Annotated in this window: 47 protein-coding genes (1 of these 47 running past the window's edge); 14 read left to right on the top strand and 33 right to left on the bottom strand. The window is 46.3% G+C overall.

The window, feature by feature from the left end:
• The 3 genes in view from KYK27_RS12010 to KYK27_RS12000 are tightly spaced (at most 5 nt apart) and all read right to left on the bottom strand, a layout consistent with a single transcriptional unit that may run on beyond the window.
• On the bottom strand, window positions 1-206 hold the start of the coding sequence (locus KYK27_RS12010) for a hypothetical protein (RefSeq protein ID WP_199110299.1). 1,246 nt of this gene lie to the left of the window's left edge; only the first 206 of its 1,452 coding nucleotides appear in the window; it begins with the start codon at window positions 204-206; its stop codon lies beyond the left edge, outside the window.
• A 2-nt stretch (window positions 207-208) separates the two neighbouring features.
• Window positions 209-622 carry a hypothetical protein gene (locus tag KYK27_RS12005; RefSeq protein WP_199110298.1) on the bottom strand — a complete coding sequence of 138 codons (414 nt, stop codon included), beginning with the start codon at window positions 620-622 and terminating at the stop codon, window positions 209-211.
• 5 nt (window positions 623-627) lie between these two features.
• On the bottom strand, window positions 628-1,941 hold the full coding sequence (locus KYK27_RS12000) for a hypothetical protein (RefSeq protein WP_199110297.1): 1,314 nt from the start codon (window positions 1,939-1,941) through the stop codon (window positions 628-630).
• A gap of 673 nt (window positions 1,942-2,614) precedes the next feature.
• Between KYK27_RS12000 and KYK27_RS11995 the strand changes: the two genes are divergently transcribed.
• The 4 genes from KYK27_RS11995 (at window position 2,615) to KYK27_RS11980 (ending at window position 10,317) form a co-directional block, all read left to right on the top strand.
• Window positions 2,615-3,787: an MFS transporter gene (locus KYK27_RS11995; protein WP_199110296.1), complete on the top strand. Its 1,173-nt coding sequence runs from the start codon at window positions 2,615-2,617 to the stop codon at window positions 3,785-3,787.
• Between the two features lie 862 nt (window positions 3,788-4,649).
• Window positions 4,650-6,731, top strand: a complete 2,082-nt coding sequence (locus KYK27_RS11990) for a DUF4331 family protein (RefSeq protein ID WP_199110295.1) — start codon at window positions 4,650-4,652, stop codon at window positions 6,729-6,731.
• 68 nt (window positions 6,732-6,799) lie between these two features.
• On the top strand, window positions 6,800-8,140 hold the full coding sequence (locus KYK27_RS11985; RefSeq protein WP_199110294.1) for a tetratricopeptide repeat protein: 1,341 nt from the start codon (window positions 6,800-6,802) through the stop codon (window positions 8,138-8,140).
• A gap of 683 nt (window positions 8,141-8,823) precedes the next feature.
• Complete coding sequence (locus tag KYK27_RS11980) at window positions 8,824-10,317, top strand: peptide MFS transporter (protein ID WP_199110293.1); 1,494 nt, start codon at window positions 8,824-8,826, stop codon at window positions 10,315-10,317.
• Between the two features lie 322 nt (window positions 10,318-10,639).
• On the opposite strand, the gene KYK27_RS11975 is transcribed toward KYK27_RS11980, so the two are convergent.
• The 7 genes from KYK27_RS11975 to KYK27_RS11945 form a co-directional block, all read right to left on the bottom strand.
• A complete protein-coding gene (locus KYK27_RS11975) occupies window positions 10,640-11,947 on the bottom strand; it encodes a sensor histidine kinase (protein ID WP_199110292.1) in 1,308 nt (435 codons plus the stop codon).
• On the bottom strand, window positions 11,931-13,310 hold the full coding sequence (locus KYK27_RS11970) for a sigma-54-dependent transcriptional regulator (RefSeq protein ID WP_199110291.1): 1,380 nt from the start codon (window positions 13,308-13,310) through the stop codon (window positions 11,931-11,933). The genes KYK27_RS11975 and KYK27_RS11970 overlap by 17 nt, the downstream gene beginning before the upstream one ends.
• A gap of 138 nt (window positions 13,311-13,448) precedes the next feature.
• A complete protein-coding gene (locus KYK27_RS11965) occupies window positions 13,449-14,630 on the bottom strand; it encodes an ABC transporter permease (protein ID WP_199110290.1) in 1,182 nt (393 codons plus the stop codon).
• Window positions 14,627-15,868: an ABC transporter permease gene (locus tag KYK27_RS11960; RefSeq protein WP_199110289.1), complete on the bottom strand. Its 1,242-nt coding sequence runs from the start codon at window positions 15,866-15,868 to the stop codon at window positions 14,627-14,629. The genes KYK27_RS11965 and KYK27_RS11960 overlap by 4 nt, the downstream gene beginning before the upstream one ends.
• A 2-nt stretch (window positions 15,869-15,870) precedes the next feature.
• Window positions 15,871-16,572, bottom strand: coding sequence for an ABC transporter ATP-binding protein (locus KYK27_RS11955; RefSeq protein WP_199110288.1), 702 nt, complete (start codon window positions 16,570-16,572; stop codon window positions 15,871-15,873).
• 34 nt (window positions 16,573-16,606) lie between these two features.
• Complete coding sequence (locus KYK27_RS11950; RefSeq protein WP_199110287.1) at window positions 16,607-18,085, bottom strand: TolC family protein; 1,479 nt, start codon at window positions 18,083-18,085, stop codon at window positions 16,607-16,609.
• A gap of 62 nt (window positions 18,086-18,147) precedes the next feature.
• Complete coding sequence (locus KYK27_RS11945; protein ID WP_199110286.1) at window positions 18,148-19,392, bottom strand: efflux RND transporter periplasmic adaptor subunit; 1,245 nt, start codon at window positions 19,390-19,392, stop codon at window positions 18,148-18,150.
• A gap of 433 nt (window positions 19,393-19,825) precedes the next feature.
• Between KYK27_RS11945 and KYK27_RS18445 the strand changes: the two genes are divergently transcribed.
• The 3 genes from KYK27_RS18445 (at window position 19,826) to KYK27_RS11935 (ending at window position 23,240) form a co-directional block, all read left to right on the top strand.
• Entirely contained in the window at window positions 19,826-19,948 is a 123-nt protein-coding gene (locus KYK27_RS18445; protein WP_255532101.1) for a hypothetical protein, read from the top strand.
• Between the two features lie 145 nt (window positions 19,949-20,093).
• Window positions 20,094-22,424: a TonB-dependent receptor gene (locus KYK27_RS11940; protein WP_317195926.1), complete on the top strand. Its 2,331-nt coding sequence runs from the start codon at window positions 20,094-20,096 to the stop codon at window positions 22,422-22,424.
• Window positions 22,425-22,445: 21 nt separating this feature from the next.
• The gene (locus tag KYK27_RS11935; RefSeq protein ID WP_199110285.1) at window positions 22,446-23,240 is read left to right on the top strand and encodes a DUF4249 domain-containing protein; all 795 of its coding nucleotides are present in this window, start codon (window positions 22,446-22,448) and stop codon (window positions 23,238-23,240) included.
• Window positions 23,241-23,399: 159 nt separating this feature from the next.
• On the opposite strand, the gene KYK27_RS11930 is transcribed toward KYK27_RS11935, so the two are convergent.
• Window positions 23,400-25,169, bottom strand: a complete 1,770-nt coding sequence (locus tag KYK27_RS11930; protein ID WP_199110284.1) for an APC family permease — start codon at window positions 25,167-25,169, stop codon at window positions 23,400-23,402.
• A 169-nt stretch (window positions 25,170-25,338) separates the two neighbouring features.
• Between KYK27_RS11930 and KYK27_RS11925 the strand changes: the two genes are divergently transcribed.
• Window positions 25,339-27,768 carry a TonB-dependent receptor gene (locus KYK27_RS11925; protein ID WP_199110283.1) on the top strand — a complete coding sequence of 810 codons (2,430 nt, stop codon included), beginning with the start codon at window positions 25,339-25,341 and terminating at the stop codon, window positions 27,766-27,768.
• 115 nt (window positions 27,769-27,883) lie between these two features.
• Here KYK27_RS11925 and KYK27_RS11920 read toward each other — a convergent pair whose 3' ends face one another.
• From KYK27_RS11920 to KYK27_RS11850, 15 genes are all read right to left on the bottom strand, one after another.
• A complete protein-coding gene (locus KYK27_RS11920) occupies window positions 27,884-28,417 on the bottom strand; it encodes a TetR/AcrR family transcriptional regulator (RefSeq protein WP_199110282.1) in 534 nt (177 codons plus the stop codon).
• A gap of 29 nt (window positions 28,418-28,446) precedes the next feature.
• On the bottom strand, window positions 28,447-29,655 hold the full coding sequence (gene pcaF, locus KYK27_RS11915; protein ID WP_199110281.1) for a 3-oxoadipyl-CoA thiolase: 1,209 nt from the start codon (window positions 29,653-29,655) through the stop codon (window positions 28,447-28,449).
• Window positions 29,656-29,680: 25 nt separating this feature from the next.
• Complete coding sequence (locus KYK27_RS11910) at window positions 29,681-30,196, bottom strand: FUSC family protein (RefSeq protein WP_199110280.1); 516 nt, start codon at window positions 30,194-30,196, stop codon at window positions 29,681-29,683.
• Window positions 30,197-30,269: 73 nt separating this feature from the next.
• Window positions 30,270-31,619 carry a 3-oxoacid CoA-transferase gene (locus KYK27_RS18520; protein ID WP_199110279.1) on the bottom strand — a complete coding sequence of 450 codons (1,350 nt, stop codon included), beginning with the start codon at window positions 31,617-31,619 and terminating at the stop codon, window positions 30,270-30,272.
• 2 nt (window positions 31,620-31,621) lie between these two features.
• Window positions 31,622-32,437 (bottom strand): 3-oxoadipate enol-lactonase, encoded by an 816-nt coding sequence (gene pcaD, locus KYK27_RS11900; protein ID WP_199110278.1) that lies wholly within the window; start codon window positions 32,435-32,437, stop codon window positions 31,622-31,624.
• Window positions 32,438-32,569: 132 nt separating this feature from the next.
• A complete protein-coding gene (gene catA, locus KYK27_RS11895) occupies window positions 32,570-33,487 on the bottom strand; it encodes a catechol 1,2-dioxygenase (protein WP_199110277.1) in 918 nt (305 codons plus the stop codon).
• A gap of 48 nt (window positions 33,488-33,535) precedes the next feature.
• Window positions 33,536-33,832, bottom strand: coding sequence for a muconolactone Delta-isomerase (gene catC, locus KYK27_RS11890; protein ID WP_185198081.1), 297 nt, complete (start codon window positions 33,830-33,832; stop codon window positions 33,536-33,538).
• A gap of 3 nt (window positions 33,833-33,835) precedes the next feature.
• Window positions 33,836-34,957: a muconate/chloromuconate family cycloisomerase gene (locus KYK27_RS11885; RefSeq protein WP_199110276.1), complete on the bottom strand. Its 1,122-nt coding sequence runs from the start codon at window positions 34,955-34,957 to the stop codon at window positions 33,836-33,838.
• Window positions 34,958-35,103: 146 nt separating this feature from the next.
• Entirely contained in the window at window positions 35,104-35,991 is an 888-nt protein-coding gene (locus tag KYK27_RS11880) for a helix-turn-helix domain-containing protein (RefSeq protein WP_199110275.1), read from the bottom strand.
• Between the two features lie 133 nt (window positions 35,992-36,124).
• Window positions 36,125-37,078 (bottom strand): adenylate/guanylate cyclase domain-containing protein, encoded by a 954-nt coding sequence (locus tag KYK27_RS11875; RefSeq protein ID WP_199110274.1) that lies wholly within the window; start codon window positions 37,076-37,078, stop codon window positions 36,125-36,127.
• A 13-nt stretch (window positions 37,079-37,091) separates the two neighbouring features.
• Complete coding sequence (locus tag KYK27_RS11870; RefSeq protein WP_199110273.1) at window positions 37,092-37,388, bottom strand: GNAT family N-acetyltransferase; 297 nt, start codon at window positions 37,386-37,388, stop codon at window positions 37,092-37,094.
• Window positions 37,389-37,392: 4 nt separating this feature from the next.
• Entirely contained in the window at window positions 37,393-38,028 is a 636-nt protein-coding gene (locus KYK27_RS11865; RefSeq protein WP_199110272.1) for an alpha/beta hydrolase, read from the bottom strand.
• A gap of 34 nt (window positions 38,029-38,062) precedes the next feature.
• Window positions 38,063-38,422, bottom strand: coding sequence for a hypothetical protein (locus tag KYK27_RS11860; protein WP_199110271.1), 360 nt, complete (start codon window positions 38,420-38,422; stop codon window positions 38,063-38,065).
• Window positions 38,423-38,471: 49 nt separating this feature from the next.
• Window positions 38,472-39,407, bottom strand: coding sequence for a ring-cleaving dioxygenase (locus KYK27_RS11855; protein WP_199110270.1), 936 nt, complete (start codon window positions 39,405-39,407; stop codon window positions 38,472-38,474).
• Window positions 39,408-39,469: 62 nt separating this feature from the next.
• A complete protein-coding gene (locus KYK27_RS11850; RefSeq protein ID WP_199110269.1) occupies window positions 39,470-40,006 on the bottom strand; it encodes a YceI family protein in 537 nt (178 codons plus the stop codon).
• A 668-nt stretch (window positions 40,007-40,674) separates the two neighbouring features.
• Here KYK27_RS11850 and KYK27_RS11845 point away from each other — a divergent pair.
• From KYK27_RS11845 to KYK27_RS11830, 4 genes are all read left to right on the top strand, one after another.
• Window positions 40,675-41,337: an NADPH-dependent FMN reductase gene (locus tag KYK27_RS11845; protein ID WP_199110268.1), complete on the top strand. Its 663-nt coding sequence runs from the start codon at window positions 40,675-40,677 to the stop codon at window positions 41,335-41,337.
• Between the two features lie 160 nt (window positions 41,338-41,497).
• Window positions 41,498-42,964, top strand: a complete 1,467-nt coding sequence (locus KYK27_RS11840) for an MFS transporter (protein WP_199110267.1) — start codon at window positions 41,498-41,500, stop codon at window positions 42,962-42,964.
• 39 nt (window positions 42,965-43,003) lie between these two features.
• Window positions 43,004-44,269 (top strand): M20 family metallopeptidase, encoded by a 1,266-nt coding sequence (locus tag KYK27_RS11835; RefSeq protein WP_199110266.1) that lies wholly within the window; start codon window positions 43,004-43,006, stop codon window positions 44,267-44,269.
• Window positions 44,270-44,290: 21 nt separating this feature from the next.
• Entirely contained in the window at window positions 44,291-44,932 is a 642-nt protein-coding gene (locus tag KYK27_RS11830) for a trimeric intracellular cation channel family protein (RefSeq protein WP_219337366.1), read from the top strand.
• Between the two features lie 196 nt (window positions 44,933-45,128).
• Here KYK27_RS11830 and KYK27_RS11825 read toward each other — a convergent pair whose 3' ends face one another.
• The 4 genes from KYK27_RS11825 to KYK27_RS11810 are packed head-to-tail and all read right to left on the bottom strand — an operon-like array spanning window position 45,129 to window position 49,249.
• The gene (locus tag KYK27_RS11825) at window positions 45,129-46,763 is read right to left on the bottom strand and encodes an ArnT family glycosyltransferase (RefSeq protein WP_199110264.1); all 1,635 of its coding nucleotides are present in this window, start codon (window positions 46,761-46,763) and stop codon (window positions 45,129-45,131) included.
• Between the two features lie 9 nt (window positions 46,764-46,772).
• Window positions 46,773-47,423: a lipid-A-disaccharide synthase N-terminal domain-containing protein gene (locus KYK27_RS11820; protein WP_233150417.1), complete on the bottom strand. Its 651-nt coding sequence runs from the start codon at window positions 47,421-47,423 to the stop codon at window positions 46,773-46,775.
• Window positions 47,410-48,159, bottom strand: coding sequence for a glycosyltransferase (locus KYK27_RS11815; protein WP_199110263.1), 750 nt, complete (start codon window positions 48,157-48,159; stop codon window positions 47,410-47,412). Before KYK27_RS11815 ends, KYK27_RS11820 begins: the two co-directional genes overlap by 14 nt.
• A gap of 34 nt (window positions 48,160-48,193) precedes the next feature.
• Window positions 48,194-49,249, bottom strand: coding sequence for an NAD-dependent epimerase/dehydratase family protein (locus KYK27_RS11810; protein ID WP_199110262.1), 1,056 nt, complete (start codon window positions 49,247-49,249; stop codon window positions 48,194-48,196).
• A 498-nt stretch (window positions 49,250-49,747) separates the two neighbouring features.
• On the opposite strand from KYK27_RS11810, the gene KYK27_RS11805 reads away from it, so the two are divergent.
• Window positions 49,748-50,185 carry a hypothetical protein gene (locus tag KYK27_RS11805; protein ID WP_199110261.1) on the top strand — a complete coding sequence of 146 codons (438 nt, stop codon included), beginning with the start codon at window positions 49,748-49,750 and terminating at the stop codon, window positions 50,183-50,185.
• 114 nt (window positions 50,186-50,299) lie between these two features.
• On the opposite strand, the gene KYK27_RS11800 is transcribed toward KYK27_RS11805, so the two are convergent.
• Window positions 50,300-51,412, bottom strand: a complete 1,113-nt coding sequence (locus KYK27_RS11800; protein ID WP_199110260.1) for a PAS domain-containing sensor histidine kinase — start codon at window positions 51,410-51,412, stop codon at window positions 50,300-50,302.
• A gap of 622 nt (window positions 51,413-52,034) precedes the next feature.
• Here KYK27_RS11800 and KYK27_RS11795 point away from each other — a divergent pair.
• A complete protein-coding gene (locus tag KYK27_RS11795) occupies window positions 52,035-52,580 on the top strand; it encodes a hypothetical protein (protein WP_199110259.1) in 546 nt (181 codons plus the stop codon).
• Window positions 52,581-52,755: 175 nt separating this feature from the next.
• Here KYK27_RS11795 and KYK27_RS11790 read toward each other — a convergent pair whose 3' ends face one another.
• Both KYK27_RS11790 and KYK27_RS11785 read right to left on the bottom strand, forming a co-directional pair.
• Complete coding sequence (locus KYK27_RS11790) at window positions 52,756-53,835, bottom strand: sulfatase-like hydrolase/transferase (RefSeq protein WP_199110258.1); 1,080 nt, start codon at window positions 53,833-53,835, stop codon at window positions 52,756-52,758.
• Window positions 53,836-54,358: 523 nt separating this feature from the next.
• Window positions 54,359-56,965: a BamA/TamA family outer membrane protein gene (locus tag KYK27_RS11785; RefSeq protein ID WP_199110257.1), complete on the bottom strand. Its 2,607-nt coding sequence runs from the start codon at window positions 56,963-56,965 to the stop codon at window positions 54,359-54,361.
• Window positions 56,966-57,671 lie beyond the last annotated feature (706 nt).

Here is a 57,671-nt window from a genome sequence, read left to right as displayed (position 1 = left end):
CGACCGAGTGCATCGTGGATGTGCTTGTATGTTTTAAGCAGCTCCACAGTGCGGTTCATGTCGCCGTTTTGGGTATCGGGGTCAATAATGATCGGTACTATTTTATCACAGTTCTGAATTTTGACACCTGCAGCCATCAGCATGACCAGCGAACGGATCACGCGGGAACCGGTGCCACCTATTCCGAATACAAAAAGCTTTGCCATAGTTATTTTTTATTGGGCCATTTCATTGGAGTTGTCCATGCCTGCACGGATCCCCTTTTGAGTAGTATAGAGAAAACGAAGAAAAGTATAAGACTGTATATCACGTTCACAAAAGCGAACATATAAGTATAAGAGTGCGTCTCGATCTCGTTGCCGGTTACCTGCATGACCGGGATGATAAAGGCGATGATTGCGTTCAGGATCAGGAACATGACCCAATGCTTCGGCTTGTACAATCCAGTGCTCATGGCACGGTTCAGTACATAATAATAGATGATCACGATTGACAGTGTGATGATGAACAGCATCAGCCCGGTGTTCGGGAATACAACTTCACGATAATCGTTGGTGAAGTTCGCAGGGATCGGCCGGCCTAAAAACAGTTCGTAAAGTCCGGAAAAAAAATTTTGTATCATGGGTGTTAGTCTGCTTTTTTAAATTCTATAGTTGCATTAAATACGAAGTCGTTTTGGTCGCGGTAAAGTGCCTGTACGCCGTCTACTATCTTTGTTAACTGGTATGTCTTTTTGGGGTCAGCTGCCGGGTTGTTGTCGTTATCCGTAGACCAGCCAGAGATCCAGGCTGGTGTTACCTGCGGCAGTTGCACGGATATTGTTCCAGAGTTGGCTGTAAGCTCCGGTACGCGTACCCGTACAAAATGGGTATACTTTGCAAGGTCTGGTGTGGCTTTTATAGTTTCATCAGCAGCTGTAACCGAAACTATAGTTGACCTGCTGCCAGTGCTTGTTACTTTCAGATTCTTTTTCAGGTAATCTATAGTTTGCATCGACAGGGGCAGCTGGCTCAGATCCAGGCCAATGGTAAACTCTACTGGCTCTTTCTTCTCTGGCTGAAGATTAACAGAAGTACAAGGGTCAGCATTGCGGCTACTGCAATACACTACACCCGCCGGCTTAAATGCTTTTTCTTTAAGTAACGCAGAATACGGTATGGATTCATACTCAAAGCCGAAGTAAGCCTGCTGGGCCGGCAGATTGCGCAGCACCTTGTTCGTAACAACCTGCACATCTTCCTGCTTGCCGATAACCCAGATATAATACGGTATCTCTCCGCCATTGAGGGAGCGTCTGATTTCCGGTTTTTTGACGGCTGGGTAGTAGTTACCAAAAAACTCAGATGTGTTACCCAGGATGGCAATTGCCAGTCCCTGGTGCTCGGCCTCCCGCAGACTGCTCCGGATGTCAGAATCCAGGGAAATGAACTGCCCCTGATCGCGTGGGTCCGGGCCATGAATAAAATCCGAAATGATCACACTCACTGCCCCTTGCTCTATAGACTTTTGCAAAGCTGCTTTTAGCATAGCCGGAAGCGGTGTGCCACGTACATCATCTTTAATACCACTAACGATGTAGCTTTTCATGGTATTGTATGACACGCTATCCAGCACAGGGCGACTTTGCGCATCCTCTTTAGCCAGGTAAAAGCCTTTCTCATCCACGTAGCGTCCGTCCTGCACTTCTGAGATCAGTTTAACCAGGTTGTTCTGAAACGTAGTGGCTTCTTTTCCGGCAGCTGGTGTGGGCATAAAGCCTTTCATCCCATTTGAGATTTCCAGGTACACGTTCACATCAACTTTGGAGGGAGTAGTCGTTTCGGGAGGTGTAGCAGGTTTACCTGAAGGGGCGTTTTTTTCAATTATAGCGGGTGTAGTTTTGACTGGTTCAGTCTCTTCGTTCGCAGATTGTTTTTTATAACAACCACTTATTAGAAGCATACTGCATATCAGCAATAAATACAATCTAATTTCTACCATTTTTGGAGCATGCATTGATTGTTGTTAAGTCGTGGGCAATACTATTAAAATGCAAATAAGGTTTTTAGATAATCACAAGTAGTTTGTATAGTACTTCGCTGTCCTAAAGGAAGTATAGGTATCTAACGATATAAAAGAGGTATTAGATACATTGGTAACCTATGTAAAACACAGGAACAGTGAGTATGCCTGAAAGGAGTAAAAGAATAGGTAAGAATAACTACAGGTCGCTCATTCGCCATTTTGTAGCAGTGACCAGAAACTATTTCCCAAATACTCTGTTCAAAAGTTTCACTTACAAATCATATTGCATCGCCACGTATAGCGGCCTCGTATATTTCAATTTCAGTAGACCATTGATCAAGCAGATAAAATGAGAGCAGCCGTGACATTAAAATTCAGGAAAATGGCTGAAGAATTTAAGGTGTAATTAACCTGAGCGCAGCGGTGCAGGAACTATAGTTTCGCTATAAAGTGATTTCATGTGTTAATTTCAGGCAGGAGCACCTGATCTACGGGCTCCAAAAGTGTCTGTTAGATTTGCACCAAATGATACCCAGTCTGAAAACTAAGGAGTAGGGTATCTCACTCTATCAGAATTAACAAATTTTAAAAGGGCTCTAAAAGCTAACTCATGCGTCAACAACAAACTGCTGTCAGTGCTAATATGCATTTCTCATGGCTGATTATGCTATTGATGTCTTCTGTAACTTTTGTTGGGATTCTGTCTGAGTTAATGCCTTCTGGTGTTCTCCCGCAAATGATGGCTGATTTGAATATCAGCGAGGTGCAAGGCGGCAATCTGGTAGGTTACTATGCCATTGCATCTGCTGTTTTCGCAATCCCACTTGTTTCACTGACGATGCAATTCAACCGAAAAATCTTGTTATTGGTCCTGCTCGTAGGTTTTGCTGTTTCAAATATCGCTGCAGCGCTTTTGCTGAACTATACAGTGATTATATTCCTGCGGATTATAGGTGGGATTTGTGCAGGGGTGATGTGGCCCATGATTGCAGCCTACGGGATGCGCCTGGTGCATGAGGATTATCACGGAAAGGCTATTGCGGTAATAATGGCAGGTAACACCTTGGGCATTAGTCTGGGGATGCCACTCATGACCTTTATCGGTAACGAATTTGGTTGGCGAGCTGGATTTATTGCACTAGGGGTAGTCATTCTTGCTATTGCATTGATTAGTTTGTTTGTGTTGCCTCCCACTCCCGGAGAGAAACTTACCCAAAGCTCATCACCATTTGCCTTGCTCAAAATCCCGGCAGTTCTGATTGTCCTTTTGCTTACCCTGCTTGGGGTGGGTGCACATTATGGGGTATATGTATATATCACAAGCCTTGTCAATGAAATCGAGCTTACCGGGGGAACAGAAAGTGCTTTATTACTTTTCGGGGCAGGGTCCTTGGTTTCCGTATTGCTGGCCATAAAATACACCGATGTATACCTGAGGCTGCTTACAATCGCGATGTTTGCCTTGTTGATCATTTCCATGGCTATTTTTCTGCTATTCGGTAGGATTACAGGAATAGCACATTTTGCTTTCTTTTTATGGGGACTTTCTTTCGGACCTTTGGTTACCTTGTTTCAAGCGGCAATAAGTAAACAGGTAGAGAGCGCTAAAGACGTTGCCACATCAGTTCAGTCTTCTGCATTTAATCTATCCATTATGCTAGCAACTTCTGGTGCCGGTTTGTTGCTCGGTGCTTATTCTCCCATAGCATTAACTTATATGGCTATTGCCTTGGCTGTTCCTGGCATGTTGATTTCCTTCTTCGCAAGAAAGACGTTAGGCTGACTTTTAATAATCATAACAGGGCTTCCTGTAACTATGCATGAATTACAAGAACTATGATATCAAAGCGTTTGACTACGCTACGCAATGACCATTACTCACTAATTGGAAGGTATATCTGTAGGCTACTTTCAGGAAACCTAAACACCTTTTAAGTAAGAAAAGCCCACCATGTAAAAAAGCGGGCTTCCTTTTCTAAATGTTCGGTAGACATGGATAATTGCATCAATCAAAAGTTCAATATTACAAATACTTAAATAATCTAAATAGTAACATTAGAGTGAGCAATAGCAAAAAAGACCAGAATCTTCTAGTTGATTCAATGACAGAACGAGAGCTGTTTGGCTGAAGTAAAACCGCATCACAAATAAAACTCGAAGCTTAAATATATTTTAATCATATTTCTTTATAAACCAGTAATTTACATTTGAAATTACTCAATTATAGTTTGTTTTTTTATTGTTCTTAAAGTACAACATTGCCTCTTAAAGCAATACTCCTTTCCGCTGATTTCACTATGTTAACTTCATGTAACCAAAAGCTTTTTATAATTCTTAATTGATTTAAATGCTTTAAAAACTATAGTTAATTATGTAAATACAATCATTACCTCACACATATTAATATTATTATAATTCAACATTATAGTTATTACAATTTTATAGAAAATTTGCACTAATCCGAAATCCGTTAGCCATTGCAACTCGTAAATTAATCAATACATAGTCTTACATATTTGCTTCTGTACTCATATCGCAGACCCCTGGATAAGAGTACTATTTTTAATTACCGTATTCCGCACTTGCTACACTAATCCCTTGAAGCACCCTCTGTTTCACATTTTTTCATCTTAATATTTTAGTTTATGATGTTTTTTACCAGAACAGGCCATAGAATATGGCTGACGGTTCTCGCTATTGCCGGAATTGCAATAGTGGGTTCCCAAACAAACTTCTTAGAGTCTTCCAGCCACAGAGAAGCTCCGAACATTTTGAACGATCCTCTTGCTGATAATACAGATGTGTATGCTTTTCGGAATCCGACTGACCCAAGCCGAATGGTAATCATAGCTAACTATATTCCTTTCCAGTTACCACAGGCTGGTCCTTATTATTATGATTTCAGCGAGGATGTGATGTATGATATTCACATCAAAAACAATCCTGCTACTAAAGGGGATGACATTATTTACCGTTTTGACTTTAGTAAAACAGACGAAGACCCTACTACTTTCTTTAATATCCGGTTAGGCAAAGAAAATCAGAAAGTAACCTACAATGTAATGAAGAGTACAGACAACGGTCGATCGTTTACCACCATCCTAAGTAATGCTGTTGTACCACCACCAAACCAGGGGCCACGCACCATAACCGATGCAGTTGGGTTAAACAGCAATTATCATCAGGAGTCACTGATTGAAGGAATACAAAGATTAAGTACTGGCGAAAAGATATTTGTTGGTCCGGTAGATGACCCGTTCTTTATTGATGTAGGTGCCTTCTTCGATCTTGGAAACCTACGACCAGAAAATGCAGTGGATGGCCTGAAATGCAAAAACGTGCATACCATTGCCATGAATATTCCAATTGATGTACTGCAGAAAGATGGAAGACATCCGGATGATGCTAAAAGCATACTAGACTCTGATTATGTTATAGGTGTTTGGGCATCTGCGAGCAGACCAAAGATTACAGTGAGAGAAAAAAATGGGAAGATAAGTACCAATGGCCCCCTTGTTCAGGTTTCACGCTTAGGAATGCCGTTAACAAACGAAGTTATAATACCTATTGGTCGCAAAGATGAGTGGAATGCCATGACTCCTTATGAAGAGAAGGGCACATTTGATAAGTATTTCACAAATCCGGAGCTGGCACTTTACATTGATAATACTGCCTATGGAGATGCTGTACCACAACTCGGAATGCTACCGTTGCAAACTAATTCGCTGGGCCAGTTCGATTTCCGCAACAGCCAGGATGGGTTGTATCCTTTGTTACATACTGATGCAGTTAAAGGTACCGCTTTAGACCCTGCCCTGTTTGGTAATTATCTGCTCCGACCAAATCAGCCACGTTCCGTTGATATTTTGCCTCTGTTTATGACTGGTGTTCCTAATTTACCACCGTACCAACTGGCAACAGGTAAAAATGGCAATCCACTGGCAAAAGGCAAACCATTCGTTAACAATTTCCTTCCTGTTTTTGGCGACATGCTGCGTGTAAACATGGCCACACCGCATACAGAACGTGATTCCCCTGACTTTAGTAGGCTGGGCTTAGTACAGGCAGCTGTGCTCGGGCTTACAGATCCACGGTTTAACCAAAACACAGACTGGGATTTCATACCTAATATGGACGGTTTCCCGAATGGTCGTCGCTTAGAAGATGACGTAACGGACATTGAGGTAATGGCAGTTAGTGGTGTGGTATTGGCAGCCATAGGTTTATGGTATGACGACTACATACCCGGCAGCCCTAACCCGGTAACTCCTGATCTGCTTACAGTGCTTAATTTCACTGATGGTGTAGATAAAAACGATGCACCATTCCTATTAGGTTTTCCATACATGGCAAAGCCATGGAGTGGACTGGAAGGCGGAACCTGCGACTGTGGTGACAATGGCATGCCGGAAATGCAGAACATACAAGGCTTGCACTTGAATATGACGCCGCCAAGCAACACGGCAGATAAAATTGAAACGTATCCGAACCCGGCTTCAAAATCTACCACACTACGCTTTAATCTGGTAAACGAAACAGCTTTAACGCTTAAAGTATATGATGCTGCCGGAAGACTTGTAGCTACACCAATGGAGGGAAAAAAACATAAAGCCGGTGTACACGAACTTAAGCTGGATGTAAGTAAACTTGGTAAGGGCATGTACTATGCCACTATGCAAGACAAAGATGGTAAAAAGCAAACTGTTAAAATTATAGTTGCTGAATAATCAATAAAGCAGGCCGGCCCTCCACCGGCCTGCTTTTTATTTCATCCTGAACAAAAATACTGAGCTATATGAAAAGAGAAATACTTTATACACTAACTATTATACTTTTAGTAGCAGCTGCAGCAACTGCTTTTGTTTATAACAGAAATCATGAAAAACCTATACCTCCACTAAAACAAAGGCAGGGGCCGATTTCGACAAGCAGCGAGTGGCTGAATACCAAAGCAGCCATAGAAGGCCTGCAATATAAAATAAGAAGAGACAAAGGAGACACTCAAAGTAAACTATTACTTGCTCTAGCTTATATGCAGGAAGCAAGAGTTACAGGCGAGCACCCCTACTACTACCCTGCTGCTTTAGATTTGATAGATGAAGTGCTTGACCGAAAGAATGCAGCTCCGGAGGTGAGGTATGAAGCAACTATAGCAAAAGGCATGATACAGCTTTCGCTGCACAAATTTAAGGAAGCCCTTGAAACAGGCAAACAAGCACAAGCCCTGAATGCAAAACGAGCATCTGTATACGGTGTACTTTGCGATGCAAACCTGGAACTAGGCAACTATAACGAAGCTATAAAAATGGCAGATAAAATGGTCTCTATCCGTCCTGATCTGATGTCCTATGCCCGCATATCGTATCTGCGTGAGATACATGGAGATTTAGATGGTGCTATAAAAGCAATGGAGCTGGCAGCCAGGGCTGGCTATCCCGGTCTGGAGCAAACCTCATGGGCTATGTATACACTTGGCGGGCTTTACGAGAAGAAAGGAGATCTGAAACTGGCAGCGCTTACCTATCAACAGATTTTAAGAGAACGTCCCTCCTATGCCTTTGCCAAAGGTGGTTTAGGCCGGCTACAAGCTAAACAGGGAAATACCAGGGAAGCGATCAAACTATACTCTGAAGCCGCGAACACTATTCCTGAATTTTCTTTTCAGCAGGAACTGGCGCGCCTTTACCATAAAACAGGAGAGCATAAAAAAGCCAAAACTATAACTAAAGAACTTTTGGCCGGTTTTGAAGAAGACCAGGAAGCAGGGCACGATATGAACCTAGAACTTGCACATGCTTACATGGACCTGGAGCAGAACTATGATGAAGCTCTGACTTTTGCGATGAAGGAATACAAAAAGCGGCCAGCAAATATAGATGTAAACAAAACACTTGCTGCCATATATTACCACAAGGGCAACTATAAAAAAGCAAATAGTTATTTAAAGAAGGCCACTATAACCAATAGCCAGGATCCGGGCTTATTGTGTCTTAATGGTTTAGTTTCTTATAAATTAGGCCATAAGGCAGCCGGCGAGAAGCTTGTCCAGCACTCTTTCAGCCTGAACCCATTTATGGATGATGCGATTGCCAATGAAGCGAAATCGCTTCTAAGAAAATCATACTCTAAACTTTAAAAATTGCGCCCGTTAGCTTCTGATGTAGTAGTTATTCACGAACAAAAACCTGCTGATAAAAAGTAGCAAGCAGCACAAATATAGCTGACTCTTCAAAAGCATACATGTGAAAAAACTTTCACTCACGCTTATACTGCTGGCAATAGCCAAAAAGAAGGTTTTAAACCTGTAGTAAAGAATCGCAGACGCTACTTTGTCAAACCTTACATGAATTCAAAAGGATGGCTAAACAATTTAGAAAACAGTTAAATAATTAAATTTTTGGCTTACCTATAGAAAAGGCGGTTTAACAATCGCCTTTTTCTTTCTCCCCACGACTAATATATCCCCGCCCTCTCTAATTTACCTTGTCTACCTTGTTGCCAGCAGTAAAACAAATCTCACATCCAACCAACAGAAGTATATATCAGAATTTGATCCTGTAGAGAGGAAGAAAGATCTCTTTACAGGATCAATATAAAGGTAAACAGTTGCTAAAAACCAATATTTAGGGGTAGCTTCCGCTAAAATCCGGGATTTGCAGGCCCAATTGTAGTCTCAATTATTCAAAATATTACTTTACACTAGCGGCAAGCCAGGAGGTCAGATAATTCATATATTAGCATACATCTGTGCTAACATTGTTTAAATTGCATTTTAATCTTTAAGGTGTTTTTACAGCACTAAAGGCTATTAAGAAACTCATGGACCTGACAGAACCTAAAATCCCGGAAGCGCCAGCACAAACCGGTCACCCGAAACAATTATACATGCTGTTCTTCGCCGAAATGTGGGAGCGGTTCTCATTTTATGGCATGAAAGCACTGCTGCTTGCCTACATGGTAACGGAGCTAAAGTTTGATGAGCCGAAAGGTTATGCCATCCTGGGTTCCTATGCAGCACTGGTGTATACCATGCCCCTGTTCGGTGGTGTAATGGCCGATAAATACCTGGGCTATCGCAAGGCAGTACTTTATGGTGGCATTCTGATGAGTATTGGTCACCTGGTACTCGCTGTGCCCGAGGACTGGAGCTTCTTTTTAGGAATGGCTTTTATTATTTGTGGTAATGGCTTCTTTAAGCCGAATATCTCCAGCTTGGTCGGTACTTTATACGCTGACAATGACCCACGCAAAGACAGCGGATTTTCCATTTTCTACATGGGCATCAATATAGGGGCAGCACTCGGCGGATTACTTTGTGGCTATGTGGGGCAGCAAATAAACTGGCATTATGGTTTCGGTATGGCCGGTATCTTCATGATTCTGGGGTTGGTTGTATTTGTTATAGGCAGCAAATCGTTAAATGAGAAAGGACTTCCCCCTGATCCGGCAACACTGAAAAAGCCCCTGTTTGCAGGCATTTCTACTGAGATCTATATTTATGCTGGCTCTCTACTTGTTATTCCGGTAATAGTAGCGCTGTTCCACCGCTATGAGCTAATGGACCTTATTATGTTTGGCCTAGGTGCTATTTCCCTGGCCTACATCTTATACATAGCTTTTCAACTGGATAGTGTTGCCCGCAACAAACTGTTTGCAGCGCTGGTACTGATTATTTTCTCAACTTTATTCTGGGCTTTTTATGAGCAGAATGCCGGCTCACTTAACCTGTTTGCCATGCGTAACGTGGACATGCATGTAGCGGGCATGGAACTGCCATCATTAGCGGTGAATAACTTTTTGCCACCTGCCTGGGTTATAGTGCTCAGCTTCTTTTTTGCCTGGCTTTGGCCGGCACTCAACCGCAGGGGCATGGAGCCGTCTACTCCCTTAAAATTCGGCTTATCGTTTGTATTGCTCGGGTTGGGTTTCTGTACTTTTTATGCTGCCACCGTTTGGGGTGCCGAATCGGGATTGATCTCTTTACCCGCCTTTATCTTTGGATACTTCTTTATCATCTGTGGAGAGCTTTGTATTTCTCCTATTGGGTTGTCGATGGTAACTAAGCTGGCGCCGACTAAAATTGTGGCCATGATGATGGGTATCTGGTTTTTTGCCAGTGCTATCGGGGAGTTTTTGGCTGGCAAGATCGGTGCTTTGATGAGTGTTCCCGAAGACGTGGTTGACAACCCGGTGCTCTCGTTGCCATACTATGCTGATATCATCAGTAAAATCGGGATTTATGCCATTGGCTTCGGTATCCTTCTCATTCTTTTAGGACCTGTGATCCGCAAATGGATGGCCGATGTCCGCTAACTAAAGTTAGAATAGCAGTGACTCTTTTCTAAGTTATCAGTTGACAAATGTCCATTTAATTGTATAGTACCAAACCAATGGATGTTTAATTCCATATTTTGGCCTATTATAGTAAAAAGCCAATCCACTTAATGTGGATTGGCTTTTTTCAGTATGCCTCTCTTTTAACTTTAATACTCAAATGCCAGCGGAGTTATTTGTAGCATTGGAAGTAATAAATAATTTTCAGCAATACATTTTTACATCAAACATTTACTTCCCTCTAAAATTATCTCCTGAAAGCAACTTTACAGTTATTCTAAATCGTGTTTTCAAAGTGCAGTTACCCGGAGAACCTGACCGAGAATATAGTCACTCCCTTTTCCTGATCACTCTCCAGCGAAAAAGTGAAACCATGATTTACCAATATCTCCCGGATCATCGTTAAACCTATCCCCTGTCCGTATTCTTTGGTACTGAAAAATGGTGTAAACAGCGATGACCGCACACTCTCAGAAATGCCGGAGCCAGTGTCGGTTATAGTTAGCTGTGCGGGATTGGTTTGTGTGGCTATAGTTATTTCGCCGCCTTCTTCTATCGCTTCTATAGCATTCTTGAGCACGTTTAGTAGTACCTGCTCCATCTGTTGCTGATCCAGGAGTATAATCAGCGGTTGCGACGCCAGTTGGAGTGTACAACCTATAGTTCTGCGCTGGAACTCCGGTTGCATGAGCAGGACCATGTTGCGCAACAATGTATGAAGATTGGTTGGTGTTTTCTTAGGTTTGGGCAGGCGCACCACATTGGCAAAGTTGGCCATAAAGCGGCTCAGATTCGTGTTACGGTCTATAGCTACCTGCAGGGCGTTGTCGAAGTCTTCGCGGTGATCGTTGGTAAGTTGCGGAGCATAATATTGCAGCGAACCCAGTATAGAGTTTACCGCTCCCGCCGAGTTGTTCACTTCATGCGACATCATCCGTATCACCTTTTCGTAAGCCTGCCGCTCGTTCTGCAAAATTGCTTCGGTCAGTTCTTCTATCAGCACAAAATAATGCTGAAAGCCACGATCCAGGAAGTGCGCGCGTTGGCAACGGTACGTGCGGATGCCGTTTACCCGAAACGTAATAGAGCTTCCGTTTTGCAGGTGCGTCAGTTGCTCGGCCCATACTTTGGGTAGCTGGCTTACGTGTTTGCCAAGCAAGCTGCTGGCAGGTTGCTGCAGGTATAGTTCGGCAGCCGGATTAACGTGCTCTACCTGGTTATCGAAGCCAAGCAAAAGTATACCTGTCGGCGACGCCTGTATCAGTTTCTCAAGGAAGTAATGTTTCTCGGCCTGCGCCACCCGCTCGTGCCGCAGCTGGTCAATCATGCGGTTGTACACGTTTATTAGTTCATCCAGCTCTTTCTGACCCACTCCCATAAATTTGGTAGAGAAGTCCTTGTCTTTTATAGATTGAATACCGGCACGGATCAGGCTGAGCGGTTTAAAGAAGGTGCTGTATAGTTGGGCCGTAATGTAGATCGAACCAAGTATAAGCAGCTCCATCCCCAGGAACAGAAATACGTTCTCCTTTAGCAGGAAATAAGCCATTACTGCCAGCAGCACATGAATTACCGTGGCAAAAAGGATGAACTTAGTCCTGAGACTCATACGGGATGTTAAACTTATCGAGGCGGCGGTAAAGGGCAGCACGGCTCAGGCCAAGGGCACGAGCCACTTTGCTGATGTTGTTATGGTAATGATCCATCGACTTCCGGATCATGCTGGCTTCCATTTCATCTAAGGTCATGGCGCCAACGGCTGGCAAGGCTTTATCGGCGGGTTTGGCTGAGCTGCGTTGTGCCTGTGCCTGAAAATCTTCTGCTTCCAGCATGGCGCCATCGCTTACCAGCACCGTCCGCTCCACCAGGTTCTTCAGTTCACGAATGTTGCCCGGCAGGGGCTGCTCGCGTAGCCACTGCAAAGCGCCTTTGCTTATAGTTAGCTCCGGGCGGTTGTAAACTTTTTTCAGGTTGCTGAGGAAGTGCTGAACCAGCAACGGAACGTCATCGGCACGCTCGCGCAGGGCTGGCAATTTTACCGTTATCAGGTTAATGCGGTAAAACAAGTCTTCGCGGAATTTACCTTCGGCTACCATTTCTTCGAGGTTGCGGTTGGTGGCACAAACTACACGAATGTCCAGCTTCCGGGAACGGCTATCGCCTAATACTTCATAAGTACGATCCTGCAATACGCGCAATAGTTTTACCTGGCTGTTCATATCCAGTTCGCCAATTTCATCCAGGAAAATGGTGCCTTTGTTTGCCATCTCAAAACGACCTGTTCTGTCACCTTTGGCATCGGTAAAAGCGCCACGCTTGTGGCCAAACATCTCGCTCTCAAACAAACTGGCGGAGATACCACCTAAATTTACTTTCACAAATGGCTGACTGCGGCGCGAGCTGTTCTGGTGTATAGCTTCGGCAATCAGTTCTTTTCCGGTTCCACTCTCCCCTTCTATCAGCACCGAAGCATCAGTGGCCGCGATCTGGCCTATTTTTTTCAGCACTTTCAGCAGGTTCGGGTCCTGGCCAACTATGTTTGTGAAGTTATACTGCTGATCAAGCTTTTTGCGGGTCAGCGCTTCATCGGAACTATAGTTTTGTTCTGATAAACTCAACGCCGTTTTTATAGACTGCAGCAGGTATTCGTTACTCCAGGGCTTGGTAATAAAATCGGCGGCTCCGAGGCGCATGCCTTCCACTGCTAAGCTGATAGAGCCCCAACCTGTGATCAATATAACCGGCAAATTCGGGTACTGCTTTTTAAACTGACCGAGCAGTGCCAACCCATCGTGGCCGGTGGTTTCAATCGAGAAATTCATATCCATAATCACGAGCTGTAACAGATGCAGTTCGCCCTGCTCAAGTGCTTCTTTCGGCGATACAGCTTCACATGTTTTAAAGCCATTCTGCTTCAGCATCAGGCTAAGCGAAGCGCGCACTGCAACATCATCGTCTACAATCAGGATCATGGAATTTAACAGTGATTTATAAGTATAAAGATAGTTGATATATATAATCGGACATACACCAACCGGAATTTATAGCTGCAAAGTAAGGGCTATACCCACTCTACTTCTATAAGTCCCGGTTATAGTGTGTGAGATGAGTTAATCTTCGTGTAGTGCAATGGCCGGATGTATGGCCGCTGCCTGCCTGCTCGGATACAGGGCACAAAAAGTTGTGAGCAAGTATATGAGTACAACAGCTCCGGCAAGTGCTATAAAGTAAACTTCTGAATCCACCTGAAAGACCTGCAACAACGGAAACTGAACAGCGAAAAGAACTCCGAAGATCAATCCGAATGTTGCCAGTACCAGCACTTCACCTATAAACTGGCGATAGATTTGTCCGGAAGCAGCACCGAGCGCGCGGCGCAGACCAATTTCACTGTTGCGACGGCTGATGTTATACCACAGCACTCCAAACAAGCCTAAAGCTACGTTTAAAATCAGGAAGCCACAGACTAACCCGAGGGCGATCATCGGGATTATAGTTACTTTAGCTTTATTCTGACGCATTTTTTCCAATGTCGCTACTTCCAGCGCCCAGTCTTTCCCGATACCTGAAATCTCTTTCACCATTTTCTCTTCAAAGTCTATCCCTGTGCCGGGCTTTACCCGGATCAGCATTTCGTTAGCAAAGTACTTTGGATTCTTTTTAAGGTTAATGCGTGTAAATACAGCCGGATCTTCGGCAGAAAATTCACTGCCCGCACGGTAGTAATCCGTAATTCCCACCACCTGGAAGTTTGTAGAATCATCCACATGAATTATTTTGCCTAAAGCATCTTCCTCGCCAAACAGAACCCGCTGCAATGCTTTATTTATCACGACCGGTTCATGATGAGACGCATCGTCGCTAGTACCAAACCAGCGTCCCTGGTTTACCTGTATTTGCATGACATCCTTAAACTCATCCTGCACTTCATACACATCAGAATCAATGCGCTTCACATCGCCATAAGAGAAGTGGTTATTCATCTGGCTGAATGAAAAAGGGGCATTGCTGGATATCAAAGATGCCTGGTCTACCTCCGGGAATGCACGTACCCGTTGGATTACCTGCTCCACTATTTGTCGGTTCTGGGCTGTAGAATCGGTACTTGGTCGCATGGTAAGCAGCCATACATTTTCGTGTTTGAAACCAAGTGGCCTTGTATAGTTGCGGACATTATACACGATAAAGCTCAGCACCCCGAACAGCACCAGGAAACAAAAAAATATTTCGGTGATCAGCAGGAAGTTACTTTTCTTCCGGTTCCAGATCAGTTTAAACAAATGGCGTATCATTTCGAACCTCCTTTCAGTGCCTCTACGGCTTGTAAGCGTGACATTTTGTAAGCCGGGTATACACCGGAAATCAATCCAAACACAAGGCAGAGCAGCATGCCCATTGCGAAAACACGCAGGTTCAGCCCCAGGTTGGCATACACGATCATGCCGCTGTCGTTTATCAGCCACAGTACCCCAGCCGATAGAATAAAGCCCAGCAGACCACCCAGCAAGGTCAGAAAAATGTTCTCGATGATGAACTGCCCGATAATGGTGGAGGATGAAGCACCAAAGGCTTTGCGTACCCCAATCTCTGAAGAACGCTCCATGATACGGCTAATGTTAATGCTGACAAGGTTTATAGTAGGCAGCAGCATGAACAGCAGGGCCAAAACAGTCAGTATACTATACAGAATACCAACGCCGGCATCGTTACCATTGCCTAAAAAGGTGCGGGCAAAGCTCTCCAGAAAAGTATCCGGGAATGAGAAAAGCTTAGCGTCTTTCTCCGGATGCTGCCGTTCTACTTCCTGCATCATAGCTGCGTACTCTGCTTTTATTTCAGGTATATCCGAAGACTGCCGCGCTTTAATGGTAGCAAAGTAGGTGCCTCTTAGCCCAGGTTTGGAAAAGTCCTGGCTTTTTAGTGTAATCGGAACCCAAATATCGGCATAGGACTGCACGCGCAGCACTGGTACGTTTTCTACCACCCCTATAACTTTATACTTTACCTGGTCTACAACTATTTCCTTCCCAATAGCCTCTGCGTCTCCGAAATATTGAGCCCGTGTGTTCTCGTTAATTACGGCCACACGGTTTGCGCTTTTTACATCCTGTTGGGTAAAGGCATTCCCTTCCAGAAAATTAAAGTTAAGTATGTCCCAGAATTCACGGTCGGTATACTTGATATCCAAAGCCAGTTTGCGGTTGTTGATATAGCTGTTTACCTGAAAGAATATAGAATTGATCGAGACTTTTTCGGGTGTCTTCAGGCTGCGCACGTGGCGGTCGAAGAAGCTATAACTGGCAGGCCCGCTGTTGGTATAACCCTCTTTTACCTGTACACGAATCTGGTTAACAAAGAGTAGTCTGTCTGTGTCATGTTCCGGCATTTGCGGTCCAAAAACATGGTCAAAAAGAGAAGTGGCAACCATCAGTATCATTAAGGTAAAACTGATACCAAAGAGGCTGATGAAGGTAAAAAACTTGCGCCGCAAGAGCACCTTCCAGGCTATTTTTATGTAACTCTTAAACATGACTATACTTGCTGAAAGTTAGCGATCAACTTTGAGTCCGATACCTGCTGCCCGTCAAAGAAACGCACTAAACGCTCTGTTTTAAGAGCCATATTCTCGTCGTGCGTTACCATAACTATAGTTGTCCCATCCAGGCGGTTCAGGTCCAGCAGAATGTTCATCACTTCTTCGCCCATCACCGAGTCCAGGTTACCGGTCGGCTCATCGGCAAGTATAATTTCTGGCTGGCCAACCAAGGCGCGGGCAATGGCTACACGCTGGCGCTGCCCGCCGGATAACTGGTTAGGGTAATGCTGGGTACGGGCACTTAGGCCAACTTTCTCTAAAGCAGCTTTGGCTCTTTTGGTCCGCTCCGACCCTGAGATGCTGCTACGGTACAGCAGGGGCAGTTCTACATTGTCCATCACGCTCAGGTCATTCACGAGGTGATAACTCTGGAAAACAAAACCGATCTTTTGGTTACGGATGTGCGCCAGTTCTTTGTCTTTGTAAGTTTCTATGGGTTGCCCATCAATGGTTACTATACCGGAACTCGGAATATCCAGCAAGCCCATGATGTTGAGCAATGTTGACTTGCCGCAACCCGATGGCCCCATGATAGAAAGGAATTCTCCTTTCGGAACCGTCAGGTTTACGTTTTGCAAAGCCACCGTTTCGATGGTTTTGGTCTGGTAAACTTTTTCAATGTTAGATAGCGTGATCATAGTTTTAATATCATTATTAGTTGGTAGGTATTGGTTAGTTATTAGAGTTTGTGTTTATCTCTGCCACAATCGGTTGTTGATTTTCAAAATCATACAGGGTTAACTGCCTTAAACTATAGTGCGCGGCCCAGAACTGTGCAAGCGATGCAATGTAAGCACGGCGGGCCTGGTCTTTTTCGGAAAGCGCAATGTTTAGGTCGGTAATGCTGATGCGGCCAACTATAAAAGTGTTTTTGGTAATGTTATAGCGTTCCTGGGCAATGGCATCGGCAGCGGCAGTCGTCTTGAGCCGGCGCTGCAGGGTGATGTATTGATTTGCCTGCGATAGAACAGCCTGTTCGAAAGTAGCTTCTTCCTGGGTGATGATGTGCTGCACCAACTGGCGGTTGAGTTCGGCAACTTTATAGTTGGAACGCTGTCGGCCCCAGTCCATAAGCGGCATGTTAAAGCCAATGCGGGCACGCTGCAGGTTCTCCGGACGGGTATACACATCCGAGAAATTGTCGGCACTGTTCGACAAGCCGAAGGTCGCAAAAACACTCATGTTCAACCCATTGTCGCCTTTGGCTTTGGCAACTATACTTTCGGCTTCCAGCAGGCGGCGCTTAAAACTTATAGCTTCCTTACGGTTCTTTTGGGCTTCAGCCAGCGCTACTTCTGCAGATATTATAGTTCCTGGTATGCTGTCAGGTATAGTTAGCAACAGGGTATCGTTGTCTTTCAGGCCTACAAATGTTTTCAGGGCAAGTGTTGCATTCTGCTCATCGAGTGTCGCCTGGTCCTGAGCAAGCTGAGCATTAAGTACGGCCAGCTGTAATTGCAGCACATCGTTTTTAGACAGACGACCCAGTTTATACTTCTCTTCGGCAATATGGTACAGGGTGTCGTTGTTGGCGAGATTCTGGGTAGCAATGCGCTGGTTTACCTGCGCCAGCAACAAGTCGAAGTATAGTTTGGAGGCCTCAACGGCTATAGTTTCCTTGTCTTCCACAAACTTGCGCTGCGACTCCTGGTAACGCAATGGCTCTACTTTTCTGGCCCAGGCATACGGGTTAAAGGCAAACAGCGGCTGCTCAAAACCAACTATAGCCGGGTTGCCATTATAGCGGGTTGTTTCCCGGTCAAAGTCATCGAAGCGCTGCATGAGCGAGGTGACAAAAATGCTGCCGCCTGTAGGGCCAACCAATTGTCGCAGCGTCAGGCCAAGTTCCGAATTGTTGATCGAAACAGGCTTAAAATCAGTGGTACCATCCGGCTGAATAACCGGTGTATAGGTTCTGCTGAAATCAGGCAGGGTACCGTTCAGGCTAAGTTGCGGACGATAATCCGATTTAAAGCTGCGCCATTGCCAGTAACTGCTTTCGTGGCTTACATCGGCCTGTTTTGCTGTTGCTGACTGCTGTTGCGCCATTGTGATAACCTCCTGCAAACCTAACTGGCGGGCGGGTTGGGCTATACTTTGTGCGCAACAGAGCAGCATTACAAACACTAAACAGGTAAAATTACTTTTCATAGGTTTATTTTATACTTGGTATAAACTATAGTTCTGAAGCTTTAAAAGGCAATCCGCAATTCTTACTTAAGCTTAAGTTTTTCCGTGTGCTCGTATTCTGCCATTTCTGAGATCACGACCACATCGCCGGGCTGCACGCCATTTTCAAGTTCTACAAAATCTACGTTGCTCACGCCTATAGCTGCAGGTTTGCGCAGCACTTCGTCGCCTTGTACTATAAACACCTGCTGCCCCTTGGCACTGTTAAAGTATGGCCCGTTCTTCACGCGCAGCACATTACCCTTAGAGGCCATAGTTACAAACACATCTACCCGTAAACTGGGGCGTAACAATTGGTGAGCTTTATCCTGAAGGGCGACATAAAAAGTAACAATGCCATTGCTAACCGTGGGCTCTATGGATGAGATGGTACCTTGGAGATCGGCATTGTTGACGCGAACTATAATATTGCCCCCAACTAACAACTGCCCGGCGTAGGTATCGGAAATGGTGGCTTTTACTTTGTAGCTGCTCAGGTCGGCAAGGCGGGCAATTATATCACCGGCGTTTACGGTGCTGCCAATTTCGTTCTTCACCCAGGTTATCACGCCGTTGTGCGTGGCGCGTACTTCGGCCTGTTCCATTTTGCGCTGCAGCTCTTCTATAGACCGGCCCTGCATGGCCAGGGTAAAGCCTAGTTCCTGCTCATCGGCTTTCAGCAGCTCCCGCTCAGTAGCCATGTCGCGTTCAATTTCCTGTAGTTCCTGCTGCGCTATTTTGAGGTTCAGTTCGGCCTGCTTCACACTTTCCTGGGTAGTGCCGCCAATCTTAAGCAGGTACTTTTCATCTTCGAGCTGGGCCTGCAGGCTTTTTACCCGCATCTGTTTTATAGTTAGCTGCGATGCCAGTTGGTTCAGCGTTTTGCGTAGGTTCAGGCGCAGCTGCACGCTTTTGTGCTGATTCAGTTGCTGCTCGTCTTTCAGTTTATCATAAGCCAGTTGGGTAAAGGCTCTGTCGAGTAGCAGGATCTGGTCGCCGGGTTTTACCTGTTCGCCCGCCTTTAGCAACACCTGCTCTATGCGTGCCTGTATAGGGCTGGTAATTACCAGTTCGTTCTCCGGCACCACCACCCCACTCGCCGAAATGGTTGCTACCACCGGACCACGCTCTACCACGGCCGTGCGCAGTTTATCTCTGCTTAGCGATGGTGTGAGCAGGCTTCGGAAACCAACTATAGCAAAGGCCAGCAGAGCCAGGGTAATCCCTATTTGCCAGTAGCGTCGGCGTTTATTGGCTTGTTTGGTAGTGGCAGATAATTCGCGGTCCATAGTGTTGAGCGTGTACTTTACACGAACTCTTTAGCCAAGTAATATGCCAGTTATGTATATAACTGATTTACTTAACTTTACACTTTAAAACTATAGTTATAGGTGAGTTTGGGGTGTTCAGTATTGAACAGGTGTGTTCGGTTTCAAAAGATTCTCCGGCCACTTGTATTTGTGTGCATGTTTGGGCAGAAATACGCTTTGTGGCAGGTACCTATCCATGCCTGAGTTTTTAGAGAACCATTGCCTACCAACTTTAAAAGTTACAATCAGGCAAACAGGTTAACGAGCCTGAGTGCCTGACAAACAGCGCTTAAGAATTCATATTTCATTCATCCGCTTCTATCTTCAGTTTATCCGCAAAAAAGGTCAGCTGGTATAAATTAATCTGCCATTAATACAGGTAGCTTACTCAGGCATAAAATATTCCGTACTTTTGCGCCCGATTTCGGGAACAGGCAACTATTTCTGGGACAATACGACCCATAACCTACACTATAAAACCATGAAAAAAGTAATGACAACTATACCAGCGCTCCGCTACCTGCTGCAACTATAGGCATCGATCCAGCCCCGTTGCTCCGGCGATTTCTATAAAAATTTCCAGAAAATATATAAAAGTTATCCCAACCGGTTAGCCTAATTTTGTGCTGTGTTTTAGAAACACAGCTGCACGCATATATCCTATATTCTACAATAAAACTATGATGAAGTACCTGATGACAGTGCTGCTACTGCTTTGCATTTTAGCAAACAGTGCCGCACAAAACAAAGTAACCCTCAGCGGTTACGTGAAAGACAAATCCACCGGCGAAGGACTAATCGGCTCTTCGGTAAGTGTGCAGGAACTGCCCGGCACCGGCGTTATCACCAACGAGTATGGCTATTACTCGCTCACGCTGCCAAAGGGCAACTATACCATCCACTACAACTACCTGGGTTATGTAACCAGTTCTAAGCAGGTACAGCTAACGGGCAGCCAGAAACTGGACATGCAGCTAGAGCAGAACACTACCACGCTGCAGGAAGTAGTGGTGACCTCGCGCAAAGAAGACACCAATGTAAAGAGCATGGAAATGAGCACCCTGAAAATGCAGGTGGCCGAAATAAAGAACATGCCTGCCCTGCTGGGTGAAGTGGACGTGATAAAAGCGATACAGCTGATGCCGGGCGTGCAGAATGCCGGCGAAGGTACCTCGGGCTTTTACGTGCGTGGCGGCGGTGCCGACCAGAACCTGATTTTGCTGGACGAAGCGCCGGTTTACAATGCATCGCACCTGATGGGCTTCTTTTCGGTGTTCAATGCTGATGCCATTAAAGATGTGCAGCTCTACAAAGGCGGCATTCCGGCACAACATGGAGGGCGTTTATCATCGCTGCTCGACATCCGGATGAAGGAGGGGAATAACCAGAAAATGGAAGTGTCTGGTGGCATTGGAACTATAGCCAGCCGCCTCACCGTGGAAGCCCCTATCGTAAAAGACAAAAGCTCGTTTATCCTTTCGGGCCGCCGTACTTATGCCGATATGTTTTTTGGCCTGAGCAGCGACGAAGACATCAAAGGAAACGACCTGTACTTTTATGACCTTAACGCCAAGGTGAACTATAGTTTAAATGAAAAGAATCGCCTGTTTGTGTCGAGTTACTTTGGGCGCGATGTGGCGGGCACCAAAGATTTTATGATGAACTGGGGCAATGCTACCGCCACCGTGCGCTGGAACCACCTGTTCTCTGACCGCCTATTCTCCAACACCACTTTTATCTTTTCTGATTTTGATTACGCGCTGGGCTCCAAAGAGGAAGAGTCGGAGTTTACCTGGAAATCGCACATCAAGGATTATGGTATCAAAAACGACTATACATATTTCCTGAACACGAAAAACCAGCTGCGTTTTGGTCTGCATGTTACCTATCACAACTTTATGCCGGCCGAAGTAAAGCCAGGTGAGAAGTCTTATGTAAACGAACTGAAGCTCAACTCTACCAGCGCTCTGGAAACAGCCCTTTACCTGAGCAACGAGCACCAGATCACAGACCGGCTGACGATAGATTATGGCCTACGTTTCTCCAGCTTCACCAACATGGGTCCGGGCAAAGTGTACCTGTATGATGAGGATTTTGAAACGCCGGTTGATACAGTAAACTATAGCCGCTTCGAGAAAATAAAAAGCTACCACGGACTGGAGCCGCGTATTGCTGCCAAATACGAACTGACCGATGCAAGCTCGCTAAAGGCCTCTTATAACCGCACACTGCAGTACCTGCACCAGGTTTCTAACTCTACTTCGGCTATGCCTTTTGATGTCTGGATTCCGAGCAGCACCTATGTAAAACCGCAGCTTGCCGACCAGGTCGCCGTGGGCTATTTCCGCAATTTTGCTGACAACATGTTTGAAGGATCGGTGGAGTTGTACTATAAGTGGATGGATAACCAGATCGATTACAAGGATTACGCTGAGATATTACTGAATGAACGCCTGGAAACAGAACTGCTGCGTGGAACAGGCGAAGCTTACGGTGCTGAATTTTACCTGCGCAAACAGAAAGGACTGCTCACCGGCTGGATAAGTTACACCTTGTCTAAAACCGAACGCACTGTGCCGGGCATTAACGACGGCAACCCCTACTCTCCGCGCCACGACCGCAGGCATTCCGGTAACCTGGTACTGAGCTATAGTTTCAGCCCGTCTATAAATTTAGGAGCCAACTGGACCTATAGTACCGGCGGCGCCATTACCATGCCGGTTGGCCGCTACGAGTACAACGGTAAAACCTACCCGGTTTATTCGGAGCGCAACGGGTACCGCCTGCCTGCTTATCACCGTCTGGATTTGTCGGCCACGTATGCAAAGCCGCGCAACGAATTTAAGAAGTACAGCGGCTCCTGGACCCTGAGCGTTTACAACGCTTACGCCCGCAAAAATGCCTTCTCTATTTACTTCCGTGAGAGCGAAGACGACAAGACTAAAACCGAAGCCGTGAAAACCTATCTGTTCGACTTGTTGCCATCGCTTACTTATAACTTCAACTTTTAAACTATAAGCACATTTGCTACTATGAAAAAGATATTTTTATACCTGCTGGGGATGCTCACGATGAGTTTGTACAGCTGCGAAGAAGTAATAGACTATGAACTCCGCACCGCCGACACCAAACTGGTAGTGGAAGGTTTGGTAACAGACCAAACGGGGCCTTATACCGTGCGCTTATCCAACACCAAAGGTTACCTCGAAGAAGGCCGCACACCCGGTGTGAATGGAGCCATCGTTACCATCTCAGATAACCACGGCAACACCGAAACATTAGAGCAAACCGGCGATGGCTTATACCAGACCAAAACCTTGCAGGGCACGCCAGGCTACACGTATTACCTGCACGTGGTGATAGATGGCAAAACCTACACGGCCCAAAGCTACATGCCCACCGTATCCACTATAGATTCGCTGACCTTTGAGTACCACAAAAAAACGCACATGGAGGACGAAGGCTACTCCCCGATCCTCCATTTCGCAGACCCGGCTGGTAAAGGCAACAACTATAGGTGGAATGTATACGTGAACGGTGCCCTGGACCCGGATGAGCTGGCGGTGCTGAACGATGAACTATACGATGGCAGCTACGGCCACGCCAGCATGGGCTTTATTATACAGAAAGGAGACCATTTACGGGTAGAACTTATGAGTATTGACAAACCCGCTTACAACTTCTGGTATGCCCTCGTGAACCAGCAAAATTCAACCGGCGGTCCTTTTGAGAGCACACCGGCTAACGCTCCGAGCAACATCTCAGGTGGTGCTATCGGGTATTTCGGTGCTTCGGCTGTGTCGGTGATGGAAGCGGTGGTAGAGTAAAATATATGGATTAATCAGGAATTGATACACTAAAAAACCGCGTCCTCTACAGGGGCGGTTTTTTAGTGTATCAATGCAATCTTCAGTGAATTTTTCAGCAGTTTATGTAAATGCTTTTTGAATTTCTTACCCGGCATCAATTGGTCATTATCTGCTTTTTTAAATAACCAACCTGACTCCTCCCAGTTCCTGTAGCCTATATGGGAAATGGTCCCCGGGAGAACCAATAAACATAAAGTTTTTAGGTATTCCCCACTTATCTGAAAGCTCCTGAATCAGTTCCGGACCAAATTTAGAGCCTCTGATGATAACGAAGTCTACCTCCAGTTCCGGATATGCCAGGTCCAGCACTTCAACCTCGTGCATCAGCTTTTTCGGGGGTTCTTCACCTTCCTCTAATACATTAACAATTTTAATGCGGTTGGTATGTTCGTTCTCTACAATATAGCGCATCACCTTATTGATGTTTGCTATATTATCACCCTTCGAGAAAAAAACGAACTGCTGTGATCTGATCGTCTGAATGAGACGCTTTATAGTATAGGATTTAAAAGGTATTATTTTTTTCAGCGGGCGTTCCAACTGCCTGACTATGAACGCAAAAAAGATAAGCAGTTCAATACGGTACAGCATAATGAACACAATGGAAACGGTTGGAACAAAATACTTGAGAAACACCCACACATAGGCCGGATTCAGGATGGCGTTGCCCGCTAACGCCGCCAGCACAGCAGTAATCGCTAAAAACAGGACCAGCCCGGAAGCACGTACTGGGCGGGGTAAACGATTACGGCGAAACTTCAGCAGGATATTACCGATTCCAAAAAATACCATCACAGCCAGAAAAGAAATGGTATATACGCCTGCCAACGCACCAATATCACCAGCTGTAATCATTAGGATTGATACACATAACAGAAAAAAGGTAATCATGATCAGGTATGCAGAGCCCTTTTTGTTTGTTATCAGCAAGAACTGGGGCAGGCATCGATCCAGGGTCATGCGTTGGACCAATCCTGTTACACCAACATAGGACGTGAGCACTGCACCGCTCAGCACCAGAGCCGCATTAACAGATATAATTATAGCAAGCCAGCTTCCGCCAGCTACCTCTCCCATGTAGGCCAGCAACGCGGTCTGATTCTCTTTTACCGCTGCCAATGGAATAATAGCGATGGCCAGAAAAGCAGTCAGTGGATTAAAGATGGTTACGGCTAACCACATATTGCGCAAAGTCTTTGGAAAAACACCTTCAGCCTGCTCTTCAACAAAGTTAGCCGAGCTCTCAAAACCGGATATCCCCAGCATAGCCGCTGCAAACCCAAAGAAAAGTGCCCTCGGAATACTCCCTTCCAGGGGTTGGCTATAGTTCAAGGTAAGCGTGTCAAATCCATGACTGAATAAAAAGAAAAAACCTATTACCAAAAGCAGTGTGAGGGTAGAAAGGTGGGTGATAAAAATAATTACCGCCACAATGGAGGATTCACCGATCCCCATGATGGTTAACCCCATAAATAAGGCCAGTAAACCGATTGTGGCATATATTATTGGCAACCCCTGCCATAGATGATGCACGTAATGCATTGCCTCACTGGCCGAAATAACGGCAGTTGCCATATAAGAAAGCAATGTGAGGCAGGCTGCCAAAGATGCTGTGCTTTTGCTTGTTGTGTTAAGCAGTGCGTTGTAGGCACCACCATTGAGCGGCAGGGCGCCAACTACTTCGCCGTAAATGCTCCGGAATAAGTACAGCACGCCTCCAACCATCAGCAAGGCAACCCAGGCATACTGACCTGCATAGATGATTGCAAGGGCAGAAACATACAAACAGGAAGAAGTTATATCATTTCCACATATGGCTGTAGCGGCAAGCTCTTTGAGTTTTGGATGGTGTGCAGGAGTAGTGGAAGTGGTAACATCCTTGTTCATAAACCTTTGGTAGCAATGATAGGCTGTATACGCATCTGGTACGGGTAGTTGTTTAAGTGCTGCCTACCCTTACTCACTTATTTTATCATGAAAAATCAAATTTATTCACAACTTTAAACAATTTAATGCAAAGCCTGTAGTACGAGCAATAACCGAATACACTTAAACTATGAGAGTATTACTTCTGCTCGTTATTCTGCTACCATCACTTGCTTTAGCCCAAACAGGCTTAATTACCGGAACAATCCGGGACAGGAATACACAGGAACCCTTGATCGGTGTATCGGTACAGGTAGTTGGAAGCCAATTGGGCGCTATTACCAACGAGAAAGGAGCCTTCCGGATTGAGAACATTCCTGTAGGCAGTTATACTGTACAAAGTTCTTACTTAGGCTATCAGCCACTCTCAAGGTTTAATGTAAATGTAACGGTTGGTAACGTACAGATACTGAACTTCGAAATGGTGCCGGCCTCCAGCCAATTGCAGCAAGTGGAGGTAGTGGCCAACAGAAGGCAAAGTGCGGCTGTGGCCGATTTTATCACTCCTTTGTCGGTTCAGAGCCTGACAACAGAAGAGATCAGAAGCAACCCAGGCGGAAATTTCGATATTTCAAAAGTAGTGCAGGTATTGCCCGGTGTTGCCACCAATGGTACAGGGGGCGGTAGCCGTAACGACCTGATCATACGCGGTGGGGCTCCCAACGAAAACGTATACTACCTCGATGGCATCGAAATACCACTCATCAATCACTTTACTACCCAAGGAAGTGCTGGCGGAGCCACCGGTATACTCAATGTATCTTTCATTGAGGACCTGAAAGTAAGTTCATCAGCTTTTGATGCGCGTTACGACAATGCGCTTGCCTCGGTGTTTGAGTTCAGGCAGCGCTATGGTAACCCCGAACGTTTTTCGGGTAACGTACGACTGAGCGGATCAGAATTTGCCACTACTTTAGAAGGACCTATCAGTTCGAAAACAACATACCTAGTATCTGCACGCAGGTCTTACCTTCAGTTCCTGTTTAAGTTGCTCGACCTGCCTATTCGTCCCAGCTACTGGGATTTCCAGTACAAAGTAGACCATAAATTGAATGACAAAACTTCTATCTCTTTAATAGGCGTTGGAGCAATTGATGACTTCTCGTTTGGAGTACCGCGCGAAAGTACCCCGGAAAATGAATACATCCTGCGTTCTGTTCCATACATTAACCAATGGAATTATACTACCGGCGTTGTTGTAAAAAGGCTGATAAACGATGGTTTCGTGAACCTGGCTCTGAGTCGTAATGCTTTTGATAATGGCCTGACAAAATATGAAGCAGCGGAAGAAGGGGAAAACCGGGCACTCACCCTAAATTCAAGCTCACGCGAGACCGAAAACAAACTGCGGCTGGATGTAAATAAATATAAAAATGGATGGCGATATGCCTACGGGGTTTCGGGGCAGTACGTGCAGTTTACCAATGATATTTACAGTGTGATCCGGAAAGAGCTGCGTGATGAACAGAATAACGTAGTACAGCCAGGCGTAATTCTGGATTATGACACCAGGCTGGATTTTTTCCGGTATGGTGCGTTCGGGCAGGTTTCCAGGTCGGTATTAAAGGAGAAACTGGGGCTGTCGCTCGGTATCCGCACTGATCTGAATTCCTTCACTGATGAAGGAAATAATCCGATGAAAACCCTGTCTCCCCGCCTGGCTATTTCCTACCTTCTTAATGATAAATGGACGATAAACGGATCGTCCGGCCTCTATTATAAACTTCCGGCTTACACAGTGCTCGGATACCAGGAAAACGGCATTTACCTGAATAAACAGGCCGATTATACCAGGTCCCTTCACTATGTACTGGGCACCGAGTTCTTACCTCGTCAGGATCTGCGCTTTACGCTTGAGGGTTTCTACAAAGACTATAGTAACTACCCGTTATCTGTTCGGGATGGCATTTCGCTGGCAAACCAGGGCGGCGACTTTGGCGCTATTGGCAACGAGGCTGTTAGTACAACCGGGGAAGGCAGAGCCTATGGCGCTGAGGTATACCTGCAAAAAAAGCTAACAGGCACCGTGTTCTCTGTATTATCTTACACGTATGTTGTGAGTGAATTTGCCGGGCTGGATGGCCGTTATGTTTCCAGTGCCTGGGATTACCGGCACCTTGTCTCGGGCTTATTAGGCAAAAAGCTGCCTCGTAACTGGGAGTTTGGGGCCAAGTACCGGTATGCTGGCGGCGCACCTTCCACGCCATTCGACCTGGAGGCCTCCCGCCGGAATTATGCTTCGCTGGGTGTAGGGATACTGGATTACTCCAGGCTAAACACTGAGCGTCTCCAACCTTTCAGCCAGCTGGACGTGCGCATCGATAAAAAGTGGAATTTAAACCGCGTTACACTTGACCTGTTTCTGGATGTTGCCAATGTACTGGTAAGTAAAACGCCTGGCTTTGACCGCTATACTTTCCAGCGCAACGAAGAAAACACTGGTTTTGCTACCACAGATGGCAACGCACTTCGCTCAGACGGAAGCAATGCCATACCGGTAGTGCTTGAGAATAACGACGGTAACCTGGTACCGACACTTGGTTTTATAGTTGAGTTTTAATCGCTCTGTGTAAAGAACACCTACATCTCAAGGCACTTTTATTTACAGAAGGGAATTCCCAAAGTATCGAGCTTCAAAACATGCAACTATAAACTTTATTTAAACTCGCGCGCAACTATAGTTTATACTTCTGCTTCATACATTCTGTAAGTGCTTTTTCCTTTGCAACGTCAAGCTTATGTGCAGCGAAGTATTTCCAGATGCCATCGATGTAGATAAGCAAAAGTTCGGCTTCCAGTTCGGGGTTGCTGTAGTTCAGTTCCCGGAAACATTCTGTCAGCCTGACCTGGCATGGACGCATAAAGTTTTCGTGATAACGCGACGAGATTGGATTGAGCGCCATGATCTTGTATTGCATTTCCCAGAAATCAGGATTCGAACGCGTCAGCAGGATCGGGAGCTCAATCATGTTACTGATATACTCACTTGCTGTCAGTCCTTTCAGGTATAAGTTGGTCTCTAGGGCTGTAACCTGATAGGCTTTTTTAAGGATTGCCTCCAGTAGCTGATCTTTTGAACCATAGTGTTTAAAAATCAGTGCTTCTGAAGTGTTCGCTTCAGAAGCTATAGATTTAGTTGATGTCGCCCGGGCACCATTCTCCGTAAACAGCTTTAAAGCAGCGTCCAGTATCGCTTGTTTCTTACTCATCTGTCACACGCCAAAACCCGAAAAGGCAGCTAAACCCTTTCCAATATAACGGCATATCCCTGCCCAACTCCCACACACATCGTTGCCAGCGCATAGCGTTTCTGCTGTCTTTTCAGTGATAGTGCGGCGCTTAATATGATGCGTGTTCCTGACATTCCCAGCGGATGGCCCAGTGCAATGGCTCCGCCGTTCACGTTCACGCGCGCGTCGTCATCTTCTAATCCCAGGGCTCTGGTGCAGGCAAGACTTTGCGCCGCAAAAGCTTCGTTCAGCTCAATAATGTCCATATCCTCTAACCGTAAACCCGCTTTTTCTAACGCCTTTTCAGTGGCAGGAACAGGACCAATTCCCATAATACGAGGCTCTACGCCAACTACTGCTGAGCTTACGATACGGGCCAGCGGTGTCAGATTATACTTTTGCAAGGCATCTTCAGAAACAACATAAGTAGCCGCCGCACCGTCGTTTAGACCAGAAGCGTTGCCGGCTGTAACGGTGCCGTCAGTTTTAAAAGCAGGCTTTAGTTTAGCCAGCGTTTCTATAGTTGTGTTTGGCCTGATGAATTCATCTTTTGAAACTATAACCGGGTCGCCTTTTCGCTGGGGTATAGTTACGGGCATGATCTCTTCAGCCAGGGTGCCGTTTTCCTGCGCTTTTGTCGCCTTCATCTGGGAATGGTAGGAGAATTTGTCCTGGTCTTCCCGCGAGATCTTATACATTTCAGCCAGGTTTTCCGCCGTAATACCCATCGGGTCAACACCGTACATTTCCTTCATTTTGGGGTTCACAAAGCGCCATCCAAAACTGGAATCAAACATCTGCGAATCGGTGCCGAATGCTTTGGTTGGCTTGGAAACAACCAATGGGCCGCGCGTCATGTGCTCTACGCCGCCGGCAATAAACACATCGCCATCACCAGCCTTAATAGCCCGGGCAGCATTTATAACCGCCGACATGCCAGAGGAGCACAAGCGGTTAACGGTTTCGCCAGGCACCGTTACAGGTAAGCCTGCAAGCAAGCCCGCCATGCGAGCTACGTTGCGGTTGTCCTCGCCGGCCTGGTTATGGCAGCCAAGTATCACATCATCCACTGCCTCCTTTGGTATATCAGGGTTCCGGCTGATCAATTCTTTGATGACCATGGCTGCCAGGTCATCGGTCCGAACCGGCGAAAGTTCCCCTCGCAAATTACCGACAGGGGTTCTGATTCCATCTATGATATAGGCTTCTTTGCTCATAATATTAACTTTAAAGGTGTTGTAATCAGTTTGTTTTCTTTTTGATAGTTTCAGATAAAAAGGCAGTGACTGTAGAAACGGCGAGCCCGATCAGACAGCCCAGCGTGACCGACACAAACCGTTCTACTGCTGACCAGTAGGTCATTGATTCCTGTTCATGGATCACCACAATGATAAGTGCAACTACAGCAGTCCGGGCCACACTCATCAGTTTAAGAAAATGGCAGATAAAGATAGCCATGGAGATACCAAGCACCATCATGACCACCTGGTGTACAGGCAATATAAAGCAGAACAACCCCACACTCGACCCGATCAGGTTTGATTTTACCCGCTCGTTGGTTAGTCTGGGCGAGTCTTTTACTTCCGGAGACAGCACAAGTATGATCGAAAGCATGGTCCAGTAAAGCTCGAACTGCGGAAAAGCAAGATACAACGCATACCCAATCAGGAACCCAACGGAACACCGGATAATGTACAGGATCATGTCTGCATCTATGCTAAACTGCCTTGCTGCCATAGTTTCGGTAATACTTTTCATTTCAGGAGGTAGATAGCACTTAAAAAATACATGCTCACAAAAGCACTCCCTTTACCCGAACCGGAACATTGTCTTATGCCTCAAGCGCTTCTTTAAACTTTGCACTCGTCTTGTCCCGCACTTCTTCCAGCGTTGCTCCGGGCATCAGTTCCGTAAGGGTCAGCTGTCCATCTATAAACCTGAAAACGGCCAGGTCTGTAATGATCATATCTACCGCTTTTAGTGCGGTTAATGGTAAAGCACATTTCGGAACAACTTTAGGGGAACCGTCTTTGTTCGTATGGGTCATGGTGATGATAAGTGTTTTGGCTCCCGAAGCCAAGTCCATAGCGCCACCTACGCCCAGCAACGGCTGACCAGGTACTGCCCAGTTGGCCAGGTTCGCCTTTTCATCTACTTCCAGTCCACCCATTACGGCAATGTCCACGTGCTTTCCGCGTATCATGGCAAACGAGTCGGCACTATCGAAATAGCTGGCGCCCGGCAGGGCTGTAACCGGAATTTTACCGGCATTAACCGGGTAATCCATCGCGCCACCGCCATCTGTCGGCACCGGACCAACGCCCAGCATGCCGTTCTCTGTATGCATCACGATGCCGTTTTCAGGTGTGATCAGATCCGCAACTAACGTTGGTATACCAATCCCCAGGTTTACCACATCACCTCGCTTCAGTTCCTTCAACGCTCGCCTGGCCATGTTCATGCGTCTTTCACTTGTCTTCCGGGAGGACGAAACGGAGGCAGAGGAGCCCAGGTCTTCCGGTGTAAGTGTGGCCTGCACCAGGTAATTTACAAAAGAGCCCGGCGTGTGCACGTGTTCCGGCGCGATCTCTCCCACCGGTACAATTTCTTCCACTTCCGCAATTACCAGGTCGGCAGCGGTGGCCATGGCACGGTTAAAGTTCTGCTCCGTCATACGATAGGTCAGGTTACCAGCCGTATCCGCTTTCCAGGCACGCACAAAAGCTACATTGCCCCGGATGCCCTCAATAAATACCTGCTCCACTCCCCTTATCATTTTTGTTTCGCGGCCTTCAGCGAGTTCTGTACCGGCAGAGGTAGGCGTATAAAAGCCACCAATACCGGCTCCACCTGCACGAATAGCTTCTGCCAATGTACCCTGGGGCAACAGCTCATATTCTACGTCACCGTCCTGGGCAGCTTTTACTGCTTCCGGGTTACTGGTAAAGAAAGAACCGATCATTTTTTTGATCTGCCCGTTGCGCAATAATTTGCCGCCACCTATTCCGGCTTCACCAACATTGTTCCCGATAAAAGTCAGGTCCTTTGTTCTGGTTTCAGCCAATGCATGCATCAGGTGTACCGGGTTGCCCGTCATCCCGAAGCCGCCCTGCAGTAATATATCGCCATCCTTTACCAAAGCAACTGCTTCTTCAAGGGTTATCTGTGGTACCGATTTCATCTTTATATCAATGGAAAAATTTTCAAATAAAAGTCGCCTTCGTTTTTGGCGGCATACAGTATATTTTTTGCAAACGCAGCAGGCTGTTCTACACTGGATAGGTGGTTGGCATCTAATTGTACATGCCGTGAGCGGGGTATGTTGCTGGCCAGGAAGTCGCCATCTTCTGTGGTGGTCACTTCGTCCTGGGTGCCGCTGATGATAAGGGTAGGAACACTTAGCTTTGGTAGTTCATCCCTAAAGTCCGCATCCCGCACGGCAGCGCAATTAGCAATATAACCCTGCAGGGAAGTTTGTTTGAATTTCTCCAGCACAGCGTCAACTATAGCTTTATGCTCTTTCCTGAATTCAGGGGTAAACCAGCGTTGTGCCGTGCCATCGAGTATGCTCTGCAAGCCATGTTCTTTTACCTGCGCAATGCGTGCATTCCAGCCTTCTTCCGTTCCAATCTTGGCTGCTGTGTTTGCAATGATGATCTTTTTGAAACGTTCCGGATTATGTATGCCCAGCCATTGCCCGATCAGTCCGCCCATCGACAACCCGCAGAAGTAAACTTTGCCTAACTTTAAATGGTCCAGCAAGTCGATCACATCCTGGCCCAGATCAGCTATAGTTACCACATCCGAACTGATGGTACTCTGCCCGTGCCCGCGCGTATCATAACGCAAGATGTTAAGATGCTCACTTAAGATATGTGCTACCTCATCCCACATCGACAGGTCTGTGCCCAGCGAATTTGAAAACACAAGGGTATCATCGTGCCCCAGGTCATCATAGGTGTAAAAACAGTCGTTCTCAGCGATTTTTATAGTTGGCATACGTATTTGTTTCTATCTTATAATTTAGCTGTCAGCCACTTATCAGGATGCAGCAGTTTCCTCCGGTCTAACAAAAAATGCAGATGAGATGTAGCTTTGAACTATAGCTCCATCTCATCCGGAAATCATTGGTTAGGCAGGTCCATGGGTTCGCTCGATCTCTGCGGAAAACACGCCTTCCTTCTCTTTGTGTATCTCAAAATCAAAATCAATGGAAGCGAACGGCTCGTCGATGTTGAATTTCTCTTTTGCTTCAGTAGCCGAATAGCGGGTAATATGCGGCACCAGTTCTTCGCGGGTGGCAAAAGCAAAATCATCCCAGATAAGCGGGTCCCCTTCAATATTGATCTGCGTGGTTAGTTTGCGGTGCCCTTCGGCTGTTACAAAGAAGTGAATGTGTGCCGGGCGGCCACCATGACGGCCAATTGCTTTCAGTAGTTGGTCTGTGGCTCCGCCAGGAGGGCAACTATAGCCAACCGGTAATATGCTCTTGAACCTGTACCTGCCGTTATCGTCTGTGATAATGGATCTGCGCAAGTTGAACGGCGGCTGAGAAGAATCAAAAATAGAGTACATGCCTCTCAGGTTACAGTGCCATACTTCCACTTTTGCGTTTGGTACCGGCTTACCAGAATCGTCGCGTACCTGGCCCTGCATGTATAATCTTTCACCACCTACTTCCGGCTCAGTTTCCAGCTCCGCGTAGGCATATGACTCAGGTGCACCCGGCACATAAAGCGGGCCTTCAATAGTTCTTGGGGTGCCACCGGTAATACCGGCCTTGGCCTCCGCTTCATCCATGCGCAGGTCTAGAAAGTGCTCCAGCCCGATACCGGCTACTACCAGTCCCCATTCGTTATTTTTACCGGTTAATGTCAGCCAGTCTACTGCTTTCCATATTTCCTCCGGTTGTATATCCAGGTCTTCGATGGCGTAAAACAGATCGCGTGTAAATCGGTTTACGATCTCTTTTATGCGATCTGAGCCGTGGCCTTGTACCTCTGTAGATTCTATTCTTTCAATGACGGCGTCTATCTGATTTCTTTCCATGGTCGTAAAGTTTTAAGGTTATAGTTTAGATTGTTAAAAGGTGCTTGGTTAGTGGGCTTCTTCTTCGTTTTTAACGGACGAATAATGCTGGCAGAGCGCTGTAACTTCTACTTCCATGAACGGATAAAGCGGAAGCGACATAAGTATGTCGTGCAGTTCGCCGGCACTGGCTACATTAAAAATGCTGATGTTAGCATATTTGCCTGCAATGCGCCAGATGTGCGTCCATTTGCCCTGCCGTTGTAAGTCCTGCGAAAGTGCCTTTTCCTTCGCTTTCAGGTCATCCACATAGGTCTTATCCAGATCCAGGGGAATATTCACTGTCATGTGCACGTGAAATAACATAGCTTATCTTCTTTTAAATTTATCTACCTGGTTCATATCCAGCTCAACACCCAGACCCGGCTCCTGCGGAATCTCCATCACGCCGTTGCCATAGGTGAGCCTTTTCTTTACAATGTCTTCGGTAAGTAAGAGCGGGCCGAAGAGTTCTGTGCCCCAGTCAAGGTGAGGAAGGGTGCTGAAAACATGCGCTGAGGCTACCGTGCCGATCGTACCTTCCAGCATCGTGCCTCCATACAGGCTTATGCCTGCACCCTGTGCAATAGCGGCTTGTTTCTGAATATTGGTCAGGCCGCCTGCTTTGGAGATCTTTAATGCAAACACGCTGCCTCCGCCTATTTTAGCGAGCTTAAAAGCGTCTGAAACCGTTCCGGCAGCTTCATCGGCCATAATGGGTACTTGGAAGTATTGGGTAAGTCGTGCCAGTCCGTCGAAGTTGGTTTTGACAATTGGCTGTTCGATCAGATCGATGCCTGCTTCCTGTAACTGGGCTATTCCCTGTTTGGCTACACTTTCTGTCCAGGCCTGGTTAACATCAACTGTCACTATCACGTCCGGGCCTACAGCGGCTTTGATGGCGGCCACATGGGCTACGTCCGCTTTCCGGTCGTTGCGGCCGATCTTGAGTTTGAAAGCCTTGTGCCTGCCGTTTTCCAGCAGGGTATGCGCTTCCTGTATGTCTTTATCCGTATCACCGCTGGCAAGTGTCCAGAGCACAGGCAAGGTTTGCGTAACTGCCCCGCCTAGTAACGTAGCTACTGAAACGCCTAACCTTTTGCCCTGCGCATCTAAAAGAGCCGTTTCGATAGCGGATTTTACAAAATGGTTGCCTTTTATAGTATACTCCAGCAAAGCCATAACGGCATTAATACTCAGCGCAGATTTACCTTGAAGCAGCGGAGCAATGTAGGTATCAATCGTCAGCTTCATTCCTTCCGGCGATTCGTCGCCGTAGCTTAGTCCACCTATAGTTGTGGCTTCGCCCAACCCTTCTATTCCATCGCTGCAAAACAACCGCACGATCACGATCGTCTGGCTGCGCATAACGGCCATCGATAAGTGGTGCGGGCGTATGGTAGGCAGGTCAACTATAACCGATTCAATACGCTCTATCTGTATATTCTTCATGTAGTTAGCTGTACGAGTAAACTTTAAAATGAGTGTTCACTTACTTGGGAAAGTAATCACTCACTAAGTATTACAAATGTAGCCGTACAGCCTTCTGACGGGTAGGATTTATCCTTTAATACTAAGACAAATCGAACATGGTGTGCTTAAGAATTATTTACGCCTATCTTTTTGCGGAATTCTATCGGGGTCTGGCCAGTTTTCTTCTTGAAGATTCTGGCAAAGTAGGCGGGGTCATCAAAACCGAGCGTGTAGGATATATCTGAAACACTGCTCTCTACATCAGACAGTGCCAGCTGCGCTTTTGTAATGAAATGATCGATCAGGATATCCTTAGGTGATTTACCGGCAATATCTCTGCAGATCCGGCTAAGATGCCCGGTTGAAATGGAGAGGTCACGGGCATAGTCCTCCACATGCTTTTTGTATGATTCTTCTGCCCTGATGAGTTGCTGAAACCTGCGGAAGTAAACTTTACTGCTGTTGGAGGAATCAAAGAATGCGGTCTTTCTGCCAAGTGCAATACGATATAGTTGCACAAGCATCTGGCCAACCAGGTGTTGCAGCATTAACAGCCGGCCTGGCATCTGGCTGTTATATTCCTCCACACACTTCTGCATCGTTTCAAATACTGCTGTAATGGCCGGTTGTGCTGGTGTAACTTTTACAATATGAATTTCATCCATCCCGAAGATCACATCCGCTTCGCGTTGCAACATGTGCTCCAACACATTATCTGCCAGGTTTAATATCCAACCCGTAACATCGGTCTGATGTATAAAGCCATGCTCTATATTTTTAGGAGCAACTATAAATGTAGGACCCTGTAAAACAGTTTTCTCCGTTCCATAATAAAATTCAGTGGTGCCACTCTGGATAAGGAAGATCTGCAGAAAGTTGTTGTGGGCGTGTAGTTTTACCTGTCCCTGGTACTGTTTACCAATCTCCCCAAACGGATGCACGTTAATAAGGCCTTTCGCAAATTCGATGGAGTTGGTGCCGTAAAGTCCTTTGTAAAATCGTTTCGGGTGCATGGCTTAAGTTCAAATGCTAGACACTAAAGCAAAGGTAATCATCCAACTATAAACCTGTACCTATAAGTTTTAGTACCTGCACACAATGTTGTATTCCCTTAAAACTGGTGTGAATGCAGACTGAGAGAAGGGATCAGGTTGCGTCGGGAGCTATAGTTGGCAGTTCTATTTCATAGGGTTTACCGATCAGCCGTACCTCGTAGGCAGCACTTACGCCCTTCAGGTTTATGTAGCTGCAGCCCATAGAATAAGGTGGATTTTTAAGCAGGCGGAAAGCCAGCTCAGAGATCACAAAGCTATTATCTAGTTCCCGGGTTGCTGCCTGCAGCCGGGCCGCTATGTTCACCGGGTAGCCCATCACCGTCAGGTTGTTGCTCAGGCCAATGCCCACGTTCCCCACAATCACTTTCCCGACATGCACGCCAATGCCTACTTCAAAAGTATGGTTGAAATAGGGACGCATGTAAGTGTTATTGAAGATCCGCAGGTCTGCCAGTATCTTTAGCCCGGCCAGCACTGCCGACTCCGCAGCCTGTTTTATTTTACTGTTAAGCCCAAACACAGCGTAAAGTCCATCCCCTGCTGTTTCTATAATCACGCCGTCATACTGGGTAATGGCATTCCGGAAAATGGCAAAGATCCGGCGCATGATGTGGATGACATCAAAAGGTAAGCTTGCTTCAATAAACGGGGTAAAATTGCGGATATCGATAAAGAACAAGGCCAGTTTGCGACGCTCGCCCATCACCCGGGTCGAGTCTTCCGAATCATTGATAAGAATGTAACGGTCCGTTTCGTCCTTGATAAGTCGCTGTACCTCTACCCCGTCGCCACTTACCCGCGACTGGCAGGCTAATCTTACGTTGTCCGGAAACTTCTTTACATTTTTGATGGCCCGCTCATAGCTGGTGGGCGGGGTAAGCTGCTCCTGACCTTCCAATACCAGTACCCGACAAGTAGTACATTGCCCTTTGCCGCCACAGGCATGGTAATGTGGTATACCAGCAGCCAGCGATGCCTGAAGTATCGTCTGGCCCTCTTCTACGGGTACCACTTTTTCGCCTTTAAAATTAACGTAGCAGGGCATCAGCACTTATAGTTTACACATTTTCTCCGGCTCTGTCTTTCACCAGGTCCTGGTACTCAGGATGCTTTTTGAGATAGGACCGCATGTAAGGACACAAGGGAATTAACTGAAGGCCCTTTTCACGAATCTGCTCCAACGCAAACTTTGTCATGGCACCAGCTATGCCACGGCCTTCCAGTTCTTTGGGTACCTCGGTATGCAATACGGTTATTTCGCCGGGCCGTAGCTTATAGTCTATTATGGCAGTATGGCCTTCTATAGTTGCCTCAAACCTGTTTTGGGCTGGATTATCCTTTACTTCAATTTCCATACGTTTAACCTTTATCCACTGATGATAAAATTTTGCCCGCCAGGTCCAACTCTTCCTGCAATATAGTATGTGGCCGGCCATGGTATATTTTTTTGGTAACTACAGCGCCGAGTTTTTCCATCGTTTCCGCGGTTTCCTCTACCCTGCTTACGGGCACATGCGGGTCGGGGTCGCCGGTAGTGAGGAGTACCGGAGTACCTTCAAAATTGCCTTTGTATCTATCAGCCACCAACTGCTGCCCGATAAGGCCACCGGTAAATAACAACAGGCCGCCAAACTTCCTGGCATTTCGGGTTGCGTATTCTGATGTTAGACAAGCACCCTGCGAGAAACCGCCTAAATACAGCTCCTCGCTCTTTACGCCTTGATCCAGTATGCTTTTTACCAGTTCATCCAGCCGCTCCAGGGCAGAATCCAGGGCAGGCTGGTTCTGCTCTTCGGGTGCCATAAAACTATACGGATACCAACTATTGTTAGTAGCCTGCGGGGCATAAAGTGTGAAGTCCTGCGCGGGCAAATGGTTTGCCAGGTCGAGTATACTTTGGGCAGTAGCACCACGGCCATGCACCAGTATCAGCGCTTTACCCGTTTCTGACAAGGGCTTGCCCCGCGTTATCACATCATTCTTATGTGTATACATACTATTTTTTGTTTATCAACTATGGAGCATTGCCTTACTTAAGTGTTACGAAAACGGAGCTGCGCGTGGCAGGCTTCAGGTTGCGCGTTTTATGTCCTTTGCCAGTTGTGTCTTCCAGCAGCAGCACCTCTCCCGTTTCGAATTGCCGCTTTTCGCCTAACGACGTTTCTATCTCGATTCCCCCATCCATCAGGAAAAGATATTGCCGGTCCGGTGCTGTGTGAAAGTCGTAATCGTAAGTAGATACAACCTTCCTGAAAATAATACTTTCAGCCTCTTCCGGCTCAGATAAAAAACCTATTTCACCTTCCGATTCCAGCGATCTCGAAATATCCTCGAAGCGGCTGTCACCGTTCTCGTCGGCGTATATTCTTGTAATGGCATAAGCGTTCATAGTCTTCGTGTTTAGTGATGATGTAACTATAGTTTAGTTCTGCTCAGGCTTAGTCAACCTTAGGCAGCGCAGCTTCGATCTCCGCTCTGCGTGGCTCATACTGCGGCGGTAACAGCAAACCGCTTCCCAGTTTATCCCATGGCTCGTCAATGCCGAAACCCGGATTATCGGTAGCGATCTCGAACAGCACACCACCTGGCTCCCTGAAATAGAGTGAATAGAAATAATTGCGATCTATCTTGTTGGTAATGTTATAGCCAAGGCCGGCGATCTTATCATGGAACTCCATCAGCTCCTCTTCATTCTTCACCCGGAAAGCAATGTGGTGGTTAGTACCTGCCCCGCCAATACCACGTGCCTCGTTTGGTAATTCTACCAGGTCAATGATGTTGGCTGTATCCACTGCATCCGTTGTATAGCGATACCGGTTACCGCTCTTCTCCTGAAAACTATAGCCAAAAATATCGGTCAGTATCTTCGCTGTCTTCTCTTTGTTCTGCAACGTAAGCGTTACGCCATGAAAGCCTTTGGTAGCCACAGCTGCTTTTACTTCATCGGTTTCCCAGGGCCTGCGGTTATCGCTGTTCTTAGGAATCACCAGTTCCAGTTTCAGTCCATCCGGATCGAGGAAGGTCAGGTATTTTTCGCCAAATTTCTCGGATGGCTTGTTGTAGATCACGTTGTGCTTATCGAAGCGGTCTATCCAGAAATCAAAGCTGCCTTCCGGCACTGCGTAGGCAATGTTGGTGGCCATGCCTGTACCGGCACTACCTCTGCGGGCGCCTTCATGCGGGAAGAACGTAAGGATGGTACCGGCGCTGCCTCTCTCATCTCCGAAATAGAAATGGTAAGTACCCGGGTCATCAAAGTTCACGGTCTTTTTGAGCAAACGCAGGCCCAGTACTTTGGTGTAAAAATCTAAGTTCTGCTTGGCCATACCAGCTATCGCTGTGATGTGGTGCAGGCCTGCTATCTTCGTTTCCATTATTCTCTTGTTAAGTTGATTCTTGGATAAATTTATAGTTTCCAGTAAGTAACCGGGCTGAATCAAGACTGCTTTATCAACTGAACGTCAGCCTGTAACCTGATCTCGTCACTTACTACTACGCTGCCCGCTTCGGTTACGGCATTCCAGGTAAGACCAAAATCTTTGCGGCTTATTTTGCCATCCACTGTAAAGCCGGCTTTGGTCTGCCCGTAAGGATCTACTACTATGCCGCCAAACTCCACTCCTACCGTAACCGGCCTGGTTATATCCCGGATGGTGAGGTCGCCGTGTAAGAGGTAATCGCTGCCACCTACATTCTCATAACTTTTGGCGTTAAACTTAATCTCGTCGTGCTTCTCCACATCAAAAAAGTCTGCCGACTTCAGGTGCGCGTCACGCTGCTCGTTGTTGGTACTGATCGAGTTTACATCAGCTGTAAAAACAATACGCTCTGCGTCTGTGAATTTGTCGTTTGATGTAGCTGCCTCTATATTAAAGTTCCTGAAGTGCCCCGTCACGGTCGTGATCATGAGGTGTTTTACCTTGAACTGTACTTCGCTGTGCATCGTGTCTACTACCCATTTTATAGTTGCCATTTTATTTCCTTGTTTATAGTTTACTATTTGTCTCTGTTCAAACGAACTAAACAAATGTATATACATTTAATGTACATACATATATCTAACGAATATATTTTCACTTTTGTTCAGATTTCACCGGTTTATCCTAAATATCTTATGCTATAGTTATAACTATGGCGCTAACATTTAGGCTAGTTCAGATTAAAAACTCAGTTGAGTTGCCCTTATGTGCTTTAGATAGACCTTACTTCTGCTCAAAAGTGTTTTCTATTTCTTTTGACCTTTCGGAGGCTTATTAGTTACAGCAAACCCGGAGCGCAACTATAGTTGGGGAGGTTTATAGTGCGGGCTACCTATAGTTGCTGACATTGTATTAGTAGATTCCAAATCAGTCTTTAAACTATAGATATTCTCAGAACTCACTATAGGTAGAGACCGCAAATCACGAACTATAAATTACTGCTAGCGGCTATAGTTTACAGGACATAAGAACCGCAATCAATATCTAACCTATAGGTTACCGGAAGGCTATAGTTGGTAGAGCTATATGAGATCCTCCCTGATAATCTATCTAACTAAACAAACTATAGCTATAGTTAAAAACTGAATATAGACTGCTCACACTCGTTGTGCGTACTGGTAAAGTATAGTTATGATCATCACCATTTCTAAATGATTTTCTGATGGAAGAGCCGCAAAAAGATAACCGACAGGGCCATACAAGTTTTCTTATTTTTTCAGCTTCATTAAGAAGTGATTCACTTAACAACCGACTGGCAAAACTGGCAGCATTAGCCATAGAAAAAAATGGCGGCACAGTTGATTTTGCAAGTATGAGCGACTTTGATTGCCCTTCTTTCAACCAGGATCTGGAAGTAGATAATTTTCACCCGGAAGGTGCAGAAGCGTTCCGGAAACGCATCCTGGCAAACGATGCTTTCATCATAGCTTCGCCGGAATACAATGGCTCTATGCCCGGCGTCATCAAGAATGTGATCGACTGGACTTCCCGCTTTCGGCCGCAGCCTTTCAACCAGCACCATGCCCTGCTCATGTCTGCTTCTCCGTCTATGGCCGGCGGTAACCGTGGGCTTTGGTCACTGCGGATTCCGTTAGAGCACCTGGGTACAAGGGTTTATCCGGATATGTTTTCTTTAGCTTCGGCTCACCAGGCTTTTGATGCGGAAGGCAACATAAAAGATGAAACGCTGGCAAAAAGATTTGAAGATAACCTGGTCGGGTTCATGAACCTGGTAGAAGCATCCAAGCATTATCCGTGCATCAAAAAGGCGTGGGTGGAGTTCCTGGGCGAAAAGACAGAAAAGGAAACGGAACGCGTGGAATAGACACAATGCACTCTCTGACATCCATCTATCAGGTAAAAACGAAATCCGGGAAGAATTGGGGAGGTAGTAATTGAATGGCAGCATAAAACAGGCATTTTATTTCATTTGCACATTATTGTTTTAGAGCCAATTACGTTCAAATAAAAATAATAACGCGCGTATGGCTTCTTTAAATCAAATCCCTCCGACTACGGCGAACTACCAGGGTACAGACAAGCTTATTTTAGGCATTGTTCTGGCCGTTATTACGTTCTGGCTCTTTGCGCAAACAACCCTGAACATTGCGCCCGTAATGCAGGAAGACCTGAAGATCAGCCATAACCTCAACAATCTTGCTGTTAGTATCACCGCGTTGTTTTCCGGAATTTTTATAGTTGTAGCAGGGGGACTAGCAGACCGTATGGGCAGGGTAAAACTGACGTACGTCGGGTTGCTGCTCAGCATTATCGGCTCCTTTCTCATCGTTATCTCACCCTCGGGTACTGCCGTATTTCTTTTAGCCGGAAGGATATTGCAGGGCCTCTCCGCAGCCTGTATCATGCCTTCGACCCTGGCCCTGATGAAAGCTTATTACGATGGTAAAGCACGGCAGCGGGCACTCAGCTTTTGGTCTATCGGCTCATGGGGTGGTTCAGGGCTCTGTTCTTTATTTGGCGGTTTGGTCGCTTCAACTATGGGCTGGCGCTGGATCTTTGTTATGTCTATAGTTGTCGCTGTTATAAGCTTTTTGCTGATAAGAGGAACCCCGGAAAGTAAATCAGCAGCTACAGACGAGAAGGGCTTCGATTGGGCTGGGCTTATCGCTTTTATCATCGCCATGCTGGCCATCAATATTGTTATCGGGCAAGGCTCGGGACTTGGTTGGTTAAGTCCTGCTGTGCTGATTGGTATCGCCATTTTCATCATTGCCACCATCATCTTTCTACGGATAGAAAAAAGGAGCGAAAACGGGTTTGTAGATCTGTCGCTTTTTAACAACCAGACATTTTCAGGAGCTACTCTTTCTAACTTTTTGCTAAACGGAGCTGCCGGTACACTGCTGGTTTCGCTGGCGCTGGTTCAGGCAGAAGCGGGCTTATCTTCGCTTCAGTCCGGTTTAATTACGGTTGGTTATTTAGTAGCCGTGCTGAGCACCATTCGTGTAGGTGAAAAATTACTCCAGAAACTAGGTCCCCGGAAACCAATGCTATATGGCTGCTTGATTACAGGGGTTGGAATTTTGCTCACCAGCCTTACTTTTTTACTGGCCGAACAATACATCATCGCTTCCTTTATCGGGTTTACACTTTTTGGTATAGGGCTAGGTTTTTATGCCACCCCTTCTACGGATGCAGCGCTAAGCAATGTGCCGGGTAACAAGGCCGGCTCCGCGTCAGGAATCTATAAAATGGCATCGTCGTTGGGTGCTGCTTTTGGTGTGGCCATTTCAGCAGCTATCTTCTACGGACTTAGTCAACACGAAGGCATTCCGCCAATGGCTGATCTTTTCCTGGGCAGAACAGATAACATAAATGTGCGTTTTGCAGCCGGTATAGGGTTGCTGTTTAATGTTTTGATGATCGTTATAGCCATAGTTGCCATCCTGAAAACCATTCCGAAGGGCAAGCCTAAAGAAGCAATTGAATAAGCTGACGTAACAACTTTAATTCGAATTAACATTATAGTTATGGAAATCTCTCAGATCAAGACCTTCAATAATAACCTGGACAGTTTTATCGATCAACTGCTTCCTGAACTGGAAGAGATCTATAAAGATATTCACCAAAACCCGGAGCTGTCGATGGCAGAACACCGGACAGCCCAGATTGCCGCAGATTACCTGGCTAAATATCAATTCGAAGTATCAACAGGTATCGGGGTAACAGGTGTGGTGGGTATTTTAAAGAATGGGGAAGGTCCGGTTGTTATGCTCCGGGCGGATATGGATGCACTTCCTGTTACCGAAGACACCGGCCTGCCTTATGCCAGTACAGTAATAGCCCGGGACGAAGAAGGAAAAGAAGTTGGCGTGTCGCATGTCTGCGGGCACGATTTGCATGTAACGTGGCTGATGGGCGCGGCAAGATTGTTTTCAGAACACCGGGAACTATGGAAAGGGACATTGATGGCTGTTTTTCAGCCTGGCGAAGAAGTTGGCCGGGGTGCACAAAGCATGATTAACGATGGCATGATGGACCGCTTTCCGAAGCCGGAAATTATTCTGGGACAACACGTAATGGTGGGTATAGCTGGTACGGTTGGTCATCGCAGCGGCGCTATATTATCTGCCGGAAACAGTCTTAAAGTTAGAATTTTTGGCCGTGGCGCACATGGTTCACAGCCACAAACCTCTATTGATCCCGTGGTGATGGCGGCAGCTACCACCATGCGTTTGCAAACCATTATCTCGCGTGAGGTAGCGCCAATAGAAAATGCCGTGCTGACTGTAGGATCCTTACAGGCAGGTACCAAGGAAAATATTATCCCTGAAGAGGCCACTCTGAAGTTAAATATCCGCACGTTTAATGATGGCGTACGGGACCATATCCTTTCAGCAGTTAAACGAATATGTTGTGCGGAATGTGCCGCATCCAATGCGCCAAGAGATCCGGAATTTACGGAATTGGACAGCTATCCGCTCACGGAGAATGATGCCATGGCAACCGCTAAAGTAGCTGAAGCCTTTGAAGCACAGTTTGGGGATAGATCTTATGAAACCAAGCCAGCTTCTGCCAGCGAAGACTTCAGTGTTTTTGGACGGAACTGGAAAGTGCCATATGTGTTCTGGTTTGTTGGGGGCACCGATCCCAAAACTTTCCAGGAGGCTAAAAATGCAGGTAAATTAAATTCCATTCCTAGTAATCATTCGCCTAAATTTGCGCCTGTATTACACCCGACCTTAAAAACAGGTTTGCAGGCGATGATGACAGCCGCCGCAGCCTGGTTTAATTAAACTGTCCGGGTGTCTATCAGGATGAAAGAACTACACTCCTTATTTTATTTTCTCGAGCTGGCAGGTACTTTTGCCTTTGCCATCAGTGGGGCCACAGCCGCCAGGAAACGTAACCTCGACCTGTTCGGGATCTGTGCCATTGCCTTTGTGGTTGCCTGCGGTGGTGGTATCATCCGTGACCTTTGTATCGGGGCTATACCACCGGCGGGTTTAACGAACTGGCAATACCTTGTAGTGGCTGTTACCGCTACAGGATTAACTGTAGGTTTATTTTCCGTTGTCGAGCGGCTCAATCGCCCGGTGCTCTTTTTCGATGCTGTCGGGTTATCGTTTTTTGCTGTAACAGGAGCACAGAAAGCGCTACACTATGGCTATAATGGAGAGGTAGCGATGCTGTTGGGTATCACAACTGCTGTAGGTGGAGGTGTAATTCGTGATGTGATGCTTAACCGGGTTCCCCTTATCCTGGAAAAAGAAATCTATGCTTCGGCAGCGCTTATCGGGGCCCTGATTGTGGTTTCGGGAGATCAACTGCAATGGGCGTCTGAAGATTGGGTTTCCATTATTGCGCTATCGGTTTGTTTTACCATACGCATTTTAGCACTTAGTTTTCATTGGAACCTGCCTACCCCCGGTGGTAACAAAACGGATGCAGATAAGTAAAACCGTGTCCGATACAAAGCAATAAATCACAAACTATAGCTATTATTCCGGGTAACATAGTAGCATAAACTATAGTCCATCTTTAACTCTTTATTTGGTTAGATAGCTGCCCATTCTATAGTTAGAGAACTCCTCAATTTCAAACGGTTGTTCAGCTTTACCTTTGGCCCTTTTGCATTTTCTACCTAGTCTATAGTTAAAAATAGATACTCCATTTTCCTGCTTTTCTTTTTCTGTGCAGATGCTTTATCAGCCACTGTTTCTCTTCCGGCAAATCACCTTTTACTACCAACACTACATTCTTTCTTAGCAGGCTAGCCAGAGCCGTTGAGTCTTCCTGTTTGTTAAGCTGCAGAAAATGGTCTTTCCATTTGGTGTCTGTTTCAAACTGTGTTTCGCGGTTAAGGCTTCGGCTATTGGCTTGTATCGTTACAAAATTCCGGTTCAGTTCGAAGGCTAACGAGGGAAGCAGTTTATCATAGACCACCACTTGCCTGTACCGCAGTTCTTTTGCCTGCAGCGCCTGGGCTAATGCCGTAGAACTATTTGAAAGGGATGGATTTGCTGCCAGCAGATACGTTGAAAACGGCAGCAAAAGAATAGTAAATGAAGCAGATCCTAGGAGCAGTTTTACCACAGTATTATTCCTGCTCTTCCAGATCAGGTACAGGCATAGCAGCATGAGCAGCGGCAAACTATAAACCCAGTATGGTATTGGGAGATCAACAGGGAGAATCGGGATAAGGAGAAAAGCGCCAGCCAGCACTGTATAATAAACTATTCCCCAGGCAGCTACTTTACGTTTAGTTGTATCTGGTAATTGGTATAGCAGCCAGGCACATATCAGGGCAGGGCCAGCAAACCAGGGCAATATGTAGAGCAGCAGTTTAGAGCCTGAGAAGGAAAAAAACAGCAGCGGAACCAGCAGCCAAACTATAAACAGCTTTTTAAAATGCTTCTCTAGTCTCTGAAGCTGCTTAAAATTAAAAAGTAAGATAGCAGACCAGGGCAAACTTAAAGCGGGAGCCAGCACAATATAAAACCACCAGGGTTTGGACCGACTAAACGCTTCCGGATTGGCATAGCGTTCTACTACATGCCGCATTAAAAAATAATCAACAAACTGCCTGTCCTGCAGCATAAGATAGAGATACCAGCTGGCACCTAAAATCAAAAAAATGGCTAGACCTATGAGCTGGTGAGCTATAAGAGATGATTTTTCAACTCCGGAACTATAGTTACTTAAGCCGATCACAACCAGAACCGGAAAAATTAATCCTACAGGCCCTTTGGTTAGGAAAGCGAGGGCAAGCGCGATATAAAAAAGATACAGCCAGGCAGGTGCTTTCACTTGTTTATATTTCACCCAAGCCCATATCGCTAACAGTTCAAATGTTGCCAGGTAAGAATCAGTGGTAAGGTTACGTGCTGATACAAGCACGGCCGGCATAGAAAAGTAGATGAGTAAGGCGGCCATGGCAATCTTCTGGTTCCGGAAAAGCTCCTTTGCCAGCCTGTACACCAACACGCCCTGGATAAGTAAAGACACCTGCAGAAAAAAGCGCACCCCGAAACCATTCACTCCGAACAGGGATAAACCAGTAGCCGAGATGATGTAGGTGAAGGGAGGTTTATGGTAGTGCAGAATACCCAGCAAACGCGGATGAAGCCAGTCTCCAGACACAAGCATTTCCCGGCTTATTTCGGCATAGCGTGCTTCGCTGGTTTCTAAAACACCCCAGCCTCCGAGGTTGTAAAGCAGTGCCAGAAACATAACTGCCAGTATTACCCAAACCGAATAGCTGCTGTACAGCCTGAACCTTGGCAGCATAGTCGGGAGCTAGTTGGTAAGCGTTTGAGAGGCGTCCTGCTTTTGCCGGCTTAAGATAAGGTTACGGCTGTACGCAACTATACCAAAGGCCTGCCCTATAAACAATACCGGGTCAAGTCTTAATATGGCATACAGAATGATCATGCTGCTGCCGACCAGGCTCAGCACCCAAAATCCTTTCGGCAGCACCGATTCCTGCAGCTTTTCGGAATAATACCATTGGTACACAAACCGGAGCGTGAATACAACCTGCCCCACTCCTCCCCACGCAATCAGGGAACCGGCTATCCTGGAATGTTCCCAGATGTATTCTAAACTATAAACATCTCCGAAAATCAGCCAAAGTGTAGCCACCAGCGGAAAACCTACTGCAGACCAGCGCACCCACCATGGCAGGTCGTCCCAGGCATTTTTCAGGTGCAGGTTTCGGATATAAATGAAGTAGGAAACTACCTGCCCTCCCAGAATGACAAGATCGTTACGCAGTACACCGTATATCATTAACAGGAAGGAAGCCAGCAGGCTGAAGGTCCAGAAAGAGGTAGGCGACAGCACTTTACCGGCCCGCTCCGACTGAATCCACTGCACCAGAATACGGGACGAAAAAAGCGCCTGCGCCAGTAAGCCTGTTCCGTATACCCCGATCTCAAAACTGCTCATGCTTCTCGGCAATTTTATGAACTCCCTTTTCAGCTACTGTATAGTTTATGTAACGCCTGCGCATCCATCTGAAAGCAAACGTATCGTTCAAAGGTCCCCAGAGCCTGTTTAGAAGATGGTATTTAGCCGTACCGGCATAACGCTCAAAATGCTGCACAGGCACCTGCTTTACCTTACCACCCTGCAATTGAATAAGCGCTGGCAGAAAACGATGCATGCCATCAAAAAAAGGGATTCGTTTGGCATAGGTTGCTTCCATAATTTTTAGCGGGCAACAGGTATCCTGTATGTTATCGTTTATCATCAGCCGCCGGAAGTTGTTAGCTACTTTTGAGGAGATCTTTTTTATAGTTGTATCTTTTCGTTTTGCACGTATGCCATTCACCATCTGGTAAGCAGGCAGGTATTCGAAGTATTTTATAAAATCGAGGGGAGAAGTTTGCAAATCAGAATCGATGTACCCGATGTAGGTACTATCGGCAGTGTCAATACCGGCTTTTATAGCCGTGCTCAACCCATAGTTCCTGTCGAAAGAGATATAACTATAGCCGGGTTTAAGATCGCATAGTTGCCTGATCTTTTCCAGGCTGCCATCCGTGGAGCCATCGTTTACAAACAAAACCCGGGCAGCCAGCGGCGACTGCTGCAGAAAAGCATCCATCGACTCACAGAAGCGCTCCAGGCATTCTATCTCGTTGTATACCGGTACAATTATAGTTAGGGCATTCGCTTCCATAAGCACGTTATAAATATCAACCTGAGTAAAAAAATCACATCTCCATAGCCCCTACTTTCGACGATTGGTGGTATAGTTTATACCATTGCACAAAACGGTCCAGACCGGCCTCCAGAGAAGTTTCCGGTTTATAGTTGATCTTCTCTTCCAGTTCCTGTACATCAGCATAGGTTTTATACACGTCTCCGGGCTGCATGGGCTCCAGTTGCAGGGTAGCTTTTTTCCCAAGCAGGCGTTCCAGGGTTGCTATCAGTTCCAGTAAATGCTCAGGGTTATTGTTGCCGATATTATAAAGCTTGAAAGGAACTATAGTCTGGCCGGATGCAGGCGGATATTGCAGTAATTTCACAATACATTTTGCCACGTCTTCCACATAAGTAAAGTCGCGCTGCATATCCCCGTTATTAAAAACACGTATGGGCAGGCCCTCCATAATAGCTTTTGCAAAACAATAGTAAGCCATATCGGGTCTTCCCCACGGACCGTACACGGTAAAGAACCTGAGCCCCGTAGTTGGGATGTTGTAAAGGTGGGCGTAACTATAGGCTAAAATCTCATTCGCTTTTTTGGTGGCAGCATACAACGAAACCGGGTAATCTGTACACTGGTCGGTCTTGAAAGGAACCTCCTGGCTATGACCGTAAACAGAGCTGGACGAAGCGAAAAGCAGATGCCCGGTTGTAAATTTCCGGCAACATTCCAGCAGGTTCATAAAGCCAACTATGTTGCTGTTAATGTAACACTGCGGATTCTCGATACTATAGCGCACACCGGCCTGGGCTGCCAGGTTAATTACGATATCAAATTTGTAGGTATCAAACAATTGCTGCAGCCCTTCTGTATCCGTCAGGTCGAGCTGGATAAAATTTAAATGGGGATTCTTATAGTTGTAGACAAGCTTGTTGTAACAGATCTGTGTCTTTTCAAATCCCTGCACTTCCAGCCTGGCAAACTTTAATTCAGGATCATAAAAGCTGTTAAGTACATCCAGCCCAACTATAGTGCAGCCTGTTTCAAGGATTGACTCTACCAGGTGATGCCCGATAAAGCCGGCACTTCCGGTTACCAAAACCTTTTTTTCATCTCCCATACCTTCTAACCAGAAAAAATATAAAAAGGCAACCAGGCTGTTAAGCCACCCTTAAAAAGGAAAGTTAATAGACCTGTGTAGTTCTATAATTTAACTCTTATCAGGCAGCAATGTTTCAAGTTATTACCAAAATAATTATAACGTTTCAGGCTAGTACATACTAGAGTAGTTTATAGTTTGAGTGATTATAATTTATAGTTTATTGATGGCAGGGCTGTTTCAGTATCATGAGTCCATAGTTCTATAGTGTGCTCGTATAGTGTGCACGCTTTTTAAAGTACTTTGCTCGCTCCTCTATCTTTTGGGCCTCCGTCCCAGTTGCGTTAAAAACGCAACACCAAGGTAAGCCGCAAGTTGAAAACTTGCGGCAGAAGTAAGGATAGCCAGCTTCTGCGTGACATAACAACACAAGCGATAGCACTAATTCTATCGTTATATAGATTCCAGCCTATCTTTTTATTAGCTATATTTACAGCAGTCATTAACTAAACTAAACACATGTATACAGGACTTCAACATCTACATTCTTACATGAGCTACCTGGTTCTGCTGGGTCTGCTTATCAGTTTTGTGGCGGCGCTGGCTGGCTGGCTGGGCAACAAAACATTTACCGATAAAGACAGAAAACTAGGTCTGTTGGGCCTGATACCAGTGCACTTACAGTGGGTATTTGGTATAATCCTCTACTTTGTATCTCCGCTGGGTATGCAGAACTTTTCGGGTGAGGCCATGGGCGACTCTGTTTCCAGGCTTTACATTCTGGAGCACCCGCTTACTATGATCATTGCCGTTATCCTGATCACAGTGGGTTACTCACGTGCCAAGCGCCAGATCGGTGCCGGCAACAAAGGTTTCAAGAGCATTGCCATTTTCTATGGTATTGGCCTGTTACTTATCCTGAGCCGCATTCCGTGGAACGCGTGGCCGGGCAACTAAGCTAACCAAACTATAAATGCAAAACAGCCGCTTTGTCCATAACAGGTAAAGCGGCTGTTTTTATTTTGTCTCTTCCTGTTTGCTGCCCTGGCTATCGGGTAGTCAGGCTATAGTTCAGCTCTGAAAGTATACCTTAAATTCAGATCCTTTGCCTTCTTCGGAAGTAACGGCAATCTTGCCACCTGCATTTTCAACGATGCGTTTTACAATGTAAAGTCCTATCCCGGACCCGTCTACATGGTCGTGAAAGCGCTTGAACATAGTGTATAGTTTCGCCAGGTCATCGGCACTCATGCCCAACCCATTATCTTTAACCGATAGCACCACCCACTCCCCATCAGCATAAGTACTTACCTTAATGTGGCAGTTATTGCCGTTAGAGCGGTATTTTATAGCGTTGCTCAGGAGATTATAGAGGATACTGCGGAAATTCTTGCGCGAAAAGTTAAGCGCATTTACCTGAAAATCACTTTGCACCTTGCATGGAAAACAAGACGCCTCGAACAGGAACTTCAGGTCATCCAGTATGTCTTCGAACACCTGCTGCACCCTTACCTGTTCCAGGTTACTTTCATCCTCTATAGTTCGTTGCAGTTTACTTATGGTAGTAAGGTCAGCTATAGTTGTTTTAAAACGGTCGACTGATTTCCGAAAATAACCTACCAGTTCCAACAATTCAGGGTCCTGTATACCCTTATCCTCAAACAGGCTTATCAGGCGGTTTACCAGCCCGTCAATGTTCAGAATAGGTGATTTCAGGTCGTGGGAAGCGGTATAAATAAAGTTATCGAGGTCTCGGTTGGTTATCACCAGTTCGTCGTGCTTCCTGGTAAGGTCCTGTTCGGCCCTGCGCTTATCCGACAGGTCGCGGGTTACTTTGGTCAGCCCGATCAGTTCTTTATCATCGTTGTAGATGGGCGTAAGCGTGAGACCGGCCCAGAACAGCGAACCGTCCTTTTTCCTCCGCCAGCCTTCTGTCTGAAATTGTTCGTGTGTTTTTGCTTCTTCCAGTTCCTGCTCTGGTTTATGGCTGGCTCTATCTTCATCGGTAAAGAGCATGCCGTAAAACTTACCTATCACCTCTTCTTCCTTATAGCCTTTCATGCGCTCGGCCCCCTCGTTCCAGGTCTCGATGATACCGTTCGGGTCCATGGCAAATATGGCGTACTCTTTAACCTGCTCTATAAAAGTAGATGTAATGCTCTCGTTAAAATGTTGTGTTTTCATTCAATTAACTATAGTTGGCTCACCCTGTTTACAGGTTAGTGAACCTGAAGCAAATGTGTTACTTAAGGCGCATTAACGGTAAAGCTGCAACAGAAGTTAATGATATATCTCATTTACTTTCTTCTAATAAAACTATGGTTAGCTCCTTTTTAAACTATGACACAGAAAATGTAATGAAGCCGCTGTGTCAGATGTAAGGGTTTATCAGGACGAGAACATACAGCCTTGGCCGGGTTTAAAACAAGTTTAGGTTTGATCTTTCCATGATGAACAGTAACGGCATGAAGGGGCAGGTTCTCCTTTGAGAACCGGGATGTTTTATAATCCGAGTATAGCTTTTGGTGCTTACAATTATTACAGCCCGAGTGCTATCACCAGCGTACTCAACGTGTGAGTTAAATGCTGCATCAGAAAAAAGTGGCCCGTAATTGGTGGTTATATAATGATTTAAATATATTTAAATCATTATATAACCTAATCAACTTTATACAATAAAACACTATTTACTCTCATTTTAATTCTCTTCATCACCTTCGTTTTTGCACAAGATTTCCAGGAAGCTACCATTACGTACAAAGATGGTACAGAGAAGACTGGCCTGGTTAAACCCTCTTCGGTAGGAATGCCTAGCATTGTCTTTAAAGCAACCGAATCTGGTTCCAAAGAAAAGATCAGCAGCGATGGGTTGAGCAGAATTGTATTTCCACAGAAAGATGGGGAGCCCGCATTGTACGAATCTGTTTACCTGAAAACCATAACCGGTAAAAAAAGCAAAGAGCCAGCCTGGTTACAGAAATTAATGGATGGCCCGGCAACGCTATATTGTGGTGGTGCCAGAATGAGTTTTCAGCAGGGCAGCTTCACGCACAATGTAACCGATATTAGCTTTTATGCTATTCGTGCTAACGAAGAAGCTGCCAGCAGCCTGAGTGTATACTTCACCTCCGGTGCTGTGGGCATTAACATTAACAATACATTCAGAAAACTTGCTAGTGCCTATTTTGCTGACTACCCTGAACTGGTAAAAAGAATCGAGGCCAAGGAGTTCAAGTACCTGCGGTCATCACAGCCTACAACGACTGGAAAACAGGCAAAAATTAATTTCCACGCGAGTACAGGCTTATCACCCGTTCTCTTATTCATCTATGCAACAAAACCTTTTGCATAACCAAAAGTCCGGAGCCTGCAGTCTCGCATCGATAACATGATATAAAAAAGCCTCTCCACATACGGAGGGGCTTTTTATTATCCGCCTGGTAAATAGCTGTTTTAACGATAATACAGTTGCATTAAAAGTATCACCCTAAGAGATATCACCTGTCTCGTAGCATGTATTTCCTGCCTTACCATGAGCTTAATGACTGCGGTGACTGATGCGGACTGAATCGCAGACCCAGGAAATACGCTATAGTACCTGCGATCTGATACTGATAGTGCCTGGCTTTTACCTTTACTTCTCCCACTGGCGGTGTATCAGGCCCGATGACAGCTACCCACACATGGTTTGAACCCGGATACCAGATACGCCCATGTTTCTTCCAGCTTCTTCTGTCAAGATGACCGCGGCCATGATCGGTGGCAATGATGAGGGTGGTTTTGTTACGGTACTGTTCCTGCGATTGCAGCCACTCCCATAGTTCCTGTATCATAGCATCGCTTTGGTAAATAATGCGCAGGTAAGCATCATACTTTCCTTTGTGTGCATATTCGTCAGTCCCGCCAAAGGCCAGATGCAGCACCCGCGGATGCTCCCGTTTCAGGTACTCCATGGCATACTGAAAGGTAAGCGTATCCTGGCGAACTGCAGGCCAGCGAAGTTGCATTTGGGCCAGCTGTGCGTTTAGGAGGTGTTCCTTTACTGTAAGATTACTACCTGTGGCCGGCACATTGCCAGCGTTAACATAAATACCACTTCTTTCTGTATTGATGATGTACGGGAACATATCCCAGGATCCTACCACTGCTACTTTCCCGCTATACAAGGGCTGCCGGTTTGCCCACTCCAGTATAGTTACATTCCGGTTATTTACTTTCCGGTTGTGCTGCACATCAGGGTCCGGGTAGCCACTCAGCATTTCGTTATAACCCGAATAAGAGATCCAGTATTTGGTGGTCAGGCTCATTTTGTTCCCCAGGCGCCGGTTACCAATCAGCTGGCCCTCAGTAGCCAGGGTGCTCCAGAAGAAAGGCATCAACCGTTTCCGGCGCACTGCAGGATCCCTGTGCCAGAACTGTGCTGCCACCTCATCGGGGCTGGCGCAGTACTTTTCTGACCTGAGCAGTTTTTTATCAGCACCCGAGAACACTTCCTGCCAGCGCAACCCATCAAACGTAATCAGGATAACATTTTCGGTTTTTAATTCCTGTGCGTCAGAAGCGTACCAGGAAAAAAGGAGGCATAGAATTATCCACTGCCTTTTCATTGTGGGGGTTATACAAATTGTAAGTGCTATATGCTATGTCAACACTCCAGCTCACCGGCAAAAATTTCTGCCCGCAAGAGCTCGCACCTGTGAATCATTCGTTTTAAAACTAACCAAATGCCCTGTGTTGCAGGCTGCTAAACACATGATTAACAAACCCGATAAGCAAAACTGCATTACCGGCACTGCTGTTAAACCTGAAACCACGTTAGGGAAGGTCTGCAACTATAGATTACGGAATATTGCAGTGAAACAGGAAGATTTGGAGTCGTTTTTAACTAAATAATCCGGGCAACACAGGAAGCATACATCTATAAGCTTTGCCATTCCAGCACGTTCACTTCTTTAAGAAAACAAGCACAGTACAGCCACTCAGCTTACCGGCTTTTAATAAAGCAATCCTACATACTCACACTCTTTAAGTAGGCTATAGTTTACTGCCTGCTCATTACCAGACTCAAAGCTGAGCACTTCCAGCTTGTTTAGAACAGGTACAGTGGTGCTTTACCGTCTTACCGCCAGATCAGAACCTGAAACCTACCGATACATAAGGCAATACATCTTCTTCCGAGATTCCTATTACTCCCTGCAGCAGGATTAGCTTGGCGGGAATAAGGTAGAAGCCGCCTCCGAATCCGTCGTGCCACTTATCCGAGTTTTCGCCCTCTGCCCATACCCGACCTACGTCGTTGAAGCCAATCAGCCCAACCGAACCGGGGAACAGGTAAGAAGAAAAATCAAACAGTTTTAGACGTAACTCAAGGTTATGGTAGAGCATGCTTTCACCGGCGAAACGGAATTTGCGGAAGCCGCGCAGGTTGTTGTGCCCACCCAGGTAGAGTAGCTGGTAAAAGTTCGGGTCCCCGATGGTGGTTCCGCCACCGATACGGTTTGCAATCACGAAATTGCTACTGCCGGTTGGGTTAAGGTAAAAGCTGAATTCTGAAAATGCCTGCCCGTAGCTGGACTCATCGCCTTTCAGTTCCTGCATGCCGGTAAGACTGGTATTCCAATATACCCCCTGGGTTGGTATCAGGGCATCGTTACGGGTGTCCAGTTCGAAGCCTGCCACCAGGCCAGCCGAAAACTGCCTTGCGAAAACATCTTCTCCAGGGTTCTTTTCGTGATAAATGCTGATGAACCTGCCTGTATTGTCATCTACGTCGTTGTTGTAATACTGCGCAGCAAGGCCCATATTCACCTTAAAGTGCTCGCTCAGGTTTCGATGTAATTTTACCTGCGAGGTAATGAAGTCGTATCGAGTACGGTAGAAGCGGATGGGCTTGTCGCCTACTTCGATAAATTCTGTTTCGTTACCTAACCCGAAAAAATTGCTGGTATTATTTGGTGCCCGGCCATCTACCTCAATGCTCAGGCTTGTCTTCCCGAATACATCAGTAAAGTATCCTGCATATTCAAAAAACGTAGCATTGGTCGCCAGCGCATGCCCCAGCATAACTCTGTGGCGCGACGCAAACGGCTCTTTCCGGAATCCGTGACGGGTGTACATAAAGCCGGCCCCAAGAAACACGCCATCATCCAGGTTATAACCGGCAGTTACCTGTGGTAGCAGGATGTTATACTTAAAGGACCGGGGATTATAGTTGTTTACGATTGTATCTGCTGCCGTGCGAAGGCGGGCCAGACCGGACTCCGGAAAGTTATTCTCTTCGTCTGAACGGTCGTAAATGTAGAGCTTGCCACGGTTCTGAAAATTCTCCTGCACTGTAAACGTATCGGCTCCGCCCCCGCCTATTATCCGCACCTTAATGGGCGATTTGTTATTGCCTTCTACTGAAAACACATCTTTCCCGCCACGCCCATAGAGGCGAATCTCTTTGGTGATATCCGGAGTAAATTCCCGCTGGTACAGTAGGCGCCCCTGACTGCCATCTTTTTTGATGTCGTAAACGTTCACAGCAACGTTGCCGCCATTTTCATATGTCACTTCAAAACGTTCCCCTTTATCTGACGCCGGAATGTCCACCTCTTTAGATAAGAACTCAAAGTAGGTCAGCGCATCCTGTTCCAGGTTATTGCGGCGGGCTTTCATTTTTGCAGCAATCTCCTCCCCTGTTTTGGCATAGATGTTTGCGGGCATGCGGCGCACGGCTTCCTCAATCACCTCGTCGGTGAGGGTCTGTTGTACATAGGCTATCTGCTCTTTCCAATCCTGCTCTCCCAAACCAGCCAGGAACATACGGTCGAAGTAGCGGGCATTAAAATTAAAGCCGTTTATATCGCGGATATCGGCATCAAAGCCCTGGAATTTAGGCATGATCCACTTGCGCGAACCTATTTTAGGAATGATGCCTTCGTTGGTAAAGAAGATCTGGTCGCGGTCGCGGGGGATGGGCAGGTATAGATCCCCGATCTCGTCTTCCGTTTCCACCCAGCGCCACTGGTCTTCGTGGCGGTCCCAGTCGCCAACAATAATATCCAGCAAACGTGCCCGAAGCAAAAGCTCCTGGTCAATGCGGTTGTCATTGTCTTCTTCAAGCTTCTCCAGCACTTTTTCGGTGTCGTCAGTATCCTCTGCTTCCAGGGGCTCTCGTTCCTCAAACAAGTATACCTGGTTGGCAAAGTCCTTACGGAACTCACCCAGCGCCGGATCGTCTGGTAGGAATACGATCTCAGGATTGGCATGCGGAATGCCCAGCGCTTCGGCCAGTGGCGGTACTACCAGAGCTCCAAACGGGTGAGAGGCGGAAATCTGATCCTGAACTATAGTTTTGGCTACCGTTTCCCGCAGGTTTTCAGGCAGGGCCAACTCCGGATCTTTCTGGATGGTGCGCAGTACCCATTCGTTTCCCTGAGGGTCCTGCAGGCGAAGCGACTTGGTTTGCTGTCCTCCTCCCTTTTTCAAAATTTTCATACCGCCGCGTTCCCGCTTCAGGTCAAATACCCGCATCTTTACGGGTGTTGCCCATAGGTTACGGTAATTTTCGCCAAACCACTTGCGGTGCGATTTGCTTACATCGTCGTATTCTGGTGCTATGGCCACCGTGATGCTGTCGTTCACGGCTACCTGTGCATGTGCGGCGGATGCACTGCAAAAAAGCAGGCTGAAGCTTAAGATGCTTATCAGCTTGGCTTTAGTGTGTATGTACTGTTTATTGGCTTCTTTCATTAGTTCGAGCTATAGTAGATAGCAACATCTGTCTTGAGTTTGATAAGGGACTAATGGCTGCACCTTTACACGAGAAGTTCCCGTAGCAGGTGCCTGCAGTTTTGCAGTTGGGACTTCAACCCCTTCATTTATCAGACAGTGGCGCTTATGCTTGTACCGGAGTTATCGTTCGCGCATTTCTGCCTCCATTTTGCTGAAATACACAAGGATTTTATTCAGTTTGATCAGCCGTCTGTTTCCTTTCGGCCACGCCATGAGCGTCCGATACACGGAATCATACTTTAACGGGGCAATAGAAGTTGCAGGAGATATAAAACCGCTATCTTTTGGAGCAGGTTTATTTTATCACAGAATACTATAAAATAAGAAGTCGCCGGTGATTTAAATTCCGTGTTGGAGCGGCCTTGTTAGCATACTTAAGAGTTACACTATGCCTGAAAGTATCCGCAAGTATTTTTCTACTTTAGAAAGGAAGCCCAGCAGAAAGGAAGCTCAGCCGGAGAGGTTTTTCATGAACACCACAAAGTGTATATTATTCAGCTCAGGTTATAATTCTTAAGCTCGTAAACTATAAAACCTGTATTCTGTCAGCTCTTTTGTAAAAAGATGTTGTTTACTAGCCGACTACCGCATAAAAAAAGCCGCTTCCCGTTAGATGAAGCGGCTTTTTGCTAACTGATTTCCCAGGACAGGATGTCCAGGAAGG

Source organism: Pontibacter populi, assembly GCF_019336435.1.
GTDB lineage: Bacteria > Bacteroidota > Bacteroidia > Cytophagales > Hymenobacteraceae > Pontibacter > Pontibacter humidus.
Note: the sequence above shows the minus strand (reverse complement) of the source record. Positions and strands in the feature narration are given on the sequence as shown.

Excerpts from the sequence above, each read along its gene's own strand:
- KYK27_RS11925 (WP_199110283.1), top strand. The coding sequence starts at position 25,339 with ATGAGAGTATTACTTCTGCTCGTTATTCTGCTACCATCACTTGCTTTA.
- KYK27_RS11970 (WP_199110291.1), bottom strand. The coding sequence starts at position 13,310 with ATGATCCTGATTGTAGACGATGATGTTGCAGTGCGCGCTTCGCTTAGC.
- pcaD (WP_199110278.1), bottom strand. The coding sequence starts at position 32,437 with ATGCCAACTATAAAAATCGCTGAGAACGACTGTTTTTACACCTATGAT.
- KYK27_RS18520 (WP_199110279.1), bottom strand. The coding sequence starts at position 31,619 with ATGAAATCGGTACCACAGATAACCCTTGAAGAAGCAGTTGCTTTGGTA.
- KYK27_RS11830 (WP_219337366.1), top strand. The coding sequence starts at position 44,291 with ATGAAAGAACTACACTCCTTATTTTATTTTCTCGAGCTGGCAGGTACT.
- KYK27_RS11870 (WP_199110273.1), bottom strand. The coding sequence starts at position 37,388 with ATGGAAATTGAAGTAAAGGATAATCCAGCCCAAAACAGGTTTGAGGCA.
- KYK27_RS11820 (WP_233150417.1), bottom strand. The coding sequence starts at position 47,423 with ATGAGCAGTTTTGAGATCGGGGTATACGGAACAGGCTTACTGGCGCAG.
- KYK27_RS11885 (WP_199110276.1), bottom strand. The coding sequence starts at position 34,957 with ATGAAGAATATACAGATAGAGCGTATTGAATCGGTTATAGTTGACCTG.
- KYK27_RS11825 (WP_199110264.1), bottom strand. The coding sequence starts at position 46,763 with ATGCTGCCAAGGTTCAGGCTGTACAGCAGCTATTCGGTTTGGGTAATA.
- KYK27_RS11990 (WP_199110295.1), top strand. The coding sequence starts at position 4,650 with ATGATGTTTTTTACCAGAACAGGCCATAGAATATGGCTGACGGTTCTC.
- KYK27_RS11800 (WP_199110260.1), bottom strand. The coding sequence starts at position 51,412 with ATGAAAACACAACATTTTAACGAGAGCATTACATCTACTTTTATAGAG.
- KYK27_RS11980 (WP_199110293.1), top strand. The coding sequence starts at position 8,824 with ATGGACCTGACAGAACCTAAAATCCCGGAAGCGCCAGCACAAACCGGT.
- KYK27_RS11865 (WP_199110272.1), bottom strand. The coding sequence starts at position 38,028 with ATGTATACACATAAGAATGATGTGATAACGCGGGGCAAGCCCTTGTCA.
- KYK27_RS11985 (WP_199110294.1), top strand. The coding sequence starts at position 6,800 with ATGAAAAGAGAAATACTTTATACACTAACTATTATACTTTTAGTAGCA.
- KYK27_RS11930 (WP_199110284.1), bottom strand. The coding sequence starts at position 25,169 with ATGAACAAGGATGTTACCACTTCCACTACTCCTGCACACCATCCAAAA.
- KYK27_RS11790 (WP_199110258.1), bottom strand. The coding sequence starts at position 53,835 with ATGAAAAGGCAGTGGATAATTCTATGCCTCCTTTTTTCCTGGTACGCT.
- KYK27_RS11975 (WP_199110292.1), bottom strand. The coding sequence starts at position 11,947 with ATGAGTCTCAGGACTAAGTTCATCCTTTTTGCCACGGTAATTCATGTG.
- KYK27_RS11845 (WP_199110268.1), top strand. The coding sequence starts at position 40,675 with ATGGAAGAGCCGCAAAAAGATAACCGACAGGGCCATACAAGTTTTCTT.
- catA (WP_199110277.1), bottom strand. The coding sequence starts at position 33,487 with ATGGAAAGAAATCAGATAGACGCCGTCATTGAAAGAATAGAATCTACA.
- KYK27_RS11910 (WP_199110280.1), bottom strand. The coding sequence starts at position 30,196 with ATGAAAAGTATTACCGAAACTATGGCAGCAAGGCAGTTTAGCATAGAT.
- KYK27_RS11795 (WP_199110259.1), top strand. The coding sequence starts at position 52,035 with ATGCCTAGCATTGTCTTTAAAGCAACCGAATCTGGTTCCAAAGAAAAG.
- KYK27_RS11835 (WP_199110266.1), top strand. The coding sequence starts at position 43,004 with ATGGAAATCTCTCAGATCAAGACCTTCAATAATAACCTGGACAGTTTT.
- KYK27_RS11875 (WP_199110274.1), bottom strand. The coding sequence starts at position 37,078 with ATGCCCTGCTACGTTAATTTTAAAGGCGAAAAAGTGGTACCCGTAGAA.
- pcaF (WP_199110281.1), bottom strand. The coding sequence starts at position 29,655 with ATGAGCAAAGAAGCCTATATCATAGATGGAATCAGAACCCCTGTCGGT.
- KYK27_RS11785 (WP_199110257.1), bottom strand. The coding sequence starts at position 56,965 with ATGAAAGAAGCCAATAAACAGTACATACACACTAAAGCCAAGCTGATA.
- KYK27_RS12000 (WP_199110297.1), bottom strand. The coding sequence starts at position 1,941 with ATGCTTCTAATAAGTGGTTGTTATAAAAAACAATCTGCGAACGAAGAG.
- KYK27_RS11965 (WP_199110290.1), bottom strand. The coding sequence starts at position 14,630 with ATGATACGCCATTTGTTTAAACTGATCTGGAACCGGAAGAAAAGTAAC.
- KYK27_RS11955 (WP_199110288.1), bottom strand. The coding sequence starts at position 16,572 with ATGATCACGCTATCTAACATTGAAAAAGTTTACCAGACCAAAACCATC.
- KYK27_RS11840 (WP_199110267.1), top strand. The coding sequence starts at position 41,498 with ATGGCTTCTTTAAATCAAATCCCTCCGACTACGGCGAACTACCAGGGT.
- KYK27_RS11860 (WP_199110271.1), bottom strand. The coding sequence starts at position 38,422 with ATGAACGCTTATGCCATTACAAGAATATACGCCGACGAGAACGGTGAC.
- KYK27_RS11940 (WP_317195926.1), top strand. The coding sequence starts at position 20,094 with ATGATGAAGTACCTGATGACAGTGCTGCTACTGCTTTGCATTTTAGCA.
- KYK27_RS11810 (WP_199110262.1), bottom strand. The coding sequence starts at position 49,249 with ATGGGAGATGAAAAAAAGGTTTTGGTAACCGGAAGTGCCGGCTTTATC.
- KYK27_RS11950 (WP_199110287.1), bottom strand. The coding sequence starts at position 18,085 with ATGAAAAGTAATTTTACCTGTTTAGTGTTTGTAATGCTGCTCTGTTGC.
- KYK27_RS11995 (WP_199110296.1), top strand. The coding sequence starts at position 2,615 with ATGCGTCAACAACAAACTGCTGTCAGTGCTAATATGCATTTCTCATGG.
- KYK27_RS11805 (WP_199110261.1), top strand. The coding sequence starts at position 49,748 with ATGTATACAGGACTTCAACATCTACATTCTTACATGAGCTACCTGGTT.
- KYK27_RS11850 (WP_199110269.1), bottom strand. The coding sequence starts at position 40,006 with ATGGCAACTATAAAATGGGTAGTAGACACGATGCACAGCGAAGTACAG.
- KYK27_RS11945 (WP_199110286.1), bottom strand. The coding sequence starts at position 19,392 with ATGGACCGCGAATTATCTGCCACTACCAAACAAGCCAATAAACGCCGA.
- KYK27_RS12005 (WP_199110298.1), bottom strand. The coding sequence starts at position 622 with ATGATACAAAATTTTTTTTCCGGACTTTACGAACTGTTTTTAGGCCGG.
- KYK27_RS11880 (WP_199110275.1), bottom strand. The coding sequence starts at position 35,991 with ATGCACCCGAAACGATTTTACAAAGGACTTTACGGCACCAACTCCATC.
- KYK27_RS11935 (WP_199110285.1), top strand. The coding sequence starts at position 22,446 with ATGAAAAAGATATTTTTATACCTGCTGGGGATGCTCACGATGAGTTTG.
- catC (WP_185198081.1), bottom strand. The coding sequence starts at position 33,832 with ATGTTATTTCACGTGCACATGACAGTGAATATTCCCCTGGATCTGGAT.
- KYK27_RS11815 (WP_199110263.1), bottom strand. The coding sequence starts at position 48,159 with ATGGAAGCGAATGCCCTAACTATAATTGTACCGGTATACAACGAGATA.
- KYK27_RS11920 (WP_199110282.1), bottom strand. The coding sequence starts at position 28,417 with ATGAGTAAGAAACAAGCGATACTGGACGCTGCTTTAAAGCTGTTTACG.
- KYK27_RS11855 (WP_199110270.1), bottom strand. The coding sequence starts at position 39,407 with ATGGAAACGAAGATAGCAGGCCTGCACCACATCACAGCGATAGCTGGT.
- KYK27_RS11960 (WP_199110289.1), bottom strand. The coding sequence starts at position 15,868 with ATGTTTAAGAGTTACATAAAAATAGCCTGGAAGGTGCTCTTGCGGCGC.